The sequence below is a fragment of the Euryhalocaulis caribicus genome (assembly GCF_000412185.1).
Classification (GTDB): Bacteria; Pseudomonadota; Alphaproteobacteria; order Caulobacterales; family Maricaulaceae; genus Euryhalocaulis; species Euryhalocaulis caribicus.
Window position 1 is genome coordinate 55373 of sequence record NZ_ASJA01000001.1, and the last position, 54177, is coordinate 109549.

The following is a 54177-nucleotide window of genomic DNA, read 5'->3' on the forward strand; positions in this document are numbered from 1 at the left end:
GCGGGCGGCGGAGCGCGCGGGCGTCAATGTTGAAATACTGGGCGAGGCGATTGAGGGCGACGCGGAAACGGTCGCCCGCGATCACGCCTACAAAATCCGCGCGATTCCGGCGGCCGAGGGCCCGTTATTATTGCTCTCGGGCGGCGAGGTGACAGCGCCTGCGCCCGCCGGGAGCGCGCGGGGCGGGCCCAATACGCATTACGCGCTCGCCCTGGCGCTCGCGCTGGACCGCGCCCCCGGCATATTCGCCCTTGCGGCGGATACGGACGGGCTGGATGGCCGGGCGGAAGGGGCGGGCGCCTATGTCGGTCCGGCGACGCTGCCGCGCGCGGTCGAGGCCGGACTGGACCCCGCCGCCATGTTGGCGGGATTCGACAGTGCAAGTCTTTTTGACGACCTCGGGGACAAAATTATTACTGGCCCAACGGGCGTGAATGTCTCGGATTTCCGCGCTATTCTTTTGAATCAGAGATTTATTAACCGAGATTAATCCTTGCGGTTATGTTCAATTTTGTTAAAGTCCGTTCAGACCACGGGCATTCCCGTCGTCGGTTAGCGACTTTTCTTTTCCGGCCCCGCTTCGCGCGGGGCCGTTTTTTTTTCTGACAGCTTGCCGGTGGAACGCGCCGCCCGCGCACGCCATTATTATCCTCGAACTTGTAAACGCGAGGAGGCGACGCCGAGATGACCATCCAGACCGAAACCGTCGATTACGAACATCAGGGAACGGCGTTGCAGGGCTTCAAGGCCTGGGACGATTCCGTGCCCGGTCCGCGCCCCGCCGTTCTGGTCTCCCACGCATGGGCCGGCCGGGGCGAATTCGAGAATGAGCGCGCCCGGGACCTGGCGGAGCTGGGCTATACCGGCTTTGCGCTGGATCTCTATGGCAAGGGCGTTCTGGGTTCCAGCGTCGAGGAAAACCAGAAGCTGATGGGCCCATTCCTGGAAGATCGCGCCATGCTTCAGGATCGCCTGAAAACGGCGCTGGACCTTGTCCGCGGCATGCCGGACGTGGACCAGAACCATGTCGCGGCCATCGGCTTCTGCTTTGGCGGCCTGTGCGTTCTGGATATCGCCCGCACGGGCGAGGACGTCGACGGCGTCATCAGCTTCCACGGCCTGTTCAACGCGCCGGAGGTCGGCAAGGCCGACCGGATCAAGGCGAAGGTTCTGGCCCTGCATGGCTGGGACGACCCGATGGCGGAGCCGGATTCGGTGGTCGGTTTCGCAAAGGAAATGAGCGAGGCGCAGGCGGACTGGCGGCTGCACGCCTATGGCGGCACCATGCACGCTTTCACCAATCCCAACGCCAACGACCCGGATCTCGGCACGGTCTATAACGAGAAGTCGGCGGATCTGGCTTGGAAGGCGATGCGCGATTTTCTCTCTGAATGTTTTGCCTGAGGCATAAAGGCGCGGGGTGCGCGGCGTCATTTCATTGACGGTTAAACGGCCCCCGATAAGTTCGGTCTGTTGCGATATCTTCCGGGAAATGAGGAAATAATGGGTCTGTTCGGCGCGGTCTCCCGCGAGGTCAAATACATCACCAGCCTGGCGCGCATTCTCAAGCGGGTCAGCAAGGTGCAGGGCGATCCGGACTTGCTGACCGTCGACCAGATCGAGGAGTCCGTGGACCGTCACGCCGACCGGCCGGCCCTGATGGAAGACGATACGGTCTGGACCTATGCGGAGATGGACGCCTATGCGAACCGCGTCGCCCACTGGGCCGTGGCGCAGGGCCTGAAGCCCGGCGATACGGTCGCGATCTATATGCAGAACCGGATCGAATATTTTCCGATCTGGTACGGGCTTTCCAAGGTCGGCGTGGTCGGCGCGCTGCTGAACAATCAGCTGTTCGGGTCATCGCTGGCCCACACGATCACAATCGCCGAGGCCAGACACATCATCGTGGACGTGGACCTGCAGGACAATTTCGAGTCCGCGCGCGGCGAACTGAAAGACATGCCGACCGACTGGTTCGCATGCGGGGATTGCCCGGGCCGCAGCTTTGAAGAGGCGCTGGAAGGCCAGCCGGATGACCGTCCCGCGCGCGACCGCAGGGCGGGCGAGAAGGCGGCAGACACCTGTCTGAAAATGTTCACCAGCGGCACCACGGGGCTGCCCAAGGTTGCCCGCATGACCCATACGCGGGTCCTGACCTACATGAACACGTTCGCCGTCGCCTCCCGGTCCAATGACGAAGACCGGGTGATGATGGTCCTGCCGCTCTATCACGCCACGGGCGGGCTGTGCGGCGTCGGGACGGCGATCATGGCGGGCGGCGCGGTCATTGTTCGCCGCCGTTTCTCCGCCTCAAGCTTCTGGGATGAGGCCATCCGCTACAAGGCGACAATCCTGATGTATGTGGGCGAGCTGTGCCGCTTCCTGATGGCGCAGGACTCCACCCCGAAAGAACGTGAGCACCAGATACGCTGCGCCATCGGCAACGGCCTTCGCCCCGATGTCTGGACGCGTTTCGTCAAGCGCACCGGCATCGAATTCATCGTGGAATTCTATGGCGCGACCGAGGGCAATGTGGCGCTGTTGAATGTCGGCGGCCAGCCCGGCTCCATCGGCCGCGTCGCGCCCTATCTCAAGAGCCGCTTCAATATCGAACTGATCCGCCACGATGTCGAAACCAGCGAACCGGTCCGCGACGCGGAAGGCCACGCCATCGTGGTTGAGCCGGACGAGGTCGGCGAGGCGATTGGCGAGATCAAGCCGGGCGATCCGCGCTATCGCTTCGATGGCTACGCCAACAAGGAAGAAACGGAGAAGAAAATCCTCCGCGACGTGTTCGAGCCCGGCGACGCCTGGTTCCGCACGGGCGATTTGATGAAGCGCGACAAGCTGGGCAATTATTATTTCATCGACCGGATCGGCGACACTTACCGTTGGATGGCGGAGAATGTCGCCACCAGCGAGGTGGAGGAAGCGATCGGCGTTCTGGACAGCGTCGAGCAGGCCGTCGTGTATGGCGTGAAGGTTCCTGGCTATGACGGCCGCGCCGGCATGGCGGCGATCACGACCGGCGATGATTTCGACCTCGATTCCCTGATGCTCCGCCTGAAGGAAGACCTGCCGGCCTATGCGCGCCCCATCTTCCTGCGCCTGCGGACGGAGCCGGACACGACCGGCACGTTCAAATACCGCAAGAAGGATTTGAAGGAAGACGGGTTCGATCCGGTGAAAGTGGGCGAGCCTCTCTTCTATCTTGATCCGGAAACCGGGCGGTACGAGCCGCTGGACGGGCCGGCCTACGAGGCGATCAATGGCGGCAATCTCCGCTTCTGACCTGACATCCATTGCGGCCTTCTGGCGGTCGGCGGGGCCGCAGGCCTGGTTTCTGTCCGATCCGGTGTTCGACGCGGAAATCGCCATCCGATTTGGCGACCGGATTTCGGCGGCCGTGACGGCGCTTCAGGCGGGGCCGCATCCGGGGGAAGACGACGCCGAGGCGGCGCTGGGTCTGTGCATCCTGATGGACCAGTTCCCGCGCAATATCTATCGCGGCCTCGCGCTAAGCTGGAAACATGACCCGCTGGCGCTGGCCGCCGCCCGCCGCATTGTCGGCGCGAACCGGGATCTGGAAATAGAGGGGCCGGTCCGGCAGTTTTTCTATACGCCCTTCATGCACGCCGAGGATGCGGAAACGCAGGCCGAAAGCGTGATGCTTTACGCAGAGCGGCTGGGCGATGAGAACAATTCCCGTCATGCCCGCGCGCATCTGAACATCATTGAAAAATTCGGCCGCTTTCCGACGCGCAACGCTGTGCTTGGCCGCGCTTTGACGGAAGCCGAGCGCCGCTGGCTGGCCGAGGAGGGCTACGGGGCGGAACTGAACGCCGCATAGGGTGTTTCCTGCCCGGCAAATCCGTCCGCGTCATACTTAATTTCGAATAATTACAACAGCTTGGCTCTGGCATTCCGCTTGCTCCGCTATCTGGCAAAACTGACCTTCCAACCGGAGCCTGACCCCAAATGTCCCAGATCACCGCTGAAGACCTCACCCAGATCGCCCATCTTCTTGTCGACCGCCACGGCGCGCAGGCCTGCATTTACGCCACCCAGGCGGTGGAGGAGATGGAGGATCTGGGCGACGAGCCGCGCGCCGAGGCGTGGCGCGCGCTGCGGGCGGTGATTGTGGACGCGATCGAAGGCCGTCTCGATCGCCGGGCCGGGAAAAGCTTGCACTGAGCCGTGCGGGCGGCCATGTCCGCCCCATGAGCGATATTGTCTCCGATTATCGGCCCGACCCGCGCATTCTGGAGCTGGGGGAGGGCTTTCATGACGAAGTGAAGCCGGCCGTCTTCCCAGAGGAGCGGCTGCGCTTTCGCAATGACCGCTGGGCGCGGCGCGTCGGGCTGGGCGACCAGACCGACGATGAATGGCGCGCGCATTTCGCGCGTTTCGAGCCGCTTGAGGATAATCTGGGCCAGCCGCTGGCGCTGCGTTATCACGGCCACCAATTCCGGCATTACAATCCCGATATCGGCGACGGACGAGGCTTTCTTTACGCGCAATTGCGCGATGACCGCGACCGGCTTCTGGACCTGGCCACCAAGGGATCGGGCCAGACGCCCTGGTCGCGCAGCGGCGATGGACGCCTGACGCTGCAGGGCGGGGTGCGGGAAGTGCTGGCGGCGCAAAGGCTGGAGGCGCTGGGCGTGGAAACGTCCAAGCCGTTCGCGCTCTACGAGACGGGCGAGGAACTGGTCCGGCATGACGAGCCCTCGCCGGCGCGTTCCGCCGTGCTGACCCGGCTGGGCTGGAGCCATATCCGCATCGGTACATTCCAGCGCCATGCGTTTGAGGAATCTCCAGAGCGCATTCAGGCCCTGCTGGATCACTGCATCAGCGCTTATTATCCCGAGCTGGAAGACCGGAAAGGCGATGACCGCGCCGCGGCGTTTCTGGAAAATGTGGTTCGCCGCAGCGCGCGCCTGACGGCGCAATGGATGGCCGCAGGGTTCGTCCATGGCGTTCTGAACACCGATAATCTCAACGTCACGGGCGAGAGTTTCGATTACGGTCCCTGGCGCTTCCTGCCCTATTATGAGCCCGGTTTCACCGCCGCCTATTTCGACGAAAGCGGGTTGTACGCCTATGCGCGGCAGCCGGATTCGGTGTTCTGGACGATGCAGCAGCTGGCGGCCTGCCTCAGCGCTATCGTCGAAGATACGAAACCGCTGGTCGAGGCGTTGAACGTCTTCCCCGACGCCTATCAGGACGAAACCCGCGCCGCCTTCCTGAAGCGTCTGGGCGTGCTGAGCGCTGGCGCAGAGGCCGATACGAAACTGCTTCAGTCCCTGTTGGCCTTCCTGCGCGAGAGCCAGGCGCCGTGGGAGCGGTTTTTCTATGACTGGTATTGCGGCAAGGAATCCGAACGCCGCGCCGCCGAAAGCCCGGAAGCGGCGCGCTATCAGGGCGAGGCGTTCGATGCGTTCCGCGCGCAACTGGATAGTCACGCCGCCGAGGACCGGGATCGCCTCAATCATATCTATTTCAAACGCGGCCATCCCTGCACGCTGGTCTACGAAGACCACGCCGCGCTGTGGGCGAAAATCGCCGGGGACGATGACTGGTCGGGCTTCGAGGAAATGCTGGCGGACACGGAGCTGATGCGGCGGGCGTTGGCGGGCGAACATGATTGAGCCCGTCCCGCATATCCGCATTAACGAGTCGGAGATCGAGGAGTCGTTCGTTCGCGCTTCCGGTCCCGGCGGGCAGAACGTCAACAAGGTCGAGACGGCGGTGCAGCTGCGTTTCGACGCCAAAGGCTCCGACTCCATTCCGGCCCCGGTATTTGCGCGCCTGCGGCGGATCGCGGGCAAGCGGATGACCAAGGATGGCGTGCTGGTAATCACGGCCCGCACGCACCGCACACAGGCGCGCAATCGCGCTGACGCGCTGGCCCGGCTGAACGAGCTGGTCGCGCGGGCCGCCGAGCCGCCCAAGAAGCGTAAACGCACCGGGGTTACTCCGTCCCAGAAACGAAAGCGGCTGGATGCGAAGAAGCAGCACGCCCACAAGAAATTCCTGCGCGGCAAGCCTGACATATAGCGGGCGAGCGCCTTGCCGGGGCGGGGCCGCGCCATAGTTCTGCCTGCATGGCAGGCATGAGTCTTTCTTCTTTTCCCAGAGGCGGCGCCGCCGTGGTGGTTGGCGCGAGCGGCGGCATCGGCCGCGCTTTTTCCGCCGCCCTAGAAGCGTCTCCAGCGTTCGATCAGGTGATCGCGTTGAGCCGTTCCGGCGAAGCGAAACTGGATCTGACCGATCCCGCCAGTATTGAACGCGCCGCGGCCGGACTGGCCGAAAGCGGCGCGGATATCCGCCTGGTCATCGACGCCACGGGCTTTCTGCATGATGAAGCGTTCGCCCCGGAGAAAAGCTGGAGCGAGATTGATCTCGCCCATATGGAAAAGGCGTTCGGCATCAACGCGTTTGGCCCAGCGCTTCTGATCAGGCACATGCTTCCCCTGTTGCCGAAGGAAGGAAAATCCGTGTTCGCCAGCCTGTCGGCCAAGGTCGGCAGCATCGGCGATAACGGGATTGGCGGCTGGTACAGCTATCGCGCTTCCAAGGCGGCGCTGAACCAGTTCGTGAAGACCGCGTCTGTCGAATTGAAGCGGCGGAACAAGGCGGCGGTGATCGCGGCGCTGCATCCGGGCACGGTGGACACGAAACTGTCCCAGCCGTTCGCCAAGTCGGGCCTGAACGTGCGGGAGCCGGAAACCGCGGCTGCGGACCTTCTGATGGTTATTGATGCGCTACGACCTGAACAGTCCGGCGGCTTCTTCGATTATCGCGGCGAGGAACTGCCCTGGTGACGCTTTGGCGCTTTGCCTCGCGGGCCGCACGCCGCTAGACGCGAGGGCATGCGTGATCCGGAATCGATTCTTCATGAGGTGTTCGGCTTCGCGGGCTTCCGACCCGGGCAGGAAGAGATCGTGCGCGCCGTCCTTCGCGGCGAGGACGTGCTGGCCGTCATGCCGACGGGCGGGGGCAAGTCGCTCTGCTATCAATTGCCGGCGCTGGCGCGCGGCGGGCTGACCGTTGTTGTCTCCCCGCTGATTGCGCTCATGCGCGACCAGGTGGCCGCGCTGCGCGCCTATGGCGTGGAGGCCGGGGCGCTGAACTCTGCCAATGAGCCCGAAGAGAATGAGCGCATATCGGACGCGCTGAACGATGGCTCGCTGCGGCTGCTCTATGTGTCGCCGGAGCGTCTGGCCGGGCCGGGGACGCAGGCGCGGCTGGCCAAGTGCGGCGTCGGCCTGCTGGCGATTGACGAAGCGCATTGCGTTTCCGAATGGGGACATGATTTCCGGCCCGAATACGCGGCGCTGGGCGATGCGCGAACCGCGATCGAGGCCAATCAGGTGATGGCGCTGACCGCCACGGCCGATGCGGCGACGCGCGACGATGTTGCGGCCAAGCTGTTTTCCCGGCCGCCGAAGATTTTCGTGCAGGGGTTCGACCGGCCCAATCTGCGGCTGGCGATGTCCCCCAAGCAGAACGCGACGAAGCAGATACTGGATCTGGCCGGACGGCACAGGGGAGAGAGCGGGATCGTCTATTGCTCCTCCCGCAAGCAGACCGAGACGATTGCCGAGGCGCTGCGCGGCGCGGGGGTGCGGGCGCTGCCCTATCACGCCGGTCTGGACGCCGCCGAGCGCAGCGAGAACCAGGACGCCTTCGTGCGCGAGGACGCGGTGGTGATGGCCGCGACCGTGGCGTTCGGCATGGGCGTGGACAAGCCGGACGTGCGTTTCGTGGCTCATGCGGCGCTGCCCAAGACCATCGAGGCCTATTATCAGGAGATCGGGCGCGCGGGCCGTGACGGCCTACCCGCCGATACGCTGACGCTGTATGGCTGGGGCGATATCAAGCTGCGCCAGAGTCAGATCGACGAAAGCGGCGCCTCCGAGGACAAGAAGCGGCTGGAGCGCCAGAAGCTGAACGCGCTGCTGGCGCTGGCCGAGGCGCCGGAGTGCCGCCGCCAGACGCTGCTGGCCTATTTCGGCGATACGCTGGAAGAACCCTGCGGCCACTGCGATCTTTGCGAGAGCGAGACCGGGTCCTTCGACGGGACGATTGAGGCGCAGAAAATCCTGTCGGCGATCTACCGCACCGGTCAGCGCTTCGGCGCGGCCCATATCGCAGACGTTCTGACGGGCAAGGACACGGATGCGGCGCGGCGCTGGAACCACGATGCGATCCCCACTTTCGGCGCCGGTTCGGACCGGCCGAAAACGCAATGGATGGGCCTGATCCGGCAGGTTTACGCGGCCGGTCTGGCCGAAATGGATATCGGCGAATATGGCGGTCTGCGCCTGACCGCGAAGGGCGCGGCGGTGTTGCGCGGCGAACGCATCGTGCGTCTGCGTGAAGAACGGCTGCGCGCGAAACCCGCCCGCCAGCGGACGGCCAGCGCCGCCTCGCCCGAACTTTCCAGCCGCGACGGCGAATTGTTCGAGGCGCTGCGCGGGCTTCGCGCCGAGCTGGCGCGGGAGGCCAATGTGCCGGCCTATGTGGTGTTCGCCGACCGCACTCTGATCGAAATGGCCGCCGAGCGCCCGTCCTCTCTGGCCGCCATGGGCCGCATCCACGGCGTTGGCGGCAAGAAGCTTGAACGCTACGGCGCGGCGTTTCTGGAAGTTATCGACGCGGCGGGGTAGGGGGCGCGAACTTCCACGGGAAATTCCGTCCTCTATCCCTTAATAGCCGATGGCGATGCCGTCTTTGCGCATCTCGGTGGCGCCGGTATAGACGCCGGTTTCGAGGTCGCGCGTGATGGCCTGATAGCCGCCGAACATGAGCCCATCGGAGACGATTTCGACATTGTGGCCCATGGCGCGGAGGCGCTCGACGGTGGCGTCCGGAATGCCGGCTTCCAGGTGGAGCGTGCCGAGCGGATCGCCGTGGATGGAGGTGACCGCGCTGCCACCGCTGTGATTGAGACGGGCGGCGTCGCCGGCGGCCTGAAGGTTCATGCCGTAATCGACAAGATTGACCATGATCTGGGCGTGACCCTGCGGCTGCATGGCGCCGCCCATCAGGCCGAAGCTCATCCAGGGCTGGCCGTCCTTCATCGCGAAGGCCGGGATGATGGTGTGGAAGGGGCGCTTGCCCGGCTCATAGACGTTGGGATGGCCGTCTTCGAGGCTGAACAGTTCGCCCCGGTCCTGCAGCATGAAGCCGAGACCGTCCGGCACGAGGCCCGAACCCATGCCGCGATAATTGGACTGGATCAGGGAGACCATCATGCCCGAGGAATCGGCGACGGTGAGATAGGTGGTGTCGCCGTCGCTCTCCAGCTTGGGTTCGATCATCGGCGGTTCGCCATGGGTGAATTCGGAGGCCGCCTTTTCGGGGTCGATCAGGGCGAAGCGTTCCTGGCCGTAAGCGTCCGACAGCAGCCAGTCGACGGGGGCGGGCGAGAAGTCCGGGTCCGCGTAGAAACGGGCGACATCCTCGAACGCCAGGCGCTTGGCCTCGGTGATGTAGTGGATCACTTCGGGGGAGCCGCGCTCCCACTGCGACAGGTCGACATTCTTCAGGATGTTCATCATCTGAAGCGCGGCGAAGCCCTGACCGTTGGGCGGCAGTTCGCACAGCGCATAGCCGCCGCGATAATCGACACAGCCGGGCTCGACCCATTCGCTCTCATGAGCGGCGAAGTCCTCATAGCTGAGGTCGCCGCCGATGCGCTTCATATAGGCGTCGATCGTGCGGGCGATCTCGCCCTCATAGAAAGCCTCGCGGCCGCCCTCTGCAATCAGGGAGAGCGTATTGCCGAGATCAGGATTGGAGAAGATTTCGCCGGCCTCGGGCGCGCCGCCCTCAAAATAGGTCGCGCGGGCATTGTCGAACTCCTCCATCATGGGGAGGTTCTCTTCAAACCGGGCGAGATTATACTGCATGTAAAAGGCGATGACGGGGGAGACGGGGAAACCGTCATTGGCGTAGCCGATGGCCGGGGCCAGAACTTCGCTCATTTCCAGCTTGCCGAAGCGCTCATGCATCTCGAACCAGGCGTCGACCGTGCCGGGGACGGTGACGGGAAGGGAGCCGAGCGGCGGGATGCCGTTGCCTTCGCCCACGATGGCGGCGGCCTCCGCGCGCATTTCTTCGATGTCGCGACCCAGAGCGGCGCGGCCCGAGCCATTGAGGCCATAGAGCCTTTCGGTCTCCGGGTCCCAGATGATGGCGAACAGATCGCCGCCGATGCCGTTGCCGGTCGGCTCCATCAGGCCGATCGCTGCGTTCGCCGCGATGGCGGCGTCCACGGCCGAGCCGCCGCGCTTGAGAATGTCGATGGCGACCTGGCTGGCCAGCGGCTGCGCCGTGGCGGCCATGCCGTGTTCGGCGATGACCGGGCTGCGCGACCAGGCCGGCCCCACGGGGCGCCCGCCGCCGCCGATGGCGGCGGTATCCGGGGCGGCCTCCGTTTCGGCCGGTTGCGCGGAAGCCGGGGCGGCGAACATGGAAACGGAAAGCGCGGCGATACACGCGGCGGCGAAACGAACAGTCATTGGCGAACCCCCATCAGGAACGGCGTTTATATTGTTACAGCCATGGTAGAGGCGCGGCGGGCGAATGCAAAAGCGGCGTTTCGCCCCTATGGCCCGTCTCGCGCGCCGCTGTTATAGGCATCGCCATGCGACCCCGTAGCTCAGGAGGATAGAGCACGGGATTCCTAATCCCGGGGCCGCTGGTTCGAATCCAGCCGGGGTCGCCACGTCTTTTTTGTCAGGACGCCAGCGATTGCACTGATGAATGGCGGGTCTCCTGCGCTTCCGCCGCATCGCGCGATATGATGCTGAACGAGGCATTCGTTTCGAGGATCACGTATTGAATTTCTTGCAGTGACAGAAGACCGTGGCTTCGGACTGCGCTGAGGATTTCATCCTCGGTCACGCGTTCGGCCTTCATAGCCTCACGCAGGAATTCCCCGTCCTTCATGAGCACCCGTGGCTCAGCCTTTACGACACGAGAGACGAGCCGCGAGCCGAAGACTGTGCGCGTGACAAAGAATTGAAGCATCAGAAGCAGGACCACAGCGAAAAGGGATTCGCTGAGGCTGACATTTTCTATAACGATGCCTGATGCCACGATGGAGCCCAAGGCAACGGTGACCAGCCAGTCGAAATTGTTCATTTGCGAGGTCGAACGTTTGCCGCTGATCCGGATGAAAATGATCAGCGAGAAATAGAGCCCGACCGATGAAACAAAGATGTTCCAGAGCGGATTTACGCCATCGATAAATACCTGAAGCATTTTTCTAGCGGCTGCGCAGCGCGCCGATCAACTGGCCTTTATTCATTTCGGAATAGTTATCTATATCCAGTTCCGATGCGCGCTCGCGAAGGTCGTCGATGGTCCAATCTTCGTATGGCGGTTGGCTACCGCCCTTTTTAGAGCCGCTTTTGCCTTCATTGGCGATGCGCGCAGCGGCTTCCTTGGAATAGCCTTCGTCGCGTAACTCCTCGTACTTCTCGTCATCTTTGATCTGGTTGCCGTGATCTTTTGCCATGACATAAGCTCCCGTGGTTCTGTTGGAGTATTCACGCACCGGGGAGCCACTTGGTTCCGGCGGAACTGAAACGGGTTTAAGCAACCCGCTCTTTCATCCCCTTCTGGCGCAGGCGCCACATCAGGACGGGGATGCGGTCTTGGCCGAAGAAGGGCTCGCCGTCATAGACCATGGTGGGTACGCCCCAGTGACCGGCGGCCTCCAGCGCCTTCTGGTTGTCGGATATCAGGATATCGAAACGGTCCGGGTGGGCGGTGACGCGCTTTTCCAGTTCTTCCAGATCCAGGCCCGCGCGGGCGGCGGCGTCGGCCAGGGCGTCATCCTGCGTCCAGGGCTGGCCCGACCAGATCAGGCTTGAGACTTCATCAATGAAGGAGAGACCGCGGCCCATCTCGGCCGCCGCCGCGCCAAGGCGGGAGAGGCGGTGGATATGGGGCTGGTCGGCCATGGGTTGGGCGGTGGCCGGGTCTATGGCGACCGGGTCGGGATCGGGCATGGCCATGGGCAGGCCCAGCATTTCCGCCAGACGCGGAACATCGGTGAGCGTATAGGTCATCCAGACCGGATTGATGTTTTTCGCGTAGAGGTCCGGGTCGCGCACGGCGATAGGCAGGACGATGCGCGGCAGGATGTCGAAATCCCAGCGCCGGCGCAGCGGGGCGAGCTGTTTCACAGCCAGATAGGAATAGGGGCTGCGGAAGGACCAGTAGAGGTCGATTGTGAATTGGCCCATTTTCGCGTTGCCCTCTTGCGCGCCTGTCGCGGTCCGGCCGATTGTGCGCCCCATGACCCGCCGACTTCAAGCCGTCCTTTTGCCGATCTGCCTGTTTGCGATTGCGGCCTGCGGCGCTGCGGACGCGGCGCGGCAGGCGGCGGAAACCGGGCGCGTGACATCGGTGGAAAGCCCGGTGACGCTGAAGCTGGAGACCGGGCTGACCGTGCGGCTGGCGGGTGTGGCCGCTCCGGAAGAGCTGGCGGAGCGCGAGACCAGCCGGGCGGCGCTGGAGGCGCTGGCGGAGGGCGAAACGGTTTTGCTGCGCGAGGGCGGGCCGGCGCGGGACCGTTACGGCCGAGCCGTGGCGCAGCTTTATATCGCGGGAGAAGAGGAACGCTGGGCGCAGGGAGAAATGGTGCGCGGGGGCTGGCTGCTGGCGGAGTCCGTGGCCGGGGATTCCGGCGATGCGCGGGCTTTGCAGGCGCTGGAAGCGGAGGCGCGGCGCGCCGGGCGCGGGCACTGGGGCAGCGGCGCATTCATGGTGCGGGCGCCGGACACGAACGGTTTGGCGCAACATCTGGATACGTTCCAGATCGTCGAGGGGATTGTGGTGGAAACCGCCGAAGTGCGCGAATGGACCTATCTGAATTTCGGACTGGATTACCGCACCGATTTTACCGTGGCGATCCATGAGGACTCGCTGGCGCGGTTCGAGGGCACGGGCATTGACCCCGCGGCGCTGTCAGGCGCGCGTCTGCGTGTGCGCGGCTGGGTGGAGCCGCGCAACGGGCCGATGATCACGGTGGACCATCCCGAACAGATCGAGATTCTGGACTAGGCGGCCGGGATCAAGCCGGATTCGCGCGGATCGGCCTCTTCGGTCAGGGCCTTCTTGAGTTTGGAGAAGGCCTGCGCCTCGATCTGACGGACCCGTTCCTTGGAAAGATTCAGGATATCGCCCAGCTTGGCCAGGGTCGCGCCGTCCTCGTTGAGGCGGCGTTTGGCGATAATGAAGCGTTCGCGCTCGTTCAGCGCACGCTCCATGGCCGAGCGCAGGCGGTCATTGCGCCAAACGGAGTCATGGACCGACATATAGGTGTCTTCGGGACTCTCATTGTCGTCGACCAGAAAATCCTGCCGCGCCGCGTCGCCGTCCTCGCCGCCCAGCGGGGCGTTCAGGGACGGATCGGCGCCGGACAGTCGGCCGGCCATCAACTCCACGTCGTCCTCGCTGACGCCCAGCTCTTTCGCAATTTTCGCGCGGGAGGCGCTGGAAAGCAGCTCGTCCGTGTCGCCGATCTGGGCGCGCAGACGGCGCAGATTGAAAAACAGCGATTTATGGGCGGAGGTCGTGCCGGTGCGGACGATGGACCAGTTGCGCAGAACATAGTCCTGAATGGAGGCCCGCACCCACCATGATGCGTAAGTGGAGAAACGCACGCCGCGGTCCGGGTCGAACCGTTCGGCCGCCTGCATAAGGCCGACCGCGCCCTCCTGGACGAGGTCGCCATAGGGCAGGCCATATTGCTTGAATTTCGCGGCGATGGCCGCGACCAGCCGCATATAGGCGCCGGTGAGCTTGTGCAGGGCTTTTTCGTCCGCACTCTCTTTCCATGATCGCGCCAGAGCCAGTTCTTCATCCGCCTCCAGCATCGGCGTGTTCATTGCCTTGCGGATCATACGGCGGTCGGGATCTGCGGTACGCGTCGCGGTGGAAGCCATGGCGCTCTCGTCGCTGCGGTCATCTGTTTCAGATGTGTTTACGCGCGGGAGGGGGCGCTGGTTCACTTTTCAGCCATAATTAAAAACGCCCGGCGCAGTGGCCGGGCGTTTTTCATGAATATGCGTAGTACCTGAAGGCGCTGTATTCTACGCGGCGGCGTTGGCTTCCGCGCGCTTGGCCAGCGTCTTGGTCAGCTTTTCCTGCGCCTTGTCGTGGTTGATTTCCTCAACCGCGGCGACTTCGCGAACCATGCGGTCCAGCGCGGATTCATAGAGCTGACGCTCGGAATAGGATTGCTCCGGCTGGTCGTCGCCGCGATGCAGGTCGCGCACGACCTCGGCAATGGAAATCAGGTCGCCGGAATTGATCTTGGCTTCATATTCCTGGGCGCGGCGGGACCACATGGTCCGCTTCACGCGCGCCTTGCCCTTGAGCGTTTTCATGGCCTCTGTGACGACCTTGGTGTTCGAAAGCGGGCGCATGCCCACCTGCGTGGCCTTGTTCGTCGGAACGCGAAGGATCAGCTTGTCCTGCTCGAACGAGATCACATAGACCTCGATATCGAAACCGGCCACGGTCTGTTTTTCCCGGCCGGTGATCACGCCCACGCCGTGCGAGGGATAGACGATGTGCTGTCCCTCATCGAACTTGTTATCGTTGTCGGCTGTTTTCTTGCTCATAAAACTCTCTTATGCACCAAGCCCCATAGCCCGTTTCCCGGGCGGCTCTGACCGAGATGGCGCGCCGAAGCGTCAAGCATTGCGGCGTAAAATGGGTCGCAATTCTGTTTCGTTCGGAAGCTGCCAAGACGAAACGCCCCGCGTTGCGAGACCAAATTGGGTCAGATGCGGGGCGAACATCCGGGGACTATATCACAAAAACGATAAAAAACAATCCGTTCCCGCAATGCGGAAAGGTTCAAGTAAAGCCGCAGGACGTGACTTGAGGGGCGAGACTAGTCGCCGGTTCCGGGCTTTTCAGAGAACAAACGCTCGTATTTTCCGGTTTCGGTATCGAACTTCTCGGCGTCTTCGGGCGGGTCTTTCCGCACGGTGATGTTCGGCCATTTATTGGCGTAGACCGTGTTGACCTCCAGCCACTTGTTGTCCGGGTCGTCCTCGGTGTCGGGCTTGATCGCCTCGACGGGGCATTCCGGCTCGCACACGCCGCAATCGATGCACTCGTCCGGATGGATGACCAGCATGTTCTCGCCCTCGTAGAAGCAGTCGACGGGGCAGACTTCGACACAGTCGGTATATTTGCAGCGAATGCAGGCGTCAGTGACGATATAGGTCATCGGAAAACTTCAGGTTTTTGGCGGTTCTCGGGCGCATATTGCACTTGTAGCGGCGCGCCGTGTTTGTCAACGGCGCGCCATGCCAAGCATCAGCAAGGGGCTTGAGCGGCTAGTTGCGCACTTTCGGCTTCATGAGGCGGGAGGGACGCTGCGCCTCGGCGCTCTTGAACAGGGAGAAGGTCTGGTTGGCGTAGTTCACCGCGCCGGAGATCAGCTCGATATAGTCCGCCAGATCGGGGGTCTTCTCCACCTCGACCATCTGGATCGGGCGCTCGGGGGCGTTCGTCTCGAACATGCAGTAGAACAGCGGTTCGCCGCGCTTGAGGATCAGGTCCTGCGTGGTGTCGTGCCATTCGAAGGCCCACATCAGCGGGCGCGGCCAGACATGGATGGGGAAGCGGCCGCCGAAAATCGTGCCCGGCAATTGCTGGCGGCGGTAATGCAGGAAGGCGGAAGTCTGGGTCATCCAGACCGGCTCGTCCGCGATGAAGACGTAAGGGAGCTTCAGCTGGATGGTCGGACGCGCCGGATAGCGCCATTCGACCTCCCGCACGAGATGGACATATTCGTTCAGCTTGGATGGACGGATGGCGGAGGCTTCCCCGTTCACGCTGGCGATCCGCGGTTTGCCGTCCTGCGAGCGGCCAAAGCGCAGATGGATGTCGTAAGGGCATTTCACCGCGAAATAGCGGCTTTCCAGATTCAGAACGGCCGGGCAGCGGGAGGCGGACTTCGCGTGCCGCTTGCTCATCTCCGGCGAGCGCACGCGTTCCGGCGGGTCATAGATCACCGCGCCCTTGCGCTCTGACAGCAACCAGCCGACCTGGACCGGCCCGCTGCGCGGCGCGTCAACGTCGCGGGGGGCGTACTGGATGGCGATATTGAGCATGTCGTCGCCGGCGATGGCGTCGGATTCGAGGATTTCCTCGCCGATTTCCTGTTCGCCCGTCTGTTCGGAAGTTTTATCCGTCATGGAATGTTCGGCCTTTGCTGTAATCTTCTCTGCGCCGCGGAGCGTCCGCCCTCAGGCGTCCGCCTCGTCCTCGGCGCGTTTGCGGGCCAGGACCCGCGCCCGGTCTTCAACCGCCAGCAGCGGCGCCACGCGGCGGATGAATGAATCTTCCTCTGCGGCGCGCTCGCCATCGGCGAAAACCACGGACCATAGATGTTCGACGAGTTTTTCGCGTTTTTCCAGCGGAAGATTTTCCTTCACGATTTTCGTGAAGCGGTAATGGTCCACGGCCTCTTCGGCCAGATCCTCGCCTTCGCTCAGAACGGCCTCGGCCTCCGCCTCTTCCAGATCGAACGCCTCTTTGAGGATCTGCTTGATCCGCTCGGCCTCCATGTGCGCGTAGATGCCGTCAGCCAGCGCCGCTTCGACCAGAAGGGCGGTTGCGGCGACGTGCGGCGACAGCTCGTCCTCATTGGCGGCTCTGGATTTGCCTCCGAACAGGGATTTGAGAACGTCCATCACGACTTATCTGCCTCCACGGTGTCATAGAGCGTTTGCGCCTCTGCCGGCGGTCCGCGGCGGTCGCCCAGACGGGCGATCCGCACGCACATGATCCCGCCATTCCGCGCGAACGTCAAAATGTCTCCGGGCCGCACTACAGCAGAAGGCCGCGCGAGTCTTCTGGCATGTTCGCCGTCGCCGCAACGCACACGTCCGTCGCGCACGAATTTCGAGGCGAGCGAACGGGATTTGAAAAAACGCGCGCGCCACAGCCAGACATCCACGCGGACGGTTTCCTCCGCCGGCTCCATCAGGATTTTTCGGCCTTTCGCTTGGGCGCGCGTGATTTCCGGCGCGGCGCGGGCCGGGCGGGCTTGAGCTGTGAAAGGGCGGCGAACGGCGAATCCGCAGGCGGCCTGGGCGCCGGTTTCGCCTTGCGCGGCTTGGCGGCGCGGCGCCGCCAGAGTTCGGGCAGGGTCTCACCCGCTTCGGTTTCGGAGGGCTTTCGCGCCACCGCGTGGCCCAGCGATTTCACCACGCCGCGCAGATCCTCGACCGAACAGCCAAGGACCGAGGTCATGGCCGGGGTCAGTTCAAAGCCGGGCTGATTTTTCGCCGCCTCGCGCGCTTTCGCCAGTTCCGCGCCCAGCGCTTCCAGACTATCCAGCCGGATGGCGCGCGGCCCGCAGCGGCGGAAGCCGGCCGCCGCCACGGTTTGGGCGGGCAGGTCGGCGCGGGCGGGAACCGAGGTGAGGCCCGGCGCGGGCAGGAAATGACGGCTTTCTGGGTCCCCCGCCTGCGTCAGCAGGGCGAGCAGGCGCGCGGGTTCGGGCTTCAGCAAGGCCGGAACGAACAAGCTGAATCGGCCGATGCGCACGCCGGCGGCGCGCAGGGCGCGGCGTTCCGATCCGGACAGTTGCGCGATTTCGGAGGCGGCGTTGCGGCGGTCCAGCGCGCCTAAATTTTCGCGCAGGCGGAATGTCAGTCCGCGCGCCAGGCCGGTGACGCGTTCCTCTTTCATCGCCGTGTCCAGCGCATGAAGCGGGGCGAGCACGCGGGCTATTTCGCCGTGCAGCCAGGTTTCCAGCCGCCGCCGGGCGCGTTCCTGCGCCGGGTTCGAGCCCAGCTCCCCGCCGGTCAGGCGCGCCGATGGCTGAAGAATATCCGAACCGGGTGCGAGCTGGCCGACGGGGGCCTCTTTCCAGAACAGACGCCCGGCCTCGTCCATCGTGATGGCGTCCGGTTTCGCGCGGGCCAGTTCGCCCAGGCGGCGGTCCATTTCCGGCCGCAGGGTTTTCACCGCGGCGTTGCGCAGGGCCTTGGCTTCCGCAGCGCTGGAATGAACGTCGAGCTCGAAGGTCAGGCCACTGAGATGGCCGACGACATGGCCCTCTACCGTCACTTCGCCTTCGGCCGAAACCCCGGCAAGAAGTTCGCCGTCTTCGCGCAGGCCGCGCAGAAGGGCGCTGGTGCGGCGGTCGACGAAGCGCAGGGTCAGCGCCTCGTGCAGGGCGTCGGAGAGGCGGTCCTCAACATCGCGGGCGACGGCGCGCCAGTGGGCGCTGTCATCCACCCAGTCGCCCTTGTTCGCCAGATAGGACCATGTGCGGACATGGGCGAGGCGGGCGGAGAGCGCGTCGACATCGCCGGACGGCTTGTCCAGCCGCGCGATCTGCGCGCCCAGCCAGTCGGCGGGCAGATGGCCGTCGCGGTCCAGATGGTTGTGAATGGTCTTCAGCAGCTTGACGTGCTGGTCGACGGTGAGCTTCCGGAAGTCCGGGATCTGGCAGATGTCCCAGAGCCGCTCGACGCTGGCGCGGGTGGTGAGCGCGCCGGCGATTTCCGGATCTTCGGAGAGCATTTGCAGGGCCTGTTCGTCCAGCGCGTGACGGACGCGGATCAGCGCCTCGTCCGGCGTCGGGCGGTTCAGCGAGGCGTTGAGGGCGTCCATCGACGAAAAATCGAGATCGAAATTGCGCCACTCCAGCCGCTCCAGCGGTTTGAACTGGTGGTTTTCCAGACGCTGGACGTCCTCGATGTCCAGCTCCGGCGCGTCGCCGGTCGTGCCGAACGTGCCGGGCTGGCGGAAGCGGCCCGCGCGGCCGGCGATCTGGCCCATCTCCGCGGGGACGAGGCGGCGCCGCTTGCGGCCGTCAAACTTGGTGAGGCGGGCGAAGGCGACATGGTCGACATTCAGGTTCAGGCCCATGCCGATGGCGTCGGTGGCGACGAGGTAATCCACCTCGCCGGACTGGAACAGCTCCACCTGCGCGTTGCGGGTGCGGGGGCTGAGCGCGCCCATCACCACGGCCGCGCCGCCGCGCTTGCGGCGGATCAGTTCGGCGATGGCGTAAACATCCTCCGCCGAGAAGGCGACGATGGCGGAGCGCCGGGGCAGGGCGGTGATGCGGCTGTGCCCGGCATAGGAGAGGGTGGAAAACCGCTCCCGCGTCTCGATCTCCGCCTCCGGGACCAGACGGCGGACCAGCGGGCGCAGGGTTTCGGCGCCCAGGATCATGGTTTCCTGTGTTCCCCGGCACTCGGTCATGCGGTGGGTGAAGATGTGGCCGCGTTCGGGGTCGGCGGCCAGCTGCGCCTCGTCGATGGCCATGAAGCTGACCGGCTGGGACAGCGGCATCGCCTCCGCCGTGCAGATCCAGTAGCGCGGATTGCCGGGGACGATCTTTTCCTCGCCGGTCATCAGGGCGGCGGCGCCCGCGCCCTTGGCGGCCACGACCCGGTCATAGATCTCCCGGGCGAGCAGGCGCAGCGGAAGGCCGATCATGCCGGTGGGGTGGCCGAGCATGCGCTCGACCGCCAGATGCGTCTTGCCGGTATTGGTCGGGCCCAGCGCGGCGCGCAGAGTCGTCTGGAGCGCGCTCATGTTTGCAGCTCTCCTCGAATCAGAAGGCGGGCGGGGGTCAGTCTAGCGCGTCGGCGCCGGCCAGCGAGTCGCCCATCGCAATGTCCAGATCGCGAATCTCGATCACCGCCTTGCCGAAATCCAGCTGCAGCTCGAACCGCACCGGCATGGACACGCCATAGGACGGGGTGTCCGCGAACCACACGCGCAGGGGCGTATTCTCCATGTCCTCGTCCGGCAGGTCTTCCGGGTCGAAGCCCGAGACGGGGATATAATAGACATTGCAGGAGGTGACGGGGCCTTTATAGCCCTTCAGCTTCGCCTCGTAATCGCCCTCATAGATCATGCGCAGATCGTAACGCTGCTTGCCGTCAAAGACGCGGGCGTCATAGCCGCACGGGCGGTCCGCGTGGCGGTTGGCGTTCAGCGCCATCTGCAGGATGGCGGACAGGGCGTCGACCGCCTCCAGCCGTTCCTCGCGGGTGGCGGGGGGCTGTCCCATGCTGCCAAAGCGCGGGTTCACGTCGGAGATCACGTCATCGCCGGTGAAGGTGATCTCGATCGTGCGGTCCTTGGACCCGGCCGCGTTCATGTGGCGGTAGTTTTTCGGCCTGGGGTAGGAGCGATCCATCTCGCCCTCCACCTCGGCCTCGATTTCCGCCTTCTTGAACCAGCGCACCAGCCCCGCCGTTTCAAACAGCGCGTCCGATTCGTATTCGCCGCCGGAAAGCCGGGCGTCCAGCGAGGCGTTCAATACCTTGATGCCCAGCAGATAGCCGGAATATTGCGCGTCGATGGCGCGCGGCAGCAGCGTTTCGCTGGAAGCCTGCGGCGCGTCATCAGCGGTTTTCGCCTGTTGCGGCGCGGCCAGCATGGCGGCCGAGGCCAGCGCAAGAAGGAATGGCTTGTGTCTCATGGGCGTGTTTTAATCCCGCAAATACGGCGTGAAAAAGTCTTTGTCGCGCGCGGGGCGCCTTTCCAGTGCCCCTGTGTCTTGACCCGCTTCGGGCATAAGGCTAAATGCCCCGCTTCCGCGACAGGCATTGGACGCTTGGCGCGAAATAAGGTTTTTTGCGCGAAACGCAAACATCGAGAGGACGTGACGCCATGGCGCGCCGCTGCGAATTGTCGGGTATTGGGCCGGTTTCCGGAAACAATGTCTCGCACTCCCACAAGAAGACCAAGCGCCGGTTCCTGCCGAACCTGTGCGATGTGACGCTGACGTCGGAAAAGCTGGGCCGCAGCTTCTCCATGCGCGTTTCGGCCGCGACCCTGCGCACCGTCGACAAGATGGGCGGGCTGGATCACTATCTGGCGAAAGCCAAGGTCGATCAGCTGTCCGATCAGGCGCAGCGCATCAAGCGCGCCCTGAAAAAGGCTGACCGCGAAACGCTGCTCGAGAAAGTCGAGTAGGCCGCAACCGGCTTCAATCCCAGGTTTTGAAACGGGCGGTCCATGGCGGGCCGCCCGTTTTCATTTGCGCCGCCTTGCGCCCGCCCGGTTCGGGCGCTTCTATGCGCGGCAATTCATTATCCCGTTCTTTTCGTATCGAGGTTCTTCATGCGCCTTCTGATCGCCGCCCTGACCCTGTTTTCCGCCTGCGCCGCGAACGCGCAGGACGCTGACGCGCCGGCCGGGGCGCCGGAGCGGATATTCCTCAACGGCGTGATCCATACCGGAAACGAAGACACGCCCCGGGCGGAGGCCGTCGCGGTGGCGGACGGCGTGGTGGCGTTCACCGGCGCTCAGGACGCGGCGCTGGAGATGGCCGGCGCGGAGACCGAGATCGTCGATCTGCGCGGCGCGGTGATGTTTCCGGGCTTCACCGACGCCCACGCGCACCTGATCGGCATTGGCCAGCGGGAGCTGACGCTGAATCTGGAAGGGTCGGAATCACTGGCCGGCATGCTGGCGCGGCTGGAACGCTGGGCGGAGGACCATCCCGAAGGCGTGATCGCCGGGCGCGGCTGGATCGAGACGCAGTGGCCGGAAGGCCGGATGCCGACGCGGGAGGACCTGGACGGCGTCGTTGACGATCGTCCGGTGCTGCTGGGCCGCGCCGACGGTCATGCGCTGGTCGCCAACAGCGCGGCGCTGGAAGCGGCGGGCATCACGGCCGATAGCGAAGACCCCGAGGGCGGGCGGATCGAGCGCGGCGAAGCCGGCGAGCCGAACGGCATCCTGATCGACGCGGCCATGGCGCCGGTTGAGGCGCTGGTGCAGGAGATGAGCGATGCGGAGCGGCGCGAGGCGCTGCGCATCGGTGCGGAGGCCATGGCCGAATATGGCTGGACGGGCATCCACAACATGTCCGTGACCGAAGCCCAGGCGCGGGATCTGGACGAGCTGGCCGCCGCCGGGGAATTGCCGATCCGCGTCTATAACGCCCTGGACTGGGGCAATGACGTGCTGCTGGAGGACGGCCCCTGGGGCAGCCCGGACCGCCGTAACGTGACACGGGCCTACAAGGTCTATGCGGACGGCGCGCTGGGCTCCCGCGGAGCGGCGTTGCTGGAGCCTTATTCGGACCGGCCCGATACGACCGGGCTGTTGTTCCTGGACGAGGAAAAGGCATTGGCCTTCTATGAGAAGGCGCTGCGCGAGGGCATCCAGATCGCCACGCATGCGATTGGCGACGCCGCAAACCGTCAGGTGCTGGACCTCTATAGCCAGGCTTTCGTCGCGGTCCCGCCGGATGAGCGGGCGGTGCGCAATCCGCGCTGGCGGATCGAGCATTCGCAGATTGTCGACCCGGCGGATATCGAACGCTTCGCCAGCCTGGGCGTCATCGCCTCCATGCAGCCCAGCCACGCCATCGGCGATCTCTATTTCGCGCCAGACCGGCTGGGCGAGGAGCGGCTGGAGGGCGCCTATGCGTGGCAGAGCCTGATTGATGCGGGCGCAATCGTCGCCGCAGGTTCCGATGCCCCGGTCGAGCGCGGCGACGCCCGGATCGAGTTCTACGCGGCGGTCGCCCGCCGGAGCGTGGACGGCTTCCAGGGTGAGGGATGGCATCCGGAAGAAGCGGTCAGCCGTGAGACGGCGCTGAAAATATTCACGGTCTGGCCGGCCTATGCCAGCTTCCGCGAGGACGAGCTGGGCGTGATCGCGCCCGGCATGCGGGCCGATTTCAGCGTCTTCCGCGACGACCTGATGTCAGAGCCGGAAGAGGACATTCTGCGCAACAAGGCGGTGATGACCGTGGTGGACGGGGAGATTGTCTACCGGGCCGATGATGAAATGTGGCCCAATAATCCCCCCGCCGACCTGCCGGACCTGCGCGGCGATACGCCGGAATAGGGCGTTCAGCCCTCCTGCACGGTGGGACGGATCAGAACCTCGTTCACCGAGACCGAATCGGGCTGGGAGATCGAGTAGGCGGCGGCCTCCGCGATATCTTCCGGCTTCAGGCCGGTGTCCTTCTGCATCGTTTTCACGCGGTCCTTGATCTGGTCGTTGGAGATGTCGTTGCCCAGCTCCGTCTCCACCGCGCCGGGGGAGATGATGGTCGAGCGGATCTTGCCCGCAGTTTCCATCCGCAAGCCCTCTGAAATGGCGCGCACGGCGTGCTTGGTGCCGCAATAGACGACGCCGGATTTGACCACGCGATGGCCGGCGGTCGAGGCGATATTGATCACCTGGCCGCTTTCCCGTTCCAGCATGTGGTCGAGCACGGCGTCGACGCCATAAAGAACGCCCTTGATGTTCACGTCGATCATCTTGTCCCACTCATCCACCTTGCCTTCTGACAGGAAGGAAAGCGGCATGACGCCGGCATTATTGATCAGCACGTCGATGTGGCCGAACCTGTCGATGGCGGCCTTGGCCAGCGCCTGAACGTCATCGCGGCGGGTGACGTCGGTGACGTGATAGGCGGCGTCCCCGCCCAACTTGTCCGCCAGCGATTTCAGGCGGTCTTCCCGCCGCGCCCCCAGCATCAGCTTGGCGCCGTCCTTGGAGAGCCGCTCCGCAATCGCCTCGCCAATGCCGCTGGAGGCGCCGGTTATGACCACGACCTTGTCCTTGATTCCACTCATAAATTGCTCCTTGAAATGTCTTTTTTCAGCTCAGGGTTCGAACTTCCTCAAGATCATAGTAGAAGCCGGGCATGAACCTGAAAGAGACGATCCGAACCATCCCGGACTACCCGAAGCCGGGAATTTTGTTCCGCGACGTAACCACCCTGTTCGCGCGCGCCGAGGCGTTCGAGGAAGCCGTGGCCGGCATGGCGGCGCCCTATGAGGGGCGGCAGATTGACCTTGTGGCTGGGATCGAGGCGCGAGGCTTCATCCTGGGCGGGGCCATCGCCACGCGCCTGAAGGCGGGCTTCATCCCGCTGCGCAAGAAGGGGAAGCTGCCGCACAGGACGCTGACCGAGTCCTACGCGCTGGAATATGGCGATGATGAGCTGGAGATGCATGAGGACGCCGCGCCGAAGGGCGCGCGGGTGCTGCTGGTCGATGACCTAATCGCGACGGGCGGCACGGCGGAGGCGGGGGTGAAGCTGCTGAAGCGGTCGGGCGCGGAGATTGCGGGCGTGGTTTTCCTGATCGAGCTGCCGGAGCTGGGCGGACGCGAACGGCTGGAAGGTCAGGGCGTCGCCATGCAGTCCCTGCTTTCGTTCGAAGGCCACTGACTGCGATTGCCGTCCCGTGCGCGGCAATTGCGCGCTAGGCAAAACGGCCCATTCGCGCGATAGAGGCCGCCCATGACGCGGACGCCCGGCAAGCACGCGCTCCTGTTCATCTTCATCACCGTGTTGATCGATGTGACGGGGCTCGGGATTATCATCCCGGTCATCCCCCAGCTCATCATGGAGCTGACGGGGGAGGGGATCGCGCGCGCGGCGGTGTTCGGCGGCGCGCTGATGTTCCTCTATTCCATCGTGCAGTTTTTCGCCGCGCCGTTTGTCGGCTCGCTATCGGACCGTTTCGGACGGCGGCCGGTGCTGCTGTTTTCCCTGCTGGGCTTTGGAATCGATTACGGGCTGATGGGACTGGCCCCCAGCCTCGCTTGGCTGTTTCTGGGCCGGTTCCTGTCGGGGATATTCGGGGCGACCTTCACCACGGCGAGCGCCTACATCGCCGATGTCAGCCCGCCCGAAAAACGCTCCGCCAATTTCGGGATTCTGGGCGCGGCGTTTGGCCTCGGCTTTATCATCGGGCCCGCAATGGGCGGTTTTCTGGGGGAAATCGGGCCGCGCATCCCGTTCTTCGCGGCGGCCGCGCTGGCTTTCCTGAACCTGATCTATGGCTTCTTCGTTCTGCCGGAAACGCTGTCGAAAGTCCAGCGCCGGCCGTTTGACATCAGGCGCGCCAACCCGCTGGGCAGTCTTCTGACCCTGCGCGCCTATCCGGTGGTGATCGGGGTGGCCGCGGCGCTGTTCCTGTTCCAGCTGGGCCATTACGCCCTTCCGGCCACCTGGGCCTATTACGCTGAGGCGAAATTCGCCTGGTCGCCGGCGGAGATCGGCCTGTCGCTGATGTTTGTCGGGCTGACCGGCGCGGCGGTGCAGGGCGGTCTGACGCGGGTGGCGATACCGGCGCTGGGCGAGACGCGGGCCGTGACGCTGGCCTTTCTTATCAGCATCGTCTTCTACGCCGGGCTGGCCTGGGCGACGTCAGGCTGGATGGTCTATGTGCTGATCGCCGTGGGCGCGGTTGGAGGCATTGGCGGACCGGCGATGCAGGGCATCCTGTCCAATCAGGTCTCCAACAGCCAGCAGGGCGAATTGCAGGGCGCCATCGCCAGCCTGCGCAGTCTGGCGGCCATCGCCGGACCGTTGCTGATGTCCACCTTCCTGTTCGGCGTGTTCGCGGGGGATGACGCGCCGGTCTATTTCCCGGGCGCGCCCTTCCTGGCCGCGGCGCTGCTGACGCTGGCCGCGCTCTATCCTTTCCTGCGCACGATGCGGCGGGCGGAGAGCGCGGAACCCGGGCCTGCGCCGGGCGAAGCACGGGCGGCTGAATAGCGGCTGGATCAGGCGCGGCGGCCTTTGCGTTGGATTTTCCGAAACGAACGCAAGGAGGACGCCATTCATGCGAACCATTGCCATCGTGACGGGCCTGGCCCTGCTGACCGCCTGCGAGGCCGCGCAGGAGCCGCAATCTCAAGAGGCTGAGACGCCGCCGCAGAACGGACAATCAGACCCGCCGCCGGCCGAAGAAGACCCGGTCATGCAGCCGGGCGAGCCGCACGGCGTCGATACGGCCTATCTGGAGCATCCCTGGGCCGTAAAAGGCGGCGATTGCCGCAAGCCGGACTTCGACATCAATCTGAACCCGGCGGGCGATCTCACGGTCGAGACGAGCCTCAACGGCTCGCCGCGCACCGGGTATGTGGCGCAAGGCGACGAGCCGCGGTTTGTTTTCGACGCGCTTGAACTTCCCGTCGAAGGGCGCGGGGTTGACGGTCTGGCCGTCATGCCGCCGGAAGATGGCGAACTGACGCTGGGCGGCGTGGCGATCAAGGGCGATGGCGCGGTCTTTATTCAGTGCCCCGAGCCGGGGTGACCGCGCCCTGAGCGGCCCTAGCGCGAACCCGCCGCCACGAAGTCGTGCATGTCCTCGCTGAGTTGCTCCAGCGAAGGCTGATGCACGTACATCATGTGGCCGGACTGGTAATAGGTTTTGGTGATACGGTCCTGCGGGATGTCGTCGCGCTGCAGGGCCAATTCGGCGCCGAAAACGGGCGTGGCGAGGTCATACCAGCCGGAGGCGAGCATGATGCGCAGCTCCGAGTTCTGGCGCATTCCCTCGCTGATCCAGGGACCGACATTGACGTAGGCCGGCCAACCGCCGCTGTCTTTGGCGGACCAGTTCCAGTTGCTGCCCGGCTCGCCGTCCAGCACGCGGTAGTCGCGGGTGATCGGCACATCCAGCTCACGGGTCAGATAGTCGTTCACCGCCGCCGTATAGGCGCCGTCAATGCCGTAGGAAGAAGGGTCGGCGTCGAAACGCTCGCCCGCGGCGTCGAAATCGATGCCGGTATAGCGGGCGTCGAGGCGGCCGGTGGAGCGTTGCTCGTCGCGCAGCAGCTCTTTCATGAAGCGCATATTGTTCACGCGCATGTTCGCCTGGCGCAGATAGGTCTCGCTGAGCCCGGTAAAGCCGGAGAGTTTCGTGATGATTTCGCGCCGGCGGCTGTCTTCCAGCATCGCGCCTTTCAGCAGGGCCGGGGCGTATTCCTCGACCGCAAATTCGCGGGCGGCCTCGGTGAAGGCGTCGAAATCATTGTTCCACGCGCTCTTGTCGATCTTGCCGTGGTACCAGGCGATGGCGGCGAAGGAGGGTATGTAGGAGACGTGGACCATCTCGTTGCCCTTGCCGTAGCGGGAGAACTGGAAGTCCAGAACGGCGGAAATCAGGATCACGCCGTTCAGGGAAACATCCGTCCAGCCGCCCTGAAGCTCGTCGATCAGCGCGGCGGCGCGGGTGGTGCCATAGCTTTCGCCCGCCAGGTATTTCGGGGAGTTCCAGCGGCCATTCTCGGTCAGCCACAAGCGGATGAACCGGCCGAGCGAATCCGCGTCTTCCTCAAGCCCGTAATAATCCTTCGGGTCGGTGTCGCCGAGCGCGCGGCTCCAGCCGGTGCCGACCGGGTCGATAAACACCATATCGGCCACGTCCAGCATGGAATAGGGGTTGTCGCCGAGATCGTAGGGCGGGGCGCCGTCATCGCTGCCGTCGGACGGGATGACGACGCGTTTCGGGCCGAACACGCCCATGTGAAGCCACAGCGAAGCGGAGCCCGGCCCGCCATTGAACACGAACAGGACGGGGCGGCTGCGGTCGCCATTCTTGCGGATGTAGGAGGTCGAGAAGATGGAGGCGACGGGTTCGCCCTTGTCGTTCTTCAGATAGGTCTCGCCGGCGACGACATCATAATTGATGGTCTGGCCGCCAATGCGGACGCTGCCGGATTTCTCCGACTGCGCGGGCTCCGGAATGTTGGCGGATGCGCCGCTGTCGCCGGACTCATTGTCCTGCGCCATGGCGGCGGGCGTGCAAAGGATGGCGGCCGCGGCCAGAGCGGCTGAAAAACGCTTTATCTTCATGAATATCCCTCCCGATAGTGGGCGTAAGGAAAACGGTCCGCCGCCGGGAAGTCCAGCGACAGAACCGCACATTACGGGAAGTTAAGCTGAAACGGTCGTCAGGCCGTTTTCGCGGACGGCAGGGCGGCGACGTCGCCCCGGCCCAGCGCCTCTATGGCGCTGGCGGCGATATGGCGGGCGTTCAGGCCGGCGGCGTCATATTGCAGGAACGGCTTGTCGTGATCCTGGAAGATGTCCGGCAGGTGCAGGGTGCGGATTTTCAGGCCAGCATCCAGCGCGCCTTCACGCGCCAGGAATTGCAGGACGAACGCGCCAAAGCCGCCCATGGCTGCTTCCTCGATTGTGATCAGCGTTTCGTGTTCCCTGGCGAGGCGGCGGATCAGGTCTTCGTCCAGCGGCTTGGCGAACCGGGCGTCGGCCACGGTGGTGGAAAAGCCCTGCGCGGCCAGCATGTCGGCGGCCTTCTTGGCTTCGCCTAGTCGCCCGCCCAGAGACAGCAGGGCGATGGTGGCGCCTTCGCGGACGATGCGGCCCTTGCCGATTTCCAGCGGCTGCGCGTCCTCGGGGATTTCGACGCCCTCGGCCTCGCCCCGCGGATAGCGGAAGGCGCTGGGGCCGTCATCAATGGCGGCGGCGGTGGCGACCATGCGGGTCAGCTCCGCCTCGTCCGAAGCGGCCATCAGGGTCATGCCGGGCAGGGCGCCCAGATAACCGACATCGAAAGAGCCCGCGTGCGTCTGGCCATCGGCGCCGACAAGACCGGCGCGGTCGATGGCGAAGCGCACGGGCAGTTTCTGGATCGCCACGTCGTGGACGACCTGATCGTAGCCGCGCTGCAGGAAGGTGGAATAGATGGCCGCGAACGGCTTCATGCCGTCGGCGGCAAGGCCCGCCGCGAAGGTGACCGCGTGCTGTTCGGCGATGCCGACATCCCAGCAGCGGTCCGGGAATTTCTCGCCGAACACATTGAGGCCGGTGCCGGAGGGCATGGCGGCGGTGATGGCGCAGACGCGGTCGTCCTTCTCGGCTTCCTTCACCAGCGCGTTGGCGAATACCTTGGTGTAGCTGGGCGCGCCGGCCGCGCCTTTCTGCTGTTCGCCGGTAACGACATTGAACTTGGAGACGCCGTGATACTTGTCGGCGGCGTTCTCGGCGGGCTCATAGCCCTTGCCCTTGCGGGTGACGGCGTGGACCAGGATCGGGCCGTCGTCCAGATCGCGGGCGTTCTCCAGGATCGGGACCAGGTGTTCCAGATTGTGGCCGTCGATGGGGCCGACATAGTGGAAGCCCATTTCCTCGAACAGCGTGCCGCCCATCACCATGCCGCGGGCATATTCCTCGGCCCGGCGCACGGGTTCTTCCAGCCCGATGGACTTCACCACGCCCTTGGCCAGCTTGCGGAAGGACGAATAGGGCTTGGAGGAAACCAGCCGCGCCAGATAGGCGCTCATCGCGCCGGTCGGCGGGGCGATGGACATGTCGTTATCATTCAGGATGACGATCATGCGGGATTTCAGGTGGCCCGCATTGTTCATCGCCTCATAGGCCATGCCGGCGCTCATCGCGCCGTCGCCGATCACGCAGACGACATTATTGTCCTTGTCCTGAAGGTCGCGGGAAACGGCAAAGCCAAGCCCGGCAGAAATCGAGGTGGAGGCGTGCGCGGCGCCGAACGGGTCGTATTCGCTCTCGCTGCGCTTGGTGAAGCCGGACAGGCCCTCGCCCTGGCGGATGGTGCGGATGCGGTCGCGGCGGCCGGTCAGGATCTTGTGCGGATAGCATTGATGTCCGACATCGAAGATCAGCTTGTCGTCGGGGGTGTTGAAGACGTGGTGGATGGCGACCGTCAGCTCGACCACGCCCAGACCCGCGCCCAGATGCCCGCCTGTGGTGGAGACCGCGTCGATGGTCTCGTTGCGCAATTCGCCGGCGAGCTGTTTCAGCTCCGCCACTGAGAGGCCTTTCAGATCGGCGGAGGTTTGAACTTTGTCCAGCAGCGGGGTGTCGGGCTTCATATTATTCGTTTTCTAACGGCCGCGCCGCGCCGGGACCGGCCGTTGATTGAGCTTCAATTTGAACGGTCTAGCACGAAATCGACCGCATCCCTCAAGGCTTCGGCGCGGGACCCGAACGGATCGAGATGCGATTTGGCCTGTTCGGCCAGCATCCGCGCCTGCTCGCGCGCCTTCTCTGTCCCTAAAATGGATACGAACGTGGCTTTTCCTAGGCCGGTGTCCTTGCCGACCGCCTTGCCAACCCGGTCAGCCTCGCCTTCCGCGTCCAGCAAATCGTCGGCGATCTGGTAGGCCAGACCCAGATCATGGGCGAAACCGGCCAGCGCCTGACGGTCATCTTCATCCGCGCGGGCCATGACGGGGCCGATTTCCGCGGCATAGGCGATCAGGGCGCCGGTCTTCATGCGCTGCATGCGGGTGACGATATGGATGTCCGGCTCGTCATGCTCGGCCGCGTCCAGATCAATCATCTGGCCGCCCACCATGCCGCGCGCGCCGGAGGCCAAGGCCAGGCGGGAGACCAGCTCGCAGCGAACATGCGCCGCGCCGTGGGTGTCCGGGTGGGACAGAATCTCGAAGGCCAGGGTCAGCAGCGCATCGCCCGCCAGCACGGCCGTGCCCTCGTCATAGGCCTTGTGCACGGTGGGGCGGCCGCGGCGCAGATCGTCATCGTCCATGCAGGGCAGATCGTCGTGGATCAGCGAATAGGTGTGGACGCATTCCAGCGCGGCGGCGGCGCGCAGCAGGCTGCGCTCGTCCATGTCGAACAGGCGGCCGCATTCCAGCGCAAAGAAGGGGCGCAGGCGTTTGCCCCCGCCCAGCGCGGCGTAGCGCATGGCGGAGATGACGCGCGATTCCGGTCCGTCGGCGCGCGGGATCAGGGCGTCCAGCGCGACCGTCACGCGGTCGGCAGTTTCCTCAAGCTGTTCGTGGAACGTGGTCACGCGCGACATGTCCTCAAGATTCTTTCTTTCCTAGAACATGCGCGCGCCGTCCGGCGCGTCGCGGTCAATATCCAACAGGACGATGCGGCCCTGATCGTCGGGCACGCCCAGCGTCAGGACTTCCGACATGAACGGGCCGATCTGGCGCGGCGGGAAATTCACCACCGCCATGACGCGGCGTCCGGTCAGTTGCTCCACCGTATAGTGATCGGTGATCTGGGCGGAGCTTTTCTTCACGCCGATATCAGGCCCGAAATCGATCCAGAGCTTGAAAGCCGGCTTGCGGGCTTCGGGAAAGGGTTCGGCGCGTTCGACGGTGCCCAGGCAAATATCCACTTTCTGGAAGTCGTCGAACTGGATCTCGTCTGCGGGTTTGGCCATTGCGCGGTCAGTCCAGCCCGGCCGGTTCGGCCTTGGGCGCTCCGTCTTCGTCGAAGACGATCTTGTCGACCTTCATCTGGGCCGCTTTCAGCTTGTCCTCGCAATGCTTTTTCAGGGCGGCGCCGCGTTCATAGATGGCGATGGATTCTTCCAGCTCCACATCGCCCCGCTCCAGTTTCTCGACAATGGATTCCAGCTCTTTGAGAGCCGCCTCGAAGCTCAGCGTGGAGACGTAGGGAGGGGATTTTTCCGCAGTATCGGACATGAATAATTCTCTTTTGGGGCAGGCTTGAAATCAGCTTAACGGCCGGGGTCAGCGGCGTCCACGCGGCTCTGAACCGGCTCATAACGGCGATAGGACCAGTAGGAATCGCCGCCGTCCACCACGCAATCATAACCGCGCCGTTTCAAGGCCGGACGCAGCATGCGATTGAACCAGCCATGCGCGAAAAGCAGCACTTCGGCGCCCGATGCGGCGGTCTGGACTAGGTGATCGGCCGCCGACTCGGCGCGCACTTCGGCTTCGCGCCGGGATTCGGTTCCGCCGCTATAGCCCAGCCACCACGCGATCCGGGACAGCACGCCCCAGGTCGGGGGTTTCAGGAACAGGCCCGGCAAAGGCGGCGGCGGCAGCGGCGCCTCTACAAAGATCGGCAGGGTCTCGATCCGCTCCGGCTCGGCAACGGCGTGAGCGGTGGCGATGGCGCGGGGCAGGGTGCTGGCCAGCAATATATCGGCCTTCTTCACCGCCTCGATCAGGTCGCGCGGGGGCTTGCTGTCCTCCCGCAGGCCGACGCGGTCATAGTTCGCCCACCACTCCCCATACCCCTTTGCGTTGATCCGCACCGTGCGGTCCGCGTCCGGCCGTCCGTGACGCGCCAGCGTGATCGCGCCCGGCGCGGGCGGCGCCATGACGGCGCGGGAGTCCGGATCTTCGCGGCCGGGTTGGGTCGGCGAATGGTTCATCGTGTCTGCCGAGGGCGGGGGATCAGCTGCGCGCCGGACGCGCCCCTCTTCAGGCGTCCAGCAACGCGCGCACATGGGCGGCGGCGGACCGCGCGAGCGCATCCAAGTCGTATCCGCCCTCCATCAGGGAAACAAGCCGCCCCTGACCGTGCCGCCGGGCGATATCGACGAGCCGGCCCGTGATCCAGGCAAAATCCTCTTCGGTCACCGGCCCCGCGCCAAGCGGGTCGTCGCGGTGCGCGTCGAACCCGGCGGAGATGACCAGCAGGTCGGGCGCGAACGCATCCAGCGGTCCCAGCAGCGATTCCTCGGCCAGATCGCGCCAGGCCTGCGCGCTGATCCCCGCCCCAAACGGGGCGTTGCGGATATTGTCGTGCTCGCCGCGCTCATGCGGGTGGCCGGTATTGGGGTAGAGCGGGGCCTTGTGGATGGAGCCGAAGAACAGTTCCGGCCGGTTCCAGAAAGCGGCCTGCGTGCCATTGCCGTGATGCACGTCGAAATCGATCACCGCGGCGCGGCGGGCGTGGCCTTCCTCGACGGCCCACATAGCGGTGATGGCGGCGGACCCGGCGAAGCAGAACCCCATCATCTGACGCGGTTCGGCGTGATGGCCGGGCGGGCGCACGGCGCAGAAAGCGGCCTCGAACTCTCCGTCGAACACGCCCTTCGCCCCGCGCAGCCCTGCGCCCGCGGCGCGGCGGGCCGCGGTCAGCGCGCCAGCATGCAGGAAGGTGTCATAGGTGATTTCGTGAAACTCGCCGGGCGTCGCGGGCTCCTTGCCCGTCATGTCAGCCCACATCTGCCGGTCATGGACGCGCAGGATGTCGCGGTCATCGGCCAGCGGGGCCTCCAGCCGGATCAGATCGGCGAAGTCCGGCCCCTCCATGGCGGCCAGAACGCGGCGGAGGCGTTCGGGTTTTTCCGGGTTATCGTCGGGCACCTGATGGGCGAGGCAATCGGCGTGGGTGATGAGCGCAGTTTTCATACCCGCTACAATGCGTGAGACGCGCCGCGATTCAATTCCTGTTACAGGAAGAGCAGCAAAATCCATACGCAGACGGCGGCAATCGCCAGAACCCAGATGGCGGTTTTCCGGATCTTGGAGGAATTTTTCCAGAATTCCGTGATCTGCGGCCCGAACAGGGCCACCGCGGCGGCCAGCAGGCCGAAGCGCAGGCCGCGGCCAATCAGGCTGGCCAGCATGAACAGGCCAAAATTATAGCCGGCCGCGCCAGCCGACAGGGTCACGATTTGCCACGGAACGGGGAAAACCCCGCCGCTGACGATCGTCCAGAATCCCGCGTCGGCGTAACGCTGTTCGTACGCCTGCATGTCCTGTTCGCTGAGAAAGGGTAGATTGCCGGACAGCGCGTCGGCCGCGTGGTAACCCGCCCAGTACATTAGGGCCGAGCCGACCAGCGTGGAGGCCACCACGACCGCCAGATAGAGCGGGATGCGTTTGCGGTGCGCGAACATGAGGGCCGCCAGCGGCGCCTCGATCGGCCAGGGCAGGATGGTGGTTTCCAGAACTTCGCCCAGCGCCAGCGCCGGCGTGGTCCAGCGCGAACGGACCCAGCGGTCCAGCGTGTTTCGCGGTTTTTCGGACGGTCCAAAAGACATGGCCGGGGCAACGCCGCCCCGGCCATAAAGTTCAGCCGTTTCAAGGATGGATGGACCTACCGGCCGCCCAGCAGGCGCGATTCCGGCGTGGTCTGGCTGTAGGTTGTGGCGCTCGCGCTATAGCCGCCCTGGCGCTCGGCCAGCACGTCGGCGTAGTTGCGCCCGCTGCTATAGGTCACCGACTGCGCGGAATAGACCTGAGCCTGCGGCTGGGCGTATTGCGGCTGCTGATAACCGTATTGCGCGTTGCCGTAATAGCGGTCGTCGTAGCGCGGATCATGACGTTCGCCATAGTAGCGGTCGTCATAGCGCGGGTCGTGACGGACATCGCCGTAATAGACGTCCTGACGCTCATAGGCGTAGCGGTCGTTCGGGTAGTAGCCGGCATTGCCGTAGCGGTCGTAACCGCCCTGCTGATAGCCGGCATTGTAGCCGCGATGGACCGGGGCGCATTCGCGCTTGCCGGTCGAAGCGCCGACGGCCGCGCCCAGCGCGCCGCCGATTACCGCGCCGGCGACCGTGCCGCTGTTGTCATTGCCGCGATGGTGACGGTCATAACCGCGATGGCGGCTATAGCCGTAGCGGCTGTTGCGGTAGTGGCGGCCGCGATAGCGGTCGTCGTCGTCATCGTCCACGGATGCGCCGATCACGCCGCCGGCCACCGCGCCCAGAAGGCCGCCGATGATGGCGTTTTCCGCGCGGTTGTCGTCGCAATCATACTGGTAGCCGCCCTGGCCATACTGGCCGTAGGAGGACCCGTAATGCTGAGCCGAGGCCGCCGCAGGAATCAGCGCGATGGCTGCGGTGCCCAACGCTGTCGATAGAAGTGCGGTGCGCATGGCGTATCCTTTTCTCGTCTCTCTCGTGCTTTTCACGTGAGTATAGAGAAGCAAATCCCGCCTGAACGTGACATGAAGCCGTAACACCCTGAATTATTTAGCCGTTTCCAAGCCTTTTCATTTCGATCCGGGCGACGGCGCGATTATGCACCTCGTCCGGGCCGTCGGCGATTCTCAGCGTGCGGATGCCGGCATACATGCCCGCCAGCGGGGTGTCCTGACACACGCCCATGCCGCCATGCGCCTGGATGGCGTCGTCGATGACCTTCAGGGCGACGCGCGGGGCGGCCACCTTGATCATGGCGATCTCGCCCTTGGCGGCCTTGTTGCCGACCGTATCCATCATCCACGCCGCTTTCAGCGTCAGCAGGCGGGCCTGTTCGATCTCCAGGCGGGCCTCGGCGATGCGTTGTTCCCAGATGGAGTGTTCGGAAATGCGCTTGCCGAACGCCTCGCGGCTCATCAGGCGGCGGACCATCAGCTCCAGCGCTCGCTCGGCCGCGCCGATCGTACGCATGCAGTGATGGATGCGGCCCGGCCCAAGCCGCCCCTGCGCGATTTCAAAGCCCCGGCCTTCGCCGAGGATCAGGTTTTCCGCCGGCACGCGGACATTGTTCAGCGCCACTTCCATGTGGCCATGCGGGGCGTCGTCATAGCCGAAGACGTGCAGGGCGCGTTTCACCTCAACCCCTTCCGCGTCGGCGGGGACCAGAATCTGGCTCTGCTGTTTGTGGCGGTCGGCGTCCGGGTCCGTCTTGCCCATCACGATATAGATGGCGCAGCGCGGATCGCCCGCGCCGGAAGACCACCATTTGCGGCCGTTCACGACATAGTGGTCGCCGTCACGGGTGATCGAGCACTCGATATTCGTGGCGTCGGAGGAGGCGACGGCCGGTTCGGTCATCAGGAAGGCGGAGCGGATCTCGCCGGCCAGCAGGGGTTTGAGCCATTTTTCCTTCTGCGCGTCGGTGCCGTAGCGGTCCAGAACCTCCATGTTTCCGGTGTCCGGCGCGGCGCAGTTGAACAGCTCCGAGGCCCAGGAGACGCGGCCCATGATCTCGGCCAGCGGGGCGTATTCCAGATTGGTCAGGCCGGCGCCGTGTTCGGATTCCGGCATGAAGAGATTCCACAGCCCTTCATCGCGCGCCTTAGCTTTCAGCTCCTCCACGATGGGCGGGATTTCCCATTTGCCGGCCTCTTCGTGCTGCCGGACATAGGTGTCCTCGTTCGGATAGACGTGCGTGTCCATGAAGCGCTGGACGCGGTCCATCCATTCCTTCGTCTTTTCGGAGTGTGCGAAATCCATTCTAGCGGCCATCCCTTCGCGAGTTCTGTTGTGCAAGCGCGAGATTAGCGGCGCGCCTGCGCCGGGTCGAGATGACCTTAGGGTCAATCGCCGCGTTTGACAGCCAGAAGGTCGCCCGGTTCGCAATCCAGCGCCTCGCAGAGCCGGGCCAGCGTGTCGAACCGGACGCCTTTCACCTTGCCGGATTTGAGCAGGGAGAGATTGGCCTCGGTCATGCCGATTTCGGCCGCCAGCTCCTTGGAGCGGATTTTCCGGCGCGCCAGCATCACGTCCAGCGTCACTTCAATCTCGGCCGCCATCAGACGAACTCGTCGTTTTCCTGCTTGATCAGGACGCCCTCGCGGAAGATGTGCGCAATGCCGCGGATCGCCAGCCCCATCGCGCCGACGCCCAGCGTCAGGTCATTGGCCTGGAGATGCAGGCCGCCGGGGTTTCCGCTTATCCACTCGACAAGCGTCGGCGTGACCAGGGCGCTGGCCGCCGCCGCCAGCAGCAGGGAGTCGCCGCCCCCGCGGAGCGTCTTGACGTTGCGTTCGGTAAATATCTGCCCCTCGCTGCAACGGCGAAACAGATGCGCGAAACCCAGCAGGGCGAACAGCAGGAAGATGGAGGGCATCGCCTCCACCAGGCCAAGGCCGAACTGGTTGCCGATATACAGCCAGCCATCGCCGCCGGGGCTCAGCGCGCCAATGCGCTCACGGATCACATTGCCGATATCCACCGCCATCAGGCCGAACAGGCCCCAGGCCACGACGCTCAGCCACAGCGCGCTGTCCCGCGTGTCTTTCGAAATTTCTGTCCGTTCACTCATGCGCCAGTCCTTTCTTTTCGACCCGGACGCTCTCACAATAATTATTGTTTTACAATAATTATTTCATGCAAAAATATAATTTATTGTTTTCAGGCATGATTTTTCGGTTTGACGGCGCCCGGGACGCGATGGATTGCCCGGCGCGGGCGCCGTATCAGGGCGGGCATGATCGCGATTCTTCTCATCGCCGTATTCGTCACCGCCGCCATATCCGGGATTTTCGGGATGGCGGGCGGGCTGATGCTGATGGGCGTGCTGGCCTTCATCATGCCGGTGCCCGCCGCGATGGTGACGCACGGACTGGTGCAGAGCGTCTCCAACGGATCGCGCGCGCTGTTCCTGTTGCGCCATGTGCGCTGGGACGTGATGGGGTATTATATGATCGGCGCCGCGGCGGCCGTTGGCGCGCTGGCGCTGGCCGCCTTCACGCCCTCGCGCTTCATGGTGTTCGTCCTGCTGGGTCTGCTGCCCGGCCTGCTCTGGATTCCGAAATCATGGTTCGAGTTTGATGCGGCAAGGCCGCTGCACGCGGTCGCGTGCGGGCTGGGCGTGACCGGAATGAACGTGGCGGCGGGGGTGTCGGGGCCGCTGCTGGACCTGTTCTTCGTGCGCACGCCGCTGACCCGCCATGAAATCGTCGCCACAAAGGCGGCCAGCCAGGTGATCGCGCATGGCGTGAAGATCGCCTATTACGGCGCGCCCATGCTGGCCGGGGCCAGCGCGGCGGGCCTGCCGCCTTTCTGGGCGCTGGCCGCCGCCGCGCCGCTGGCCATTGCCGGAACCTGGACCGGGACGCGGGTGCTGAACCTGTTCTCTGACGCCAATTTCAAGAAATGGACGCGGCTGATCGTCACCGGGATCGGCGTGATCTATCTGGCCCGGGCGGTCCTGCTGGCGGTTTAGACCGTGCGCCGGCGCAGCGCGTGACCAGCAAAAATGACCGTCGCGCCCAGCGCGATCAGGGCCAGCGCCGAAAGATCAAAGTCCAGCACCACCCGGCCCATCCGGTCATGCGTCCATGCCCACAGCGTCGGGATGCCGATAAATTCCATGCCGCCCGCCCACATCATCGCCGCGCCCGCGTCGGCCAGCGACCCGGCGCTGGCGTAGCTGAAGCCCACGGTCCGCCCGCGGCGCAGAATGGCGGAGGCGGACCACAGGGCGGAGGCGAGGAAGAGGGCGGGGGACAGCAGAATCGCCTGCTCGCTGGCCCGGCCGATATAGGCCGTCAGCTCCGCGCCCAGACCGGCGCGCGTGCGAATGGCGACAAGGCCCGGCTCGATCACCAGCTCCCACACGAATGCGCCCATCAGGGCGGAGAACAGCAGGATCGTGATCATGTAGAGGATCCCGGCGCCCGGCCAGGGCCGCGGGGGCGAGGATTCGGTCGGGGCGTCGGCGGCGTCGGTCATGGGCGGAACCATAGCGCGTCGCGCCTCCCTTGGAAAAAGAAAGCGCCGGTCCTGGCAGGGACCGGCGCAGAAACCGGGACGGGCGGCAAGGCGGCGCCCGTCCCGTAAAGTCAGGTCTCTAGTTGGCGACCGTCGGTTCGAAGCCTTCAAGGGCTTCGGCGAGGCCCGGAACGTCCTCCGCGCCGGTCTTCACCGCGACGCTGGAGCCTTCCAGCGCGCCGGCGACCGGCTGGTAACGTCCGCCCAGACAGTTCTCGGACAGGAAGCCTTCCATCACCGCAAAGAAGGAGATGGAGTTCTCCGGCCGTCCGAAGCCATGGCCCTCGTCCGGGTATTCCACATAGGTCACCGGGATGCCCTTTTCGGTCATCGCGTCGACGATCTGGGTGGATTCAATCACCGTGACGCGCGGATCATTGGCGCCCTGGCCGATCAGCAAGGGCGCGCTGATGGCGTCCACCTTGTTGATGGGGGAGCGCTTCTCCGCTTCCGCGCGGCCCTCTTCGGTCGCCGGGTCGCCAATGCCCCGATAGAAGGTCGCATCCAGGAAGGGCTTCCAGTATTCCGGGAAGCTTTCCATCAGCGTGACCAGGTTGGACGGGCCGACAATGTCGACCCCGCAGGCGAACGTATCGGGCGTGAAGGTGACGCCGACAAGCGTGGCGTACCCGCCATAGGATCCGCCGCCAATGGCGATCTGGTCTTCCTTGGCGATGCCCTGCTCGACGGCCCAGTCGACCGCGTCGATCAGGTCGTCATGCATCTTGCCGGACCACTCGCCGTGGCTGGCATTGATGAAGTTTTTTCCGAAGCCGGTGGACCCGCGATAATTGACCGACAGCACGGCATAGCCGCGATTGGCCATCCACTGGTGCACGGAATTATAGCCGTAGGAATCGCGCGCCCACGGGCCGCCATGCACCCACAGCAGGGTCGGCTGGGCTTCCTCCGGAACGCCGTCGCCGTCCGCGTCCGATCCCGGCGGCAGGGTGTAGTAAGAGACCAGCTCCATGCCGTCGCGGGACGGGATGGTCACCGATTGCATGGGCTGCAGCGGGGCGTCCTCCAGCGCCGGGCGCATGGTGAACAGGCGCTCCGCGCTGTTATTCACGGCGTCATAGCGCCAGACGGTGGCCGGGCTTTCCGCCGAATCCTCCGCCACGATCCAGACTGTGTTGTCCATGCTCTGGCTGGTGACGGTGAAGTCGCCGGTCAGGGCGGCGTCCAGCGCGGCGAAATCTTCCGCGATCTCGTCGTTCAGGGGCGTCCATTCCACACGCTCCTTCTCCACCGCATAGGCCAGCGGCGCGTTCGTCATCGGATCGAACAGGACATTGGAAATGTCGGCGACTTCGGACTCGGCGATCACTTCGCGCGTCTCGCCCGTGGCGGCGTCGATCAGAACCAGCGCCGCCTTGTCGCGGCCGCGCGTGTCCAGCATGTAGAACGCATCGCCCGCATCGTTGAAGCCAAGGCCGTTGGAGGCCAGCGCGTCTTCCGGCCCCAGCTCAACCAGGACTTTTGGTTCCTCGCTGTCCAGCGAGATGATGTTGAAGCCGCCGCCGGGCGTTTGCTGCATGGCGGCGCGGACGGCCAGTTCGTCGTCGAACAGCAGGCCGGCATAGCCCGGATTCTCGAACACCAGCTCGCGTTCGCCGGTCTCAAGATCGACTTTCCAGGCGTCGTGAAGTTGCGGATTGCGGTCGTTCAGCCCGACCACGATTTCATCCGGGTGGTCATAGCTCATGGCGTAGACCTGCGCGCGCACGCCGTCCATCGGCGTCAGGTCGCGCGCCTCGCCGCCCTCGCGGTCCACCTGATAGAGGTGGAAATTCTCATTGCCCCCGACATCCTGCATGTAGAGCAGGCTGTCGCCATTGGGCGTCCAGAAATGATTGCGGATGCCGCGGCTGTCATCGCTGGTGATAGCGGCGGCCGCGTCCAGGTCGCCTTCCGGCGCGACCCAGACATTCAGCACGCCGTCGACCGGCGCGATAAAGCTCATGGCGTCGCCCTCGGGGGCGATGCGCGCCTGCGCGCGCTCCGGGTTTCCGAAAATGTCCTCGCGCGGGATCAGCGGGACATCGTCCTGCGCCAGGGCGGCGGCGGGCGTAATCAGCATGGATGCTGCAAGCAGATATTTGAGAGTCATCAAGGGCTCCTCCCTCCAGAGTAGATGGAGGGACTCAAACAGAACCTTATTGAATGTCAATAAGGATCAATCGAGTTTCAATAAAAACTTTAAGATTTTGTCGCGCGCCGCGCCCGGAAGAAATCCTTCAGGAGGGTGGAGGATTCCTCCCGCATCAGCCCGCTTTCGATCTCCGGCCGCCAGTGGCAGGTCGGTTGTTCGAAGAAGCGCGCGCCGTGATCCACCGCGCCGCCCTTCGGATCGCCGGCCCCATAGACCACGCGTCCGATACGGGCGTGGCTGATCGCCCCGGCGCACATGGCGCAGGGCTCCAGCGTCACATAGAGGGTCAGGCCGGTCAGGCGATAATTTCCGCGCGCCCCTGCCGCGGCGCGCAGGGCGCGGATCTCGGCATGGGCGGTAGGGTCATGTTCGGCGATGGGGGCGTTATGGGCCTCGGCCACGACCTCCCCGCTTTCGGGGTCCACGATCACCGCGCCGATGGGGGCTTCGCCCGCCTGCGCCGCAGCCCGCGCCAGCTCCATCGCGCGCGCCATGAAGGCGGCGTCACTCATCCTTCAGCAGCGGGGTCAGCGCCTCGCGGAAATCCTCGGGCAGGGGGGCGGGGCGGCGCGTCTCGCGGTTCACATAGACATGGACGAAATGCCCCTCGGCCGCGGCGTCCTCCTGCCCCTCGCGAAAGATGGCGACCTCGTAGCGGACCGAGCTGTTGCCCAGCCGCGCCACGCGAAGGCCCGCCTCCAGCCGGTCCGGGAAGGCCAGCGGCTGGTAATATTTGCAGCCGGTCTCCACCACCAGCCCGATGGTCTCGCCATGATGGATGTCCAGCACGCCGGCCCCGATCAGGAACCGGTTCACGGCGGTATCGAACAGGGCGTAATAGGCGACGTTGTTCACGTGGCCATAGATGTCGTTATCGGCCCAGCGCGTATCCAGCGGCTCGAAGGCGGCGTAGTCGGCGCGGAACCCGCGTTGCTGGTTGCTCACAACGCCGCCGTGTAGATTTTCAGCGCGTCGTCCTGCGTGACGTCGCATGGATTATTCATCAGAAGGCGGGTCTGCAGCATGGCGTCTTCCGCCATGCGCGGCAGGTCGTTGTGATTGATCCCCACCTCGGTCAGCCGCCGCTCGATGCCGACCGCTTCCGCGATCCGCTCACACTCCTCGATCAGCGCGGCGGCTTTTGCGGGCAGGCCCAGATGGCCCGCGATACGGGCATAGTCAGCCCCGGCGACATCCAGATTGAAGCGCAGCACGTGCGGCAGGACCAGGCTGTTCGAAAGCCCGTGCGGCACGTGGAAAATTCCGCCGATAGGATAGGCCAGCGCATGCACGGCCCCCACGGGCGCGTTCGCAAAAGCCTGCCCGGCCAGCAGCGCCCCGGTCAGCATGTCGGACCGCGCCTCGCGATCTCCGCCGTCCGCGCAGGCGCGCTCGATCGCGCCATGCAGCCTGGCCAGCGCGGCCAGCGCCAGCGCCTCCGAGACCGGATTGCGCTTCACTTTGGAAGTGATGGATTCGATGGCGTGGACCATGGCGTCGATGCCGGTGGCCGCCGTCACGTGCCTGGGCAGGCCCAGCGTCAGGTCCGCGTCCAGCACCGCCATGTCGGCATAGAGCGGCGGGGAGGAAACGCCCATCTTGGTCGTCTCGCCGGTTGTCACCACGGCGATGGGCGTCACTTCGGAGCCGGTGCCGGCGGTGGTGGGTATCAGGATCAGCGGCAGGCGCGGTCCCGTGGCGTTGCCGACGCCGTACATCTCGGAGAGCGCCTGATCGCCGCCCGCCAGCAGGGCCACCAGCTTGGCGGTGTCCATGGGGGAGCCGCCGCCAAACCCGATCACCGCCTCGGCGCCGAACGCCTTTGCTTTTTCAGCGGCCTCCAGCACGACCCGTTCCGGCGGGTCCGCCACCACGCCGTCATAGATCTCGACCGCGATCCCGGCGTCTTCCAGACCGCCCGCCGCGTCCTCCAGCAGGCCCGCGCCGCGCACCCCCTTGTCGGTCACGATGAACACCCGGTCCGCGCCTTTCAGGACGGGTCCGGCGAGCGCCGCCAGCCGCTTCGACGCGCCGGGTTCGGAGACAATGTGCGGGACGGTGCGGAATTCGAATGTGGTCATGGTGATGACTATAGCCGCGCTTCAAAGCAGAGAAAACGGAAGCTCCCGGACGGCGAAGCCGATCCGGGATCCAGATTTTTTCTTGGCGCTGGGCCCCGGATAACGGCTACGCCGCTTCCGGGGACTCTCAATTGACGATCACACTGCCTACTGGAACGTCGGAATAACGAACGCCTGGTCGCCGATATCGCCGGAGGGCCAGCGCTGGGTGACGGTTTTCACCTTGGTCCAGAAGCGCACGCCGTCCATGCCGTACTGGTTGGTGTCGCCGAAGGCCGAACGCTTCCAGCCGCCGAAGCTGTGATAGCTGACCGGAACCGGGATCGGCACATTGATGCCGACCATGCCGACATTGACCTTGGCCGCAAATTCGCGGGCGGCCAGACCGTTGCGCGTGAAGATCGCCACGCCGTTGCCGTACTGGTGCTCGGAGGGCAGGCGGGCCGCTTCCTCAAGGTCGTCTGCGCGCACGATCTGCAGCACCGGGCCGAAGATCTCTTCCTTGTAGGACTGCATGTCCGGCGTGACATTGTCGAACAGGGTCGGGCCGACGAAGAAGCCTTCCTCGTGCCCCTGCAGGGTGAAGCCCCGGCCATCGGCCAGCAGGTCCGCGCCCTCGTCAACGCCCATCTTGATATAGGACTCGATCTTCTGCTTGTGCGCGGCGGAAACGACCGGGCCGTAATGCGCGTCCTTGTCGGTGGAGACGCCAATCCGCAGCTTCGGAATTTCCGCCATCATCCGCTCGACCAGCTCGTCGGCGGTGTCCTTGCCGACCGGCACGGCGACAGGCAGGGCCATGCAGCGCTCGCCGGCGGAGCCATAGGCCGAACCGACGAGGTCCTTGACGACCTGGTCCATGTCGGCGTCCGGCATGATGATGCCGTGGTTCTTCGCCCCGCCCATCGCCTGGACGCGCTTATTGTTCGCCGTGCCCTTGGAATAGATGTAGTGCGCGATGTCGGAGGAGCCGACAAAGCTGACCGCCTTGATCGTCTCGTTCTCCAGAATGGCGTCCACCGCTTCCTTGTCGCCGTGCGCGACATTCAGCAGGCCCTTCGGTCCGCCGGCCTCGATAAACAGCTCGGCCAGGCGCATCGGCACGCTGGGGTCTTTCTCGGACGGTTTCAGGATGAAGGCGTTGCCGGTGGCGATGGCCATGCCGAACATCCACATCGGGATCATGGCCGGGAAGTTGAACGGGGTGATGCCCGCGCCCACGCCCAGCGGCTGGCGCATGGAATAGACGTCGATGCCCGGGCCGGCGGAGTCGGTATATTCGCCCTTCTGAAGATGCGGGATGCCGCAGGCGAACTCGATCACTTCCAGACCGCGCTGCACGTCGCCGCGAGAGTCGGCGACCACCTTGCCGTGCTCGCTGGACAGAAGCTCGGCCAGCTCTTCCATATGGCTTTCGACCAGAGATTTGAACGCGAACAGCACGCGGGCGCGGCGCTGCGGGTTCACGTCCTGCCATTCATGCTGGGCTTCCTCGGCGGACTTTACGGCCCTGGCGACTTCCTCGGCCGTGGCCAGCGGGGTGCGGGCCTGAACTTCGCCCGTATTGGGGTCGAAGACATCGCTGAACCGGCCCGACGTCCCTTTGACGTGTTCGCCATTGATGAAATGCGTGATCTCGCGCGTCATGGAGGGCTTCCTCGCTATGCTTTTGAAAATATCTTTGGCGGAGTGATAACGCCTTGGACGGCGCGGCGCCAATCGCGGCGCTGCGCTTGCGCAGCGCGGGCAATCGATCCCATCTTCGCAGGCATGACAACTGAGCCGATTCTCACCCCGCCCGAGGACTCCGCGTTCGAGCGGCGCCCCGATGACAAGCCGGGCGGCGAGGTGGTGGAAGAATTGCTGCGCCAGCGCGCCAGGGGCTGGATGGACGACTGGTCATGGCCGCTGGTCCGGCCGCTTCTCTACAAGCTGCTGGGCTATGATCGCGCGGTGGAGATGGCCGACGCCCTGCACCACATGCACGGGGTCGAGGCGATCCGCTGGGTCAGCGGCATTCTGGAAATGGATCTGGACCCGGTGCGCGCCGACCGCATCCCGGAAACCGGCCCGGTCTTTATCGTCTCCAATCACCCGACCAGCATCGCGGATGGCGTGGTGATCGACGATCTGGTCCGGCCCGTACGGAACGATCTGGTCTATTTCGCCAATTCGGACGCGTTTCGCGTGGCCCCGCGCTTTGACGAGTTTCTGATCCCGGTGGAATGGGAAGCCCACAAGCGCAACCGCCGCAAGACCAAGGAGACGCTGCGTCTTTCCCTGCAGGCGCTGGAGCGCGATGCGGCCATCGTGATTTTCCCGGCGGGCCGTATCGCCAAGTATCGCGACGGCGAATTGCGCGACCCGGCGTGGGAGCCGACGGCGGTGACGCTGGCCCGGCGCAAGGGCGCGCCGATCCTGCCCGTCCACATGACCGGCCGATCATCGCGCCTATACTATCTGGCCGACAAGGTCAGCGAGCCGTTGCGCGACATGACGCTGTTCCACGAAATGCTGGTGCGCAAGGGACGGCAATCCCGCGTCACCTTCGGCCCGCCCATCCAGCCGGAACAGCTGAAGGGCGAGCCGGAGGACGTGACCCGGCGTCTGAAGGATTATGTCGAGAAAGTCCTGCCCGAAGACCCGGACGCGGCGTTCGTCTAGCGCCGCATCTGGATTGCTTCGCCGCGGTCGGTCTGGCCTTCCCAGCTATTGCGCCCGGTCTGTCGCAGCGAGGCTTTCACCTTGTTGAAATTGTCCGCCAGCTTCAGTTCGCCATCGCTGACAAACCACTGCTTGGCGAACATCACCTGTCCGGGGCAACCGGCCGGAGCGTTCACCGCGTTCGGCTTCCGGGACGCATTGTCCGTGTCGGGACGGGGGAATTCCACGGTGCAGTTGGACCAGCTGTCCGGCTTGCTCATCCGCCAGCTCCCATAAAGGTCTTCCGGGTCGAAATTATAGCGCGGCGTATCGTTCCAGCCGCCGCCCGGCGTGTCGGAGCGCGACGTCATGGAAAGCGTGTAAGTCTGGCCGTCCGGGCCGCGTCCTTCATAGCGTTCATTGCTGGTGCGCCGCCCGCTCCACGCCGTCGAAGCGCCGTCATACAGGCGCAGCTCGCCCGAGCTTGTGTTCATCTGGTAGCTGCGCACGCCCAGCCACTCACGCGGGCAATCGGCGCCCGGCGTCGCATAGCGGCCGCTGCCGCCGGAGACCTGATATTCGTGCAGGGTCACGTGACAGAGCGTCGATCCAGACCGGGAGATCGCATAGCGCCATTGCCGGTCGCCTTGCGGGGTCCCCGATGACTGTTGCGGCTGTGCGCCGAACAGCGCGCCCAGGAACTCGCCCAGCGCCTCGTCGGCGTTCTGGTTCTGGCTGCGATTCTGGTTGGCGACCGCAGAGCCTGAATTCTGCGCCGTGTTGAACGAAAAGCCGCCCGACGATCCGCCGGACCGCGAAGAGGATTGCGTATTGCTGGTGGACCGCGTTTCCGTGCCGGTCATGCCGCCGAAGCTGACCGGTTTTTCTTCCGTGGTCGTAGTTGTTGTCGTGGTCGTCTGCGCCGCGGCGCCCGTCGCCAGCAGCGCGGTCATGACAATTGTGCGGATCATGGTTTGCCCTCCCCAGTGCCCCATTTCAGTGATCAGGGGAGGGTTTTTCACCAGACCGCGCCTCTTGTCACCCCGGAAAACGGCTTTTTGTACGGTTTGCAATCGCCACAAGGGACAGCATGACCGGCACCTCCACCAGAACGCCGACCACCGTCGCCAGCGCAGCGCCGGAGTTCAGGCCGAAAAGGCTGATCGCCACCGCCACGGCCAGCTCAAAGAAGTTGGACGTGCCGATCAGGGCGCAGGGCGCGGCGATGGAGAATGGAATCCGCCACAGCCAGGCCGCGCCATAGGCGATGACGAAAATCCCGTAGGTCTGGATCAGCAGCGGGACGGCGATCAGCGCGATCAGGAAGGGGCGTTGCAGGATCACCTCGCCCTGAAACCCGAAAAGCACGATGACCGTGGCCACCAGACCCAGCATGGAAGCCGGCTTCAGCCGCTCTGTATAGGCGGCAAGGCCGGCTTCCGCCTTCTCCGTGGTTGCGGCGCGTTGAAAGAAAATACGCCGTGTCAGCGCGCCCGCCGCCAGCGGGGCCAGCACATACAGCCCGACCGATAGAAGCAGGGTGTCCCACGGCACGGCAATGTCGGTCACGCCCAGCAGGAAGGCCGCGATCGGGGCGAACGCAAAGATCATGATGACGTCGTTCACCGACACCTGCACCAGCGTGTAGGCCGGGTCGCCGCGCGTCAGTTGCGACCAGACGAACACCATGGCGGTGCATGGCGCCACGCCCAGCAGGATCAACCCGGCGATATATTGCGTGGCGTCGTCGGGCGGAATGAAACCGGCGAAGACATAGCGGAAGAACAGCACGCCCAGCGCCGCCATGGTGAAGGGCTTGATCAGCCAGTTCACCGCCAGCGTCACGATCAGCCCCTTCGGGCGGCGCCCGATTTCATGCAGGCTGCCGAAATCGACGGCCACCATCATGGGATAGATCATCGCCCAGATCAGCACCGCCACGACGAAATTCACCGAAGCGAATTCCAGCCCCGCCAGAAAGCCGAACAGGGCGGGCGCCAGATAGCCGAGCGAAACTCCGGCCACGATGCCAAGCCCGACCCAGACCGACAGCCATTTTTCGAACAGCCCGATGCCGCCGGGCGCGTCCCCGGCGTTGTTCTTGCTCATCTCCGCCATCAGCTGCAGCAGACCTTGGCGGTTTCGCCGTTTTTGGGTCCGGCGGCGTGGGGCGCGCGATCTTCGCCGAAGCTCTCATCCTGCTCATGCGTGACGAACAGCTCCCAGGCGATGCCGTCTGCGTCGACGGTCCATTCCTTGTCGGATTTGGCGTAACAGCAATGCGCGTCCCGGTCGGCGCTCAAGGGCGCGTCGACATCGCGCAAACCGGCGGCCAGCGCGTCCAGCTCCTCCTCGCTGTCCACCTGGATGCCCAGATGGGAAACTTCGCCGGGTTTTCCGTCCCGTGTCGTGATCGCGAAATTCAGTTGCGGATCGTCCAGCAGCCATTTGGCGTAATCGTCCTTCACCAGAACCGGCGCGGCGCCGAACAGGGCGGAATAGCGGGTAATGGCGGCGGTCAGGTCGCTGACGCCGACATGGATGTGGGTGCGTTTCATCAGCAGGCTCCGTTTTTGTCAGTTTCACAGCCGGCGGCGGCCAGACAGGCCAGCGCCGGGGCGCTGGTCTCGCGGTCCAGCCGGCAACAGTCTTCCAGCAGAAAGGCGGTCAGGCCGCGCATGGCGGTCAGATCGGCGCGGTAGATGATCGACCGGCCCTCGCGGCGGGACAGCACAAGGCCCGACCCGGTGAGAGTCGAAAGATGCGCCGACATCGTGTTTTGCGGCACGTCCAGTCGGCGCGCGATCTCGCCGGCGGGAAGACCCTCCGGCTCGGCCTTCACCAGCAGGCGGAAGGCCTCAAGCCGCGTCTCCTGGGACAGGGCGGAAAAGGCGGCCAGGGCGGCTCGCGTATCGGTCATTCGGCTCATTCCCCATCTCCTATTTCGTCCAGACGGGTCTTCAGCGCCATCCGGTCGAGGCTGCGCAGCGGCAGGTTCACAAAAGCCGATATCCGGTTATTCAGTTGCCGATAGGCCTCCGCAAACGCCTGGCGTTGCTCGGCCTCGGATCCGCGGCTCGCCGCGGGGTCCGGAACGCCCCAATGCGCCGTCATGGGCTGGCCCGGCCAGACCGGGCAGGTCTCCCCGGCGGCGTTGTCGCAGACCGTGAAGACGAAATGCATTTCCGGCGCGCCATCGTCCGCGAATTCTTCCCAGCTCTTGGAGCGCAGGTCCGCTACGTCATGGTTCTGGTTACGCAGGAAATCCAGCGCGTAGGGGTGAACCTCGCCCCGGGGCGAGGATCCGGCCGAAAAGGCGCGAAACCGGCCCCGGCCTTCGCGGTTCAGGATCGCCTCGGCCAGTATCGACCGCGCCGAGTTGGCGGTGCACAGGAACAGGGCATTGAACGGGGCGTCCTTGGCGGCGGGCATGGCGAAAGCTTTCGGCTATAGATTCGATATATCCAGATATATGGAAATATAATCACGCGTCAATCCGGCGGTCTGTCAGCGCGGCTCAAAACATTCTTTGGTGAGTGTCAGGGCGTGATGCGCGCGTACTCAATGACCCAGCGGTCGGTCCATTCGGCGCCGGGTCCGGTCTTGCCTTGCCAGCGCCAGGTCAGGGAGTCTTCGGTAACGTCCTGCCAGATCATGCGCAGATAGGGGGTGTCTTCCGAAAGGCGCGCCAGCTCCAGCGCGAAGGCGTGATCTTCGCCTTCGGCCGGGCCGCCGACCAGATCGTAATAGCCGCCCTTATCGTCGACCCAGGTCTGCCGCCAAGACTCGATTGTGCGGTCATAGGTGGAAACGCTCATCCCCTCGAATTCCATTTCGGGGGAGGAAAATTCCTCATAGATCACGCAGCCGTCATATTCGCGGCTGATGGAGTTTGTGCCGCGCCCTTTGGACCCGTCGGCCTTGTCCCAGCTCAGCGACCAGTCGCCGATCCAGAAATCCAGCTGCCGGAAGGCCGGGGCTTCGCAGCCAGGCGGCGGTGGCGGGGCGGATTGCTCCTCCTGCGCCAGCGCGGGCGCGGCGAGGATGGCGAAGGCGCAGGCGGTTATCGGAAGGCGCATGATCAATCCCCACATTGACGATTTGCGGCAATCAGCCTGCGCCGCCGCCGCGCGCTTCGTCAAATGAGCATTTGTTCAGGCTCGCGCCATTAAAGCGCGCCGTAGAGCGCCCGGATGATGCGCCGCGGCCGCTCGTCGCCCACCAGCACGCGGCCCTGCTGGTTCATCACATAGGCGGCGGCGATTTCGCGCTCCGGATCGCCAAAGGCGCAGGAGCCGCCGAAGCCGTAATGCCCCGCCGCCTCTTCGCCCGGTCCGAACCAGTCCGCCTCGTCCGGGCGGTTCAGCGTCAGGCCGGCGGCCCAGGCGATATCGAAGGGCAGGACGCGGTCCGGACCGTGGATCTGCTCCTTCATCATCGCCTTGAACGTTTCATCCGACAGCACGCCTCTGCCGCCCAGCCGGCCGCGCCGGGCGATCAGGTTCATGGATTCGGCCAGCGACCGCGCCGTGGCGTGGCAGTTGGCGGCGGGGAATTCGGATTCCCGCCACGCCGCCGATCCGCGGCGGCCGGGGGAGGACCAGGGCTGCAGGAAGGCGGCGCGGGTTTCCGGGCCGACCTTGCCGAAATCGGGATAGCCTTTCGGCTTCTCCATGGCGGCGACGCGTTCATGCTCGGCCTCCGGCGTGCCGATCATCAGGTCGAGGCCGTTCGGTTCGGCGAAATCCTCGCGCAGGATGGCTCCGATGGTGCGGCCGTCTGACCGGCGGGCGATTTCCTGCGCGATGATCCCGAACGTGATGGCGTGGTAGCCGGACTGCGTTCCCGGCTCCCAGAACGGCTCCTCGGCCGCCAGTTTTGCCGCGATGCCGTCCATGTCGAACCAGTCGGCGGGATCCATTTCTTCCCGAAAGCCGGGCACGCCCGCCTGATGGCTGAGCGCTTGGGCGATCGTGATTTCGCCCTTGCCGTGTTGCGCGAAGTCCGGCCAGAGATCGGCCAGCGGGGCGTCGTAATCGATCAGGCCGCGTTCGGCGAGCGAGGCGATGACCAGCGCGGTGACCGCCTTGCCGGTGGAGAAGACCGGGGCGAGCGTGTTTTCGCTCCACGGCTTGTCGATTTTCGTGACCGCGGTCCCGGCCCAGATATCGATGACGGTCTCGCCGCCCGCTTGCGCGGCGAAGCTGGCGCCGGCCTCCAGCCCGTCCTCGAAATTCTGCGCGAAAGCCTCGGCGGCGGGTTCGAAGCCGGGGGCGACATGGCCCTTTATGTCGATGCTGCTCATGGGCAGCGTCTTGGCCGCGCGCGCTGGCGGCGTCAATGCGGAACGCGCCCATTTGCAGCGCCGCCCGCCGCCGCTAGGCTCCCGCCCCATAACAGACGAGGGAGACCGGAGATGGCCGGACATGTCGATCCCGAACGCGCGGCGTTCGAGGCGTTCAAGGACCTGCCGCGGGACGAGCCGATCCACATGCTGAACCTGGTCCGGTTCCGCGACGCCGCGGAATACGAGGACGGCCGCAGCGCGACCGGGGCCGAGGCCTATCGCGAATACGGCAAGGAGAGCGGGCCGGTCTTCGCGCGGGTCGGCGGGCGCATCGCGTGGGCGGGGCGGCCGGACAACATGCTGATCGGGCCGGAGACGGAGAGCTGGGACGCCGCCTTCATCGCCGAATATCCCAACGCCTCCGCCTTTCTGGAGATGGTCACCGATCCGGACTATCAGAGGGCTGTGAAGCACCGGCAGGCGGCGGTGGCGGATTCCCGCCTGATCCGCATGAAGCCGCGCAGCACCGGCGGAGAATTCGGCTAGGTCTTTTCAATTTTATATTTGCAGCCCGCCCGGCGCGGCTATAATCGCGCCGCTTGGCCGGGGAGGGCTGCAAACAATGTTCAAGGTCGACAAGCTTTTTATCCTGTTCGGTATTCTGGCCGCGCTGGGCGGCATGGGGCTGGGCGAGCATATGGGCGCGTCCGGGGACCTGACGCAGCGCGTGACGCATGTTCACGCGCTGGCGCTGGGCTGGATCGGGGCGTTCCTGTTCGGCCTCTGCTATCGCGCCTGGCCGATGCTGGCCGGGTGGATGGCGTGGGCGCATCTGGCGCTGCACGGGGTGGGGGTGACGGTGATGCTGTCCATGCTGTTCCTGATGTTCGGCGGCGGATTGCCGCCGCAGACGGCGGGTCCGGTTCTGGGCGTCTCGGCGCTGGCGATCATGCTGGGCGTTGTGCTGTTCGCCATCAATTTCCTGATGCGCGCCGGGCGGGAAACCGCCGCCGCCTGAGCCATAAGTAATTCCGCTTGGCCGGCCGGCGCGAAAAATGTATATATGCCGCGAGCGTAAAGGGCGTGACGGCCCGGCGGAGCCATTAAGTGCCCGCCTGTTCCCGGCGAACGGGACCGGCGGTTGAGACAAAAAACCTCTTTCCCCACACCGACACATAACTTGCGCGTACCCTGCGGCGGGGCTTTCGCCGTAATTGAAAGCAGGTCCGAAACATGGGCATGAGGCCCGATGCGGATTTGCATGCTTATCAGGAAAGAGACCTTACAATGGCTTCACACACCGGCACGGTGAAATTCTTCAACACCTCCAAGGGCTTCGGCTTCATCACGCCGGACGGCGGCGAGAAGGACGTGTTCGTTCACATCTCCTCTGTCCAGAATTCCGGCCTGCCCGGCCTGGCGGACGGCCAGCGCGTGTCCTTCGACACCGAGCCTGACCGCCGCGGCAAAGGTGACCGCGCCATCAACCTGGAAATGGCCGAGTAACGCCTCACCGGCGATACTCGCGCATTCCAGCGCGATAAAAATTCGAGACGGGGCTGGCGGAAACGCCGGCCCCGTTTCTTTTTGCGCCCCCATCGCCGCCCGTCTTCAAAATTTAACTTGCGAACCGCGCCCGTTCTGGAACAAATGCGGAACACAAAACCAAAGCGAGGAGACGCCCCCATGATCGGATATGTCACGCTCGGGACCAATGATCTCGAGAAGAACGCCAAATTCTATGACCACCTCCTGAAAGAGCTCGGCGATTACAGCCGCATGATGGAGGACGAGCAGTTCGTCGCCTGGGGCGCGATGAACCAGCCGGGCCTCGGCCTGACCACGCCGTTCGACGGCAAGGCGGCCAGCGTCGGCAACGGCGTCATGGTGGCGCTGGAGGCGCCGGACACCGACACGGTCGACCGCGTCCACGCCAAGGCGCTGGCGCTGGGCGGACAGGACGAGGGCGCGCCCGGCCCGCGCGCCATGCCCGGCTTCTACGCCGGCTATTTCCGCGACCTCGACGGCAACAAGCTCAATGTCTTCTGCATGACCGGCGACGGCCAGGCGGCTTAGGCGGCGCGCTTCTCCCTCGCCCCGCGAGGGGGAGAGGGTTTTGAGCGCCCAAGGCGCGTCAGCGGCCTGGCTTTGCGCGAAAGGGTGAGGGGGTCTTGGCAAGGCTTGGCACTTTGTTTTGAAGCCACCCCCTCTCCCACGCGGCTTGCCAAATTCGCCTTGCGAATTTGGGGCCTTGTTGCCCTCTCCCCCATTAAGGGGGCGAGGGTGAAAACGCCTTTGCCTCCGTCGCGATGGTCGCGCGGAGCGGGGGTGGGCGGGGAGGGTGCGGCGCGTCGGTGAGGGGACGCCGGGAACCGTATGTGTTTTCGTTTCGCGCCACCTCTGACGCGCCGCGGCGGCGTTTGCGGAGGGCGGGAGTCGCCTCGACCGGCCTCTCCATCCGCATACCCGTCAGAGTCTTAATAGCCAGGGCATTTCAGCCTCAGACTGGCGCCTGACGGAGCGCAAAGGTCCTTCCCGTTCCGGCTGGAATGCGGGCGGTCGCCTTAAAGCCGCCGTCTCCATCGGGCCGGAAGCCGGGCCCGGCCCCCTCCCCATGACGGAAACGGGGAGGAGTATAGCGGCGGCCAAGGCGCCTTGGATGAAACGGGGAGTTTGCGCGGTGGCGGCGTTCCTTCTCCCCGCGTGGGAGAAGGTGGCCGGCAGGCCGGATGAGGGGGCGTATGAGGTTGATTTGCAACGGGGTTGGGTTTGTTAGACGCCCCCACCCTTTATCCCTCCCCACGAGGGGGAGGGGAGGCGTTTGGGGAGTTTGCGTCTGATATTTGGCAATTCATCCCCGGCGGGTGGAACGGGGTTATGCTTGGCGGATGACGACACCGACGAAACGCCGGACGCGCGGGCGGAAGCGCGCGGAGAGCAAGCGGGCCGATCTTACATGCGCGCTGGGGCAGGGGGTGAAGGCGGCGGCGAAGGCCGGGCGGGCGCGGGAGGCGGCGCAGCTGGCCGACGCGCTCGCCCGTCATCGCGCGGCCCGGTCCGAGGCGGCCGCGGCCCGCCGCCTGCGCCATGAACGCTCCCCCGAACGCCGGGCCGAGGAACAGGCCCTCAAGGAGCAATTCAACCAGGAGGTCGACCGCCTGGTCGAACAGAGGATCCGCGAGCGGTTACAGGCAAAGGGCGTGGATCCGCGACCGTTTTTGAGGGGGTGAAGAGAGGTACTTTTAGCGAGTGTCTATCAAGGTTTTGAGGCCCCGCGAGACATTTCAGATCATACCTTCGAATTTTCTCAGAGGGGTATCGCTTTTAACGTACAATGGATGACGAGGTGCCCCGTATATCGTGAGACCAAGACAATAGAGGTCATATTGGGAGAACCGTTTAAAGAACCACGCAGCTCTCTCTCTTGCTAGGACGTTGCCTCCCCATGCACAGACCGTTCGTTCGGATTTTGAAATCACTTCTTTCAAGATTTCATCATTTTTCGTACCACCGGTTGGCGCAGCCGCAGTCTCAATTTCCTTTGGATTAGTTGCTCTAAGTGCGAAAAGATTTACGACGGTGAGTGCGCCAAAGCCATCACGTCGCGCAAAGTTGATGCACCGTCTAATGGTTGGGTCATCCGCATCGGCATCTGCCGTAGAGGGATTCAACATGACGAAGGTCAAGGGTGGATTTTCTCCCCACCTTCGTTCTAGAGACCATCTGTATCGACCACACGGTGATAGTGAAGCTGCCTTAATCACGGCTCAAGACCTTGCAAAAGTGTCACCTCAGGCGTTGCGCTTATGGTGCTTTTAAGAATCGCATTATCGTAGTTTGCATCGCCAGAACACCACCGTGCCACCACGTACGTGCAAAGCCATGACCCAAACTCAAACCTCTCAAATGAAAGCTGAAGAGCTGTTGATTTTGATTCAAAGAAATCAACACAATCATGACGAGATATACCACAAAGAAATAGCACGGCTTCCTGTGTCTGAACGACTTCAGCACATGGCATTGCATATTTCTAAG

62 protein-coding genes and 1 tRNA gene (2 of these 63 only partly in view) are annotated in these 54177 nt (G+C 64.6%); 24 read left to right on the top strand and 39 right to left on the bottom strand.

Annotated features, from left to right (window positions below):
* The 9 genes from L338_RS00270 to recQ form a co-directional block, all read left to right on the top strand.
* Positions 1-490, top strand: the final stretch of a protein-coding gene (locus tag L338_RS00270; RefSeq protein ID WP_206740758.1) for a glycerate kinase type-2 family protein. Its footprint begins 596 nt before the window's first position; 490 of the gene's 1086 nt are visible here — the last part of the coding sequence; its start codon lies beyond the left edge, outside the window; its stop codon occupies positions 488-490.
* 194 nt (positions 491-684) lie between these two features.
* A complete protein-coding gene (locus tag L338_RS00275) occupies positions 685-1404 on the top strand; it encodes a dienelactone hydrolase family protein (RefSeq protein ID WP_022696351.1) in 720 nt (239 codons plus the stop codon).
* A gap of 99 nt (positions 1405-1503) precedes the next feature.
* Positions 1504-3294 (top strand): long-chain-acyl-CoA synthetase, encoded by a 1791-nt coding sequence (locus tag L338_RS00280; RefSeq protein WP_022696352.1) that lies wholly within the window; start codon positions 1504-1506, stop codon positions 3292-3294.
* Entirely contained in the window at positions 3272-3853 is a 582-nt protein-coding gene (locus tag L338_RS00285) for a DUF924 family protein (protein ID WP_022696353.1), read from the top strand. The genes L338_RS00280 and L338_RS00285 overlap by 23 nt, the downstream gene beginning before the upstream one ends.
* A gap of 128 nt (positions 3854-3981) precedes the next feature.
* On the top strand, positions 3982-4197 hold the full coding sequence (locus L338_RS00290) for a hypothetical protein (protein WP_022696354.1): 216 nt from the start codon (positions 3982-3984) through the stop codon (positions 4195-4197).
* Between the two features lie 26 nt (positions 4198-4223).
* Positions 4224-5654 carry a protein adenylyltransferase SelO family protein gene (locus L338_RS00295; protein WP_022696355.1) on the top strand — a complete coding sequence of 477 codons (1431 nt, stop codon included), beginning with the start codon at positions 4224-4226 and terminating at the stop codon, positions 5652-5654.
* Positions 5647-6063 (top strand): alternative ribosome rescue aminoacyl-tRNA hydrolase ArfB, encoded by a 417-nt coding sequence (gene arfB / locus L338_RS00300; protein ID WP_022696356.1) that lies wholly within the window; start codon positions 5647-5649, stop codon positions 6061-6063. Before L338_RS00295 ends, arfB begins: the two co-directional genes overlap by 8 nt.
* Positions 6064-6119: 56 nt before the next feature.
* On the top strand, positions 6120-6830 hold the full coding sequence (locus L338_RS00305; RefSeq protein ID WP_022696357.1) for an SDR family NAD(P)-dependent oxidoreductase: 711 nt from the start codon (positions 6120-6122) through the stop codon (positions 6828-6830).
* A 48-nt stretch (positions 6831-6878) separates the two neighbouring features.
* Entirely contained in the window at positions 6879-8678 is a 1800-nt protein-coding gene (gene recQ, locus L338_RS00310; RefSeq protein WP_022696358.1) for a DNA helicase RecQ, read from the top strand.
* 39 nt (positions 8679-8717) lie between these two features.
* On the opposite strand, the gene L338_RS00315 is transcribed toward recQ, so the two are convergent.
* On the bottom strand, positions 8718-10535 hold the full coding sequence (locus L338_RS00315; protein ID WP_022696359.1) for a gamma-glutamyltransferase family protein: 1818 nt from the start codon (positions 10533-10535) through the stop codon (positions 8718-8720).
* A 129-nt stretch (positions 10536-10664) separates the two neighbouring features.
* Between L338_RS00315 and L338_RS00320 the strand changes: the two genes are divergently transcribed.
* A tRNA-Arg gene (locus L338_RS00320) sits at positions 10665-10741 on the top strand.
* 11 nt (positions 10742-10752) lie between these two features.
* Here the strand turns inward: L338_RS00320 and L338_RS00325 are convergent.
* From L338_RS00325 to L338_RS00335, 3 genes are all read right to left on the bottom strand, one after another.
* Positions 10753-11280 carry a DUF421 domain-containing protein gene (locus tag L338_RS00325; RefSeq protein WP_022696360.1) on the bottom strand — a complete coding sequence of 176 codons (528 nt, stop codon included), beginning with the start codon at positions 11278-11280 and terminating at the stop codon, positions 10753-10755.
* 4 nt (positions 11281-11284) lie between these two features.
* On the bottom strand, positions 11285-11536 hold the full coding sequence (locus L338_RS00330; RefSeq protein ID WP_022696361.1) for a DUF7218 family protein: 252 nt from the start codon (positions 11534-11536) through the stop codon (positions 11285-11287).
* Positions 11537-11612: 76 nt separating this feature from the next.
* A complete protein-coding gene (locus L338_RS00335; RefSeq protein ID WP_027068132.1) occupies positions 11613-12269 on the bottom strand; it encodes a 2-hydroxychromene-2-carboxylate isomerase in 657 nt (218 codons plus the stop codon).
* 52 nt (positions 12270-12321) lie between these two features.
* Between L338_RS00335 and L338_RS00340 the strand changes: the two genes are divergently transcribed.
* Positions 12322-13089, top strand: coding sequence for a thermonuclease family protein (locus L338_RS00340; protein WP_022696363.1), 768 nt, complete (start codon positions 12322-12324; stop codon positions 13087-13089).
* Here L338_RS00340 and L338_RS00345 read toward each other — a convergent pair.
* From L338_RS00345 to L338_RS00380, 8 genes are all read right to left on the bottom strand, one after another.
* Positions 13086-13973 carry an RNA polymerase factor sigma-32 gene (locus tag L338_RS00345; RefSeq protein ID WP_022696364.1) on the bottom strand — a complete coding sequence of 296 codons (888 nt, stop codon included), beginning with the start codon at positions 13971-13973 and terminating at the stop codon, positions 13086-13088. The genes L338_RS00340 and L338_RS00345 overlap by 4 nt on opposite strands.
* A 147-nt stretch (positions 13974-14120) precedes the next feature.
* A complete protein-coding gene (locus tag L338_RS00350) occupies positions 14121-14654 on the bottom strand; it encodes a CarD family transcriptional regulator (RefSeq protein ID WP_022696365.1) in 534 nt (177 codons plus the stop codon).
* A 275-nt stretch (positions 14655-14929) separates the two neighbouring features.
* A complete protein-coding gene (gene fdxA / locus L338_RS00355) occupies positions 14930-15271 on the bottom strand; it encodes a ferredoxin FdxA (RefSeq protein WP_022696366.1) in 342 nt (113 codons plus the stop codon).
* A 109-nt stretch (positions 15272-15380) separates the two neighbouring features.
* Entirely contained in the window at positions 15381-16160 is a 780-nt protein-coding gene (locus tag L338_RS00360; RefSeq protein WP_033310227.1) for a hypothetical protein, read from the bottom strand.
* A 135-nt stretch (positions 16161-16295) separates the two neighbouring features.
* Positions 16296-16742, bottom strand: coding sequence for a tellurite resistance TerB family protein (locus L338_RS00365; RefSeq protein WP_022696368.1), 447 nt, complete (start codon positions 16740-16742; stop codon positions 16296-16298).
* The gene (locus tag L338_RS00370) at positions 16742-17035 is read right to left on the bottom strand and encodes an RNA-binding S4 domain-containing protein (RefSeq protein ID WP_022696369.1); all 294 of its coding nucleotides are present in this window, start codon (positions 17033-17035) and stop codon (positions 16742-16744) included. The genes L338_RS00365 and L338_RS00370 overlap by 1 nt, the downstream gene beginning before the upstream one ends.
* Positions 17035-19608, bottom strand: a complete 2574-nt coding sequence (locus tag L338_RS00375; protein ID WP_022696370.1) for a DEAD/DEAH box helicase — start codon at positions 19606-19608, stop codon at positions 17035-17037. Before L338_RS00375 ends, L338_RS00370 begins: the two co-directional genes overlap by 1 nt.
* A 37-nt stretch (positions 19609-19645) precedes the next feature.
* Positions 19646-20503 (bottom strand): DUF3108 domain-containing protein, encoded by an 858-nt coding sequence (locus L338_RS00380; RefSeq protein WP_022696371.1) that lies wholly within the window; start codon positions 20501-20503, stop codon positions 19646-19648.
* Positions 20504-20694: 191 nt separating this feature from the next.
* Between L338_RS00380 and rpmB the strand changes: the two genes are divergently transcribed.
* Both rpmB and L338_RS00390 read left to right on the top strand, forming a co-directional pair.
* Positions 20695-21000: a 50S ribosomal protein L28 gene (rpmB, locus tag L338_RS00385; protein WP_022696372.1), complete on the top strand. Its 306-nt coding sequence runs from the start codon at positions 20695-20697 to the stop codon at positions 20998-21000.
* A 147-nt stretch (positions 21001-21147) separates the two neighbouring features.
* Positions 21148-22887, top strand: a complete 1740-nt coding sequence (locus L338_RS00390) for an amidohydrolase (protein WP_022696373.1) — start codon at positions 21148-21150, stop codon at positions 22885-22887.
* A gap of 5 nt (positions 22888-22892) precedes the next feature.
* On the opposite strand, the gene L338_RS00395 is transcribed toward L338_RS00390, so the two are convergent.
* A complete protein-coding gene (locus L338_RS00395; RefSeq protein ID WP_022696374.1) occupies positions 22893-23624 on the bottom strand; it encodes an SDR family oxidoreductase in 732 nt (243 codons plus the stop codon).
* Positions 23625-23695: 71 nt separating this feature from the next.
* On the opposite strand from L338_RS00395, the gene L338_RS00400 reads away from it, so the two are divergent.
* From L338_RS00400 to L338_RS00410, 3 genes are all read left to right on the top strand, one after another.
* On the top strand, positions 23696-24223 hold the full coding sequence (locus L338_RS00400; RefSeq protein ID WP_022696375.1) for an adenine phosphoribosyltransferase: 528 nt from the start codon (positions 23696-23698) through the stop codon (positions 24221-24223).
* Positions 24224-24295: 72 nt separating this feature from the next.
* Positions 24296-25558 carry a TCR/Tet family MFS transporter gene (locus L338_RS00405; RefSeq protein ID WP_022696376.1) on the top strand — a complete coding sequence of 421 codons (1263 nt, stop codon included), beginning with the start codon at positions 24296-24298 and terminating at the stop codon, positions 25556-25558.
* A 67-nt stretch (positions 25559-25625) separates the two neighbouring features.
* Entirely contained in the window at positions 25626-26099 is a 474-nt protein-coding gene (locus tag L338_RS00410) for a hypothetical protein (protein WP_022696377.1), read from the top strand.
* Between the two features lie 17 nt (positions 26100-26116).
* Here the strand turns inward: L338_RS00410 and L338_RS00415 are convergent, their stop codons facing one another.
* The 12 genes from L338_RS00415 to L338_RS00470 form a co-directional block, all read right to left on the bottom strand.
* Positions 26117-27643, bottom strand: a complete 1527-nt coding sequence (locus tag L338_RS00415; protein ID WP_022696378.1) for a S10 family peptidase — start codon at positions 27641-27643, stop codon at positions 26117-26119.
* A gap of 98 nt (positions 27644-27741) precedes the next feature.
* Complete coding sequence (gene dxs, locus L338_RS00420; RefSeq protein ID WP_022696379.1) at positions 27742-29658, bottom strand: 1-deoxy-D-xylulose-5-phosphate synthase; 1917 nt, start codon at positions 29656-29658, stop codon at positions 27742-27744.
* Between the two features lie 53 nt (positions 29659-29711).
* On the bottom strand, positions 29712-30602 hold the full coding sequence (locus L338_RS00425) for a polyprenyl synthetase family protein (RefSeq protein WP_027068133.1): 891 nt from the start codon (positions 30600-30602) through the stop codon (positions 29712-29714).
* 30 nt (positions 30603-30632) lie between these two features.
* Positions 30633-30983, bottom strand: a complete 351-nt coding sequence (locus L338_RS00430) for a tRNA-binding protein (protein ID WP_022696381.1) — start codon at positions 30981-30983, stop codon at positions 30633-30635.
* Positions 30984-30990: 7 nt separating this feature from the next.
* Positions 30991-31248 (bottom strand): exodeoxyribonuclease VII small subunit, encoded by a 258-nt coding sequence (locus L338_RS00435; RefSeq protein WP_022696382.1) that lies wholly within the window; start codon positions 31246-31248, stop codon positions 30991-30993.
* A 35-nt stretch (positions 31249-31283) separates the two neighbouring features.
* On the bottom strand, positions 31284-31949 hold the full coding sequence (locus tag L338_RS00440) for a histidine phosphatase family protein (protein WP_022696383.1): 666 nt from the start codon (positions 31947-31949) through the stop codon (positions 31284-31286).
* A 49-nt stretch (positions 31950-31998) separates the two neighbouring features.
* Positions 31999-32934 (bottom strand): histone deacetylase family protein, encoded by a 936-nt coding sequence (locus tag L338_RS00445; protein WP_022696384.1) that lies wholly within the window; start codon positions 32932-32934, stop codon positions 31999-32001.
* A 41-nt stretch (positions 32935-32975) separates the two neighbouring features.
* Positions 32976-33569 (bottom strand): YqaA family protein, encoded by a 594-nt coding sequence (locus L338_RS00450; RefSeq protein WP_022696385.1) that lies wholly within the window; start codon positions 33567-33569, stop codon positions 32976-32978.
* Positions 33570-33625: 56 nt separating this feature from the next.
* A complete protein-coding gene (locus tag L338_RS00455; RefSeq protein ID WP_152485764.1) occupies positions 33626-34408 on the bottom strand; it encodes a hypothetical protein in 783 nt (260 codons plus the stop codon).
* Between the two features lie 97 nt (positions 34409-34505).
* Complete coding sequence (locus tag L338_RS00460; RefSeq protein WP_022696387.1) at positions 34506-35714, bottom strand: acyl-CoA dehydrogenase family protein; 1209 nt, start codon at positions 35712-35714, stop codon at positions 34506-34508.
* An 83-nt stretch (positions 35715-35797) separates the two neighbouring features.
* Positions 35798-36013: a helix-turn-helix domain-containing protein gene (locus L338_RS00465; RefSeq protein ID WP_022696388.1), complete on the bottom strand. Its 216-nt coding sequence runs from the start codon at positions 36011-36013 to the stop codon at positions 35798-35800.
* Positions 36013-36525 carry a DUF2975 domain-containing protein gene (locus L338_RS00470; RefSeq protein WP_022696389.1) on the bottom strand — a complete coding sequence of 171 codons (513 nt, stop codon included), beginning with the start codon at positions 36523-36525 and terminating at the stop codon, positions 36013-36015. Before L338_RS00470 ends, L338_RS00465 begins: the two co-directional genes overlap by 1 nt.
* A 165-nt stretch (positions 36526-36690) precedes the next feature.
* Between L338_RS00470 and L338_RS00475 the strand changes: the two genes are divergently transcribed.
* Positions 36691-37428, top strand: a complete 738-nt coding sequence (locus L338_RS00475; RefSeq protein ID WP_022696390.1) for a TSUP family transporter — start codon at positions 36691-36693, stop codon at positions 37426-37428.
* Here the strand turns inward: L338_RS00475 and L338_RS00480 are convergent.
* From L338_RS00480 to L338_RS00505, 6 genes are all read right to left on the bottom strand, one after another.
* A complete protein-coding gene (locus L338_RS00480; protein ID WP_152485765.1) occupies positions 37425-37937 on the bottom strand; it encodes a hypothetical protein in 513 nt (170 codons plus the stop codon). The genes L338_RS00475 and L338_RS00480 overlap by 4 nt on opposite strands.
* Before the next feature lie 118 nt (positions 37938-38055).
* Positions 38056-40089: a S9 family peptidase gene (locus tag L338_RS00485; protein WP_022696392.1), complete on the bottom strand. Its 2034-nt coding sequence runs from the start codon at positions 40087-40089 to the stop codon at positions 38056-38058.
* Between the two features lie 89 nt (positions 40090-40178).
* The gene (tadA, locus tag L338_RS00490) at positions 40179-40643 is read right to left on the bottom strand and encodes a tRNA adenosine(34) deaminase TadA (protein WP_022696393.1); all 465 of its coding nucleotides are present in this window, start codon (positions 40641-40643) and stop codon (positions 40179-40181) included.
* The gene (locus tag L338_RS00495) at positions 40636-41076 is read right to left on the bottom strand and encodes an acyl-CoA thioesterase (protein ID WP_022696394.1); all 441 of its coding nucleotides are present in this window, start codon (positions 41074-41076) and stop codon (positions 40636-40638) included. The genes tadA and L338_RS00495 overlap by 8 nt, the downstream gene beginning before the upstream one ends.
* Entirely contained in the window at positions 41073-42212 is a 1140-nt protein-coding gene (locus L338_RS00500) for an iron-containing alcohol dehydrogenase (protein ID WP_022696395.1), read from the bottom strand. The genes L338_RS00495 and L338_RS00500 overlap by 4 nt, the downstream gene beginning before the upstream one ends.
* Positions 42213-42359: 147 nt before the next feature.
* Positions 42360-43859, bottom strand: a complete 1500-nt coding sequence (locus tag L338_RS00505) for a CoA-acylating methylmalonate-semialdehyde dehydrogenase (RefSeq protein WP_022696396.1) — start codon at positions 43857-43859, stop codon at positions 42360-42362.
* A gap of 123 nt (positions 43860-43982) precedes the next feature.
* Between L338_RS00505 and L338_RS00510 the strand changes: the two genes are divergently transcribed.
* Positions 43983-44876, top strand: a complete 894-nt coding sequence (locus tag L338_RS00510; protein ID WP_022696397.1) for a 1-acyl-sn-glycerol-3-phosphate acyltransferase — start codon at positions 43983-43985, stop codon at positions 44874-44876.
* Here L338_RS00510 and L338_RS00515 read toward each other — a convergent pair.
* From L338_RS00515 to L338_RS00545, 7 genes are all read right to left on the bottom strand, one after another.
* The gene (locus L338_RS00515) at positions 44873-45826 is read right to left on the bottom strand and encodes an AprI/Inh family metalloprotease inhibitor (RefSeq protein WP_022696398.1); all 954 of its coding nucleotides are present in this window, start codon (positions 45824-45826) and stop codon (positions 44873-44875) included. The two genes, L338_RS00510 and L338_RS00515, sit on opposite strands and share 4 nt — an antisense overlap.
* A gap of 67 nt (positions 45827-45893) precedes the next feature.
* Complete coding sequence (gene arsB / locus L338_RS00520; protein WP_033310235.1) at positions 45894-46964, bottom strand: ACR3 family arsenite efflux transporter; 1071 nt, start codon at positions 46962-46964, stop codon at positions 45894-45896.
* 8 nt (positions 46965-46972) lie between these two features.
* A complete protein-coding gene (locus L338_RS00525) occupies positions 46973-47413 on the bottom strand; it encodes an ArsI/CadI family heavy metal resistance metalloenzyme (protein ID WP_022696400.1) in 441 nt (146 codons plus the stop codon).
* Positions 47413-47784, bottom strand: coding sequence for an ArsR/SmtB family transcription factor (locus L338_RS00530; RefSeq protein WP_027068137.1), 372 nt, complete (start codon positions 47782-47784; stop codon positions 47413-47415). Before L338_RS00530 ends, L338_RS00525 begins: the two co-directional genes overlap by 1 nt.
* Entirely contained in the window at positions 47781-48287 is a 507-nt protein-coding gene (locus L338_RS00535; protein WP_022696402.1) for an arsenate reductase ArsC, read from the bottom strand. The genes L338_RS00530 and L338_RS00535 overlap by 4 nt, the downstream gene beginning before the upstream one ends.
* Positions 48288-48394: 107 nt before the next feature.
* Positions 48395-48934, bottom strand: a complete 540-nt coding sequence (locus L338_RS17485; protein ID WP_051122656.1) for a hypothetical protein — start codon at positions 48932-48934, stop codon at positions 48395-48397.
* A gap of 89 nt (positions 48935-49023) precedes the next feature.
* Positions 49024-50160: a serine hydrolase domain-containing protein gene (locus L338_RS00545; RefSeq protein ID WP_027068138.1), complete on the bottom strand. Its 1137-nt coding sequence runs from the start codon at positions 50158-50160 to the stop codon at positions 49024-49026.
* Between the two features lie 111 nt (positions 50161-50271).
* On the opposite strand from L338_RS00545, the gene L338_RS00550 reads away from it, so the two are divergent.
* From L338_RS00550 to L338_RS00570, 5 genes are all read left to right on the top strand, one after another.
* A complete protein-coding gene (locus tag L338_RS00550; protein WP_022696405.1) occupies positions 50272-50688 on the top strand; it encodes a DUF1330 domain-containing protein in 417 nt (138 codons plus the stop codon).
* Positions 50689-50764: 76 nt separating this feature from the next.
* The gene (locus tag L338_RS00555; RefSeq protein ID WP_022696406.1) at positions 50765-51160 is read left to right on the top strand and encodes a hypothetical protein; all 396 of its coding nucleotides are present in this window, start codon (positions 50765-50767) and stop codon (positions 51158-51160) included.
* Positions 51161-51429: 269 nt separating this feature from the next.
* Complete coding sequence (locus L338_RS00560) at positions 51430-51648, top strand: cold-shock protein (protein ID WP_022696407.1); 219 nt, start codon at positions 51430-51432, stop codon at positions 51646-51648.
* A 180-nt stretch (positions 51649-51828) separates the two neighbouring features.
* On the top strand, positions 51829-52218 hold the full coding sequence (locus tag L338_RS00565) for a VOC family protein (protein ID WP_022696408.1): 390 nt from the start codon (positions 51829-51831) through the stop codon (positions 52216-52218).
* Between the two features lie 812 nt (positions 52219-53030).
* Positions 53031-53372: a hypothetical protein gene (locus tag L338_RS00570; RefSeq protein WP_022696409.1), complete on the top strand. Its 342-nt coding sequence runs from the start codon at positions 53031-53033 to the stop codon at positions 53370-53372.
* 54 nt (positions 53373-53426) lie between these two features.
* Here L338_RS00570 and L338_RS16835 read toward each other — a convergent pair whose 3' ends face one another.
* Positions 53427-53906, bottom strand: coding sequence for a DUF1643 domain-containing protein (locus L338_RS16835; protein WP_027068139.1), 480 nt, complete (start codon positions 53904-53906; stop codon positions 53427-53429).
* A gap of 118 nt (positions 53907-54024) precedes the next feature.
* Here L338_RS16835 and L338_RS17215 point away from each other — a divergent pair, with 118 nt between their 5' ends.
* Positions 54025-54177 carry the 5' end (the start) of a hypothetical protein gene (locus L338_RS17215; RefSeq protein ID WP_152485767.1) on the top strand. It continues 429 nt past the right edge of the window, so the window shows 153 of its 582 coding nt (coding positions 1-153); the start codon lies at positions 54025-54027; its stop codon lies off the right edge, out of view.

Excerpts from the sequence above, each read along its gene's own strand:
- L338_RS00525 (WP_022696400.1), bottom strand. The coding sequence starts at position 47,413 with ATGAAACGCACCCACATCCATGTCGGCGTCAGCGACCTGACCGCCGCC.
- L338_RS00470 (WP_022696389.1), bottom strand. The coding sequence starts at position 36,525 with ATGAGTGAACGGACAGAAATTTCGAAAGACACGCGGGACAGCGCGCTG.
- L338_RS00440 (WP_022696383.1), bottom strand. The coding sequence starts at position 31,949 with ATGAACCATTCGCCGACCCAACCCGGCCGCGAAGATCCGGACTCCCGC.
- L338_RS00305 (WP_022696357.1), top strand. The coding sequence starts at position 6,120 with ATGAGTCTTTCTTCTTTTCCCAGAGGCGGCGCCGCCGTGGTGGTTGGC.
- L338_RS00410 (WP_022696377.1), top strand. The coding sequence starts at position 25,626 with ATGCGAACCATTGCCATCGTGACGGGCCTGGCCCTGCTGACCGCCTGC.
- L338_RS00450 (WP_022696385.1), bottom strand. The coding sequence starts at position 33,569 with ATGTCTTTTGGACCGTCCGAAAAACCGCGAAACACGCTGGACCGCTGG.
- L338_RS00365 (WP_022696368.1), bottom strand. The coding sequence starts at position 16,742 with ATGGACGTTCTCAAATCCCTGTTCGGAGGCAAATCCAGAGCCGCCAAT.
- arsB (WP_033310235.1), bottom strand. The coding sequence starts at position 46,964 with ATGAGCAAGAACAACGCCGGGGACGCGCCCGGCGGCATCGGGCTGTTC.
- L338_RS00380 (WP_022696371.1), bottom strand. The coding sequence starts at position 20,503 with ATGAGACACAAGCCATTCCTTCTTGCGCTGGCCTCGGCCGCCATGCTG.
- L338_RS00345 (WP_022696364.1), bottom strand. The coding sequence starts at position 13,973 with ATGGCTTCCACCGCGACGCGTACCGCAGATCCCGACCGCCGTATGATC.
- L338_RS00395 (WP_022696374.1), bottom strand. The coding sequence starts at position 23,624 with ATGAGTGGAATCAAGGACAAGGTCGTGGTCATAACCGGCGCCTCCAGC.
- L338_RS00405 (WP_022696376.1), top strand. The coding sequence starts at position 24,296 with ATGACGCGGACGCCCGGCAAGCACGCGCTCCTGTTCATCTTCATCACC.
- L338_RS00275 (WP_022696351.1), top strand. The coding sequence starts at position 685 with ATGACCATCCAGACCGAAACCGTCGATTACGAACATCAGGGAACGGCG.
- L338_RS00545 (WP_027068138.1), bottom strand. The coding sequence starts at position 50,160 with ATGAGCAGCATCGACATAAAGGGCCATGTCGCCCCCGGCTTCGAACCC.
- L338_RS00400 (WP_022696375.1), top strand. The coding sequence starts at position 23,696 with ATGAACCTGAAAGAGACGATCCGAACCATCCCGGACTACCCGAAGCCG.
- rpmB (WP_022696372.1), top strand. The coding sequence starts at position 20,695 with ATGGCGCGCCGCTGCGAATTGTCGGGTATTGGGCCGGTTTCCGGAAAC.
- L338_RS00370 (WP_022696369.1), bottom strand. The coding sequence starts at position 17,035 with ATGGAGCCGGCGGAGGAAACCGTCCGCGTGGATGTCTGGCTGTGGCGC.
- L338_RS00505 (WP_022696396.1), bottom strand. The coding sequence starts at position 43,859 with ATGACGCGCGAGATCACGCATTTCATCAATGGCGAACACGTCAAAGGG.
- L338_RS00295 (WP_022696355.1), top strand. The coding sequence starts at position 4,224 with ATGAGCGATATTGTCTCCGATTATCGGCCCGACCCGCGCATTCTGGAG.
- L338_RS00535 (WP_022696402.1), bottom strand. The coding sequence starts at position 48,287 with ATGCCCGCCGCCAAGGACGCCCCGTTCAATGCCCTGTTCCTGTGCACC.
- L338_RS00430 (WP_022696381.1), bottom strand. The coding sequence starts at position 30,983 with ATGGCCAAACCCGCAGACGAGATCCAGTTCGACGACTTCCAGAAAGTG.
- L338_RS00280 (WP_022696352.1), top strand. The coding sequence starts at position 1,504 with ATGGGTCTGTTCGGCGCGGTCTCCCGCGAGGTCAAATACATCACCAGC.
- arfB (WP_022696356.1), top strand. The coding sequence starts at position 5,647 with ATGATTGAGCCCGTCCCGCATATCCGCATTAACGAGTCGGAGATCGAG.
- L338_RS00515 (WP_022696398.1), bottom strand. The coding sequence starts at position 45,826 with ATGATCCGCACAATTGTCATGACCGCGCTGCTGGCGACGGGCGCCGCG.
- tadA (WP_022696393.1), bottom strand. The coding sequence starts at position 40,643 with ATGAGTGACGCCGCCTTCATGGCGCGCGCGATGGAGCTGGCGCGGGCT.
- L338_RS00565 (WP_022696408.1), top strand. The coding sequence starts at position 51,829 with ATGATCGGATATGTCACGCTCGGGACCAATGATCTCGAGAAGAACGCC.
- L338_RS00550 (WP_022696405.1), top strand. The coding sequence starts at position 50,272 with ATGGCCGGACATGTCGATCCCGAACGCGCGGCGTTCGAGGCGTTCAAG.
- L338_RS00555 (WP_022696406.1), top strand. The coding sequence starts at position 50,765 with ATGTTCAAGGTCGACAAGCTTTTTATCCTGTTCGGTATTCTGGCCGCG.
- L338_RS00290 (WP_022696354.1), top strand. The coding sequence starts at position 3,982 with ATGTCCCAGATCACCGCTGAAGACCTCACCCAGATCGCCCATCTTCTT.
- L338_RS00465 (WP_022696388.1), bottom strand. The coding sequence starts at position 36,013 with ATGGCGGCCGAGATTGAAGTGACGCTGGACGTGATGCTGGCGCGCCGG.
- L338_RS00445 (WP_022696384.1), bottom strand. The coding sequence starts at position 32,934 with ATGAAAACTGCGCTCATCACCCACGCCGATTGCCTCGCCCATCAGGTG.
- L338_RS00315 (WP_022696359.1), bottom strand. The coding sequence starts at position 10,535 with ATGACTGTTCGTTTCGCCGCCGCGTGTATCGCCGCGCTTTCCGTTTCC.
- L338_RS00340 (WP_022696363.1), top strand. The coding sequence starts at position 12,322 with ATGACCCGCCGACTTCAAGCCGTCCTTTTGCCGATCTGCCTGTTTGCG.
- dxs (WP_022696379.1), bottom strand. The coding sequence starts at position 29,658 with ATGAAGCCCGACACCCCGCTGCTGGACAAAGTTCAAACCTCCGCCGAT.
- L338_RS00475 (WP_022696390.1), top strand. The coding sequence starts at position 36,691 with ATGATCGCGATTCTTCTCATCGCCGTATTCGTCACCGCCGCCATATCC.
- recQ (WP_022696358.1), top strand. The coding sequence starts at position 6,879 with ATGCGTGATCCGGAATCGATTCTTCATGAGGTGTTCGGCTTCGCGGGC.
- L338_RS00455 (WP_152485764.1), bottom strand. The coding sequence starts at position 34,408 with ATGCGCACCGCACTTCTATCGACAGCGTTGGGCACCGCAGCCATCGCG.
- L338_RS00570 (WP_022696409.1), top strand. The coding sequence starts at position 53,031 with ATGACGACACCGACGAAACGCCGGACGCGCGGGCGGAAGCGCGCGGAG.
- L338_RS00330 (WP_022696361.1), bottom strand. The coding sequence starts at position 11,536 with ATGGCAAAAGATCACGGCAACCAGATCAAAGATGACGAGAAGTACGAG.
- L338_RS00435 (WP_022696382.1), bottom strand. The coding sequence starts at position 31,248 with ATGTCCGATACTGCGGAAAAATCCCCTCCCTACGTCTCCACGCTGAGC.
- L338_RS00375 (WP_022696370.1), bottom strand. The coding sequence starts at position 19,608 with ATGAGCGCGCTCCAGACGACTCTGCGCGCCGCGCTGGGCCCGACCAAT.
- L338_RS00530 (WP_027068137.1), bottom strand. The coding sequence starts at position 47,784 with ATGAGCCGAATGACCGATACGCGAGCCGCCCTGGCCGCCTTTTCCGCC.
- L338_RS00460 (WP_022696387.1), bottom strand. The coding sequence starts at position 35,714 with ATGGATTTCGCACACTCCGAAAAGACGAAGGAATGGATGGACCGCGTC.
- L338_RS00500 (WP_022696395.1), bottom strand. The coding sequence starts at position 42,212 with ATGACCACATTCGAATTCCGCACCGTCCCGCACATTGTCTCCGAACCC.
- L338_RS00485 (WP_022696392.1), bottom strand. The coding sequence starts at position 40,089 with ATGACTCTCAAATATCTGCTTGCAGCATCCATGCTGATTACGCCCGCC.
- L338_RS00480 (WP_152485765.1), bottom strand. The coding sequence starts at position 37,937 with ATGACCGACGCCGCCGACGCCCCGACCGAATCCTCGCCCCCGCGGCCC.
- L338_RS17485 (WP_051122656.1), bottom strand. The coding sequence starts at position 48,934 with ATGCGCCTTCCGATAACCGCCTGCGCCTTCGCCATCCTCGCCGCGCCC.
- L338_RS00510 (WP_022696397.1), top strand. The coding sequence starts at position 43,983 with ATGACAACTGAGCCGATTCTCACCCCGCCCGAGGACTCCGCGTTCGAG.
- L338_RS00415 (WP_022696378.1), bottom strand. The coding sequence starts at position 27,643 with ATGAAGATAAAGCGTTTTTCAGCCGCTCTGGCCGCGGCCGCCATCCTT.
- L338_RS00560 (WP_022696407.1), top strand. The coding sequence starts at position 51,430 with ATGGCTTCACACACCGGCACGGTGAAATTCTTCAACACCTCCAAGGGC.
- L338_RS00350 (WP_022696365.1), bottom strand. The coding sequence starts at position 14,654 with ATGAGCAAGAAAACAGCCGACAACGATAACAAGTTCGATGAGGGACAG.
- L338_RS00390 (WP_022696373.1), top strand. The coding sequence starts at position 21,148 with ATGCGCCTTCTGATCGCCGCCCTGACCCTGTTTTCCGCCTGCGCCGCG.
- L338_RS00335 (WP_027068132.1), bottom strand. The coding sequence starts at position 12,269 with ATGGGCCAATTCACAATCGACCTCTACTGGTCCTTCCGCAGCCCCTAT.
- fdxA (WP_022696366.1), bottom strand. The coding sequence starts at position 15,271 with ATGACCTATATCGTCACTGACGCCTGCATTCGCTGCAAATATACCGAC.
- L338_RS00285 (WP_022696353.1), top strand. The coding sequence starts at position 3,272 with ATGGCGGCAATCTCCGCTTCTGACCTGACATCCATTGCGGCCTTCTGG.
- L338_RS00360 (WP_033310227.1), bottom strand. The coding sequence starts at position 16,160 with ATGCTCAATATCGCCATCCAGTACGCCCCCCGCGACGTTGACGCGCCG.
- L338_RS00325 (WP_022696360.1), bottom strand. The coding sequence starts at position 11,280 with ATGCTTCAGGTATTTATCGATGGCGTAAATCCGCTCTGGAACATCTTT.